We start from the raw sequence: 57671 nt of genomic DNA on the forward strand, positions 1-57671 counted from the left end.
AACTAAGCCTTTGATAGCATTTTACTATCAAGGGCTTTTTTGATATCATCATTTTGTTACGTTATTAATTGCCGTTTTAGCTCAGAAGGTAGAGCATTTCCATGGTAAGGAAAAGGTCCCGGGTTCAAATCCCGGAAACGGCTTATCAAGTGCTTTTATATCAACGATTATGGACGTTTTGTTCTCAAAACGTTCTTAAAATCCGTCATCGGTACGTGATTTATATTCATCAATTAAGTATAAATATATACGACAAGAATAGTTTGAATTGTACCGGATTAGAGCGGAACTGCAGTGTTACTAAAAGGGCAAATAACTTATCAGGGGATAGAGAATTAATATATCAAATTAATTTTGCATTTTTTATTCCCAATTTTTGTGAAAATGATAAACTATGCTTGTAAATTAAATATTATATTAATTTGCAACAAATTTTGCAGCATGGGGGAATGAATAATGAGGACTTATTTTTTGCACTTGATTCAAGTATTATTTTTTGTAAGCGCATTCTCGATAATTGGCGGGGTATTTGCCGGGACTGCAGCAGCAGCCCCAGCAAATCTCGGGGATGGCACCTATAACGTGCCCATTACCTTAAAGAAAGCGGGGGATAAAAACACTGATTCCATGGCAGCACATTTCTTTACATCAACGGCTTCAGTTAATGTAAACCAGGGCAATTATACAATTACACTTACTACCAATGGTGCCAATTATATTGGTTCCATGATAATTGGCGGCCAGACGGTTGCGCCGACTGTTTCAGACACAGCTGGTAATGGCACTATTACCTTTCAGCTAAACAATCCTGATAACTATGTTCCTGTTACATTTAATTTGATTAATTTACCAATGCCAGATTTAAAAAGTATGACTGAGTCGGCCCAATTTTTCTTTGATTGGCAAGCCGTCAAGACTGCCACGCCCACAGTAACGACATCAACTAATTCGAATGCAACTGGATCGATTACCTCAACAAGCTCAGATCCACAACCGGCAACGAACCAGCCAACTGTTGCAGCAGCTAATAATACGGCAGCATCTAGCACGCAAGCTACACCAGATAAACCAAGTGCCACTAAGGCTACTGTTAAAAAAAGCACAACCAAAAAAACAACTGTGCCGACGACTACTCGGACCTATGTTGTATTGAAGGGGGCCTCTAACACTAAGTCCATGGCCAACCAATACTACACTCGAAAGGCGATCATTAAAAAGATCAATAAGCATTACAACGTTGCTTTAGAAGTTAGTTATAAAAAATCGCTTAAATTAGGGACAAAAGCCGTCCGACCCATCACCATCAATAATCGAAAGGTGAAAGCCGGCACAGTTAAATATGGTCAGACTAGCAAATCTTATACCATGACTTACTCCTTTAATATTGCGTCATTTAAGACCCTCAAACATCTCATTAAGGGATCGATTCACGTAACGGTTCCTTACATGAAAATCAGTCAAACCTTCCCAATTCGTTTCAAGTTTAGTCAAAAAGCACCAGCAAAAGCCCATCAGCACGCTGCTTTTGTTATGACTGCCGCCTCATACCAGTCACTTACTGGTGGGAGGGATCTAAATGAAATTCTTCAGTAAGCTCTTCAGTACTGTGGTTCTGGTTTTGGCGGTACTAATTTTATTCCCATTGATTGTAAATGCACAGTCAATTTCATATCGGCCATTAAAGTATGGGACAAATCAAAATTCAATGGCAACCGGCTATTTCGTTCAACCAGCTGACGTTGTAGTTCGTAATCACGCTTATTATGTCACCATGCAAATTAAAACCGCCAAAAGTTTATCATCGTTTCCTGTTAAGGTGATTTGGGTAAATGGCCATGCGCCAAGAAACATTCGGCGAGTTAAAGATCGAGCAGGCAATTCCCATTTGTACTACTCGTTTTACGCCCGAAATCTCAATAAGCGGATCAACGCCAAACTGGCAATTGACGTGCCAAAGATTTATAAAGCAAAACACTTGATCTCGTTTAAGTTCAAAACAGCTGGGCTGCCACAGCTGACAAGCACCAAGAAGCGACATGCAACTAGCAGTTCACATAAACAGGCGGCAAAAACGCCGACAACTGGCAGCAAGCACTCGATCAGTCAGTCACAAACGCAAAGTCAGCCTGCTAAAACAACCAAAAATCAACCACAAAGAGTGGCAACATCACAAAAACAACCAGCCAGTAAGCAACCTAAGAAGACAGCTGTCAAGAAGCCCGCTTCAACCAAAACACCGAAGCAAGCGGCCGCTCAACCCAGTAAAGCCAATAGTTCCAGTCAGCAGCAATCAGAAAAGCCAGCTAAAGCCAAGGCACAACAATCATCAGACCATGCTGCCCGTTGGATTCTTGGTAGTGTTATTGGGTTTGCTGCAGTTGGCAGTGGTATCTGGATTTATTTGAAGCGTTAGGAGGCGATTGGGCGTGAAAGGATCACGAAAGATTGCCTTGATTGTGCTAACGATTATTTTAACGGTGGGCTTGGCAGGCGGTTTGTTAATTCATCAAAAGGCGGCTTCTAGGAGTAAAAAACCGCGCATTATTGCGACAACGTACGCAGTTGTCCAGATTGCGGCTAAGTTAGATTTACCACTGGTGGGGGTTCCCACAACGCAAAATAAATTACCTCAGCGATACGCCAACGTGGCTAGAGTGGGAAGCCCTATGAACCCAAGTGTTGAAAAAATTGCGTCACTTAAACCAACAGTTGTCTATTCAGTGACAACATTGAGAGACCAATTTGGTAAAGCTTTTAAACAACGCCATATTCAACCGTACTTTCTGGATTTAACAAGCGTTTCAAAGTTAAAGCAAACAATCAAATCAATGGGCAAGCGTTATCAAAGAACCGCTCAAGCCAGCAAAGCGGTTAATGAGATCAATCGTTCACAAGTACAAGTTAAACGAATCACTAAGCAGCACGGCAAGCACCCCCGGGTTTTAATTTTGATGGGTTTGCCAGGGGCTGGTTATCTGATTGCGACTAATCGTTCTTACGTGGGTGATTTGGTCGCGCTTGCAGGGGGCGACAATGTCTTTTCATCAACAAACCAGGAATTTATGCAGCCAAATGATGAGGCAATTAAACGGGCAAATCCGCAAGTCATTCTAAGGCTGGCTCACGCTTTGCCACAAATTGTCATTCCACAGTTTAAATCGGAATTTAAAAGTGATCCGATGTGGCGAACACTCGCAGCTGTTAAGCATCACCGGGTTTATGATTTAACAGAACCTAACTTTGATGCAACTGCAAATATGCGGGCACCACAAGCGTTAAAAATCATTTCAAAGTGGTTGTATCCACAAAGGGGCGACACACGGTAATGAGATCGGCAAAAGGTTGGTATTTTCTAGTTATTGGCTTATTAATCATTGCAATCAGCCTTGGACTAATGTTGGGCGTTACGTTTATCTCGGTCCGCCAAATGATCGACGCCTTTAGTGGCCGCAATCCTAATCAAGCAAGTATCATTTTGACAATTCGGGCCCCACGAATCGCTGCTAGTTTATTATGTGGTGCAATGCTAGCAACCGCCGGGGCAATCAGTCAATCAGCATTTAGAAACTTATTGGCTGACCCAAGTATCTTGGGGGTTAGCAGTGCCGCCAATCTATTTGTCAGCTTAGGATTAATGCTATTACCCGGCATCACGGGTGGTAAATTTTGGTGGTCATTAGCTGGCGGTTGTTTTGCCTTGTGTTTTTTGATTTCGCCTCGAATTCTCAGGGATCCTTATCGATTGATGATTGTTGGCGTCATATTAATGTTGACATTTTCAGGGGTGCAACAATTATTTTCAACGGGGGCTGGTTCAGTAAGCGGCTCATTTAATGGCATCACTTGGAACACGGTTTTCTTTTTAGTAATCGTCGGAACAAGTGGCTTGTTAGCTGCAGTGGTGATTTCGCCATGGGCAAATTATCTCAAACTTTCCGGTGAACAGCTAAAGACTAAGGGTGTTTCCGCTTTATTAATGAGACTGGGATTGCTGGCGGTAATGGTTTACTTGTCGGCTGGCGTAACGGCGGCCGTCGGTGTAATACCATTTGTCGGAATTGTTGTCGTGAACATAGCCCGTTACCTAGTTGGCCGCGATTATACCACTTTAATGCCAATGGCAATGTTATTGGGAGCGCTGGTAATGCTGGTGATTGATACGCTTGGCCGCCTAATAGTGCTGCCAAGTGAATTGCCAGCTGCTACCTTAATGACGGTAATTGGCGGGCCATTTCTAATTTTGCTGCTGCAAAGGAAGCGGTTTAATGGAACTAAATCAGGTTAGCTTTCACTATCCTAGCCACGAAACGATTCTCCATGCTTTTTCAGCAAGGGTTGCACCAGGGAAAATTATTTCAATTATCGGGCCAAATGGGGCCGGCAAATCAACCATTTTAAAATTAATGACCCGAATACTAACGCCGAGTAGCGGTATCATTACGTTAGGCGGTCAGCCATTAACCGCATTTTCTCAAAAGCAACTTGCTCAAAAAGTCGCCATTGTTAGCCAACAAAATCCACTGTATGACGAAATGAAGGTCATTGATGTGGTGAAAACCGGACGGCTAGTTTACCATAATTTATTGGAAACAATTCCTGATCGAGAAGTTTTCAAATATCTGGCCCTGACAAACTTGACCCAACTGGCACAGCGGCCAATCACGTCATTATCTGGCGGCCAGCAGCAACGGGTATGGTTAGCCGCAGCGTTGGCTCAAGAACCTGAGTACTTATTATTGGATGAGCCAACGACTTATTTGGACATTCATTATCAACAAGATTTAATGATGATTTTACGTCAGCTTCATGCTGATCACTCGATAAGCATCATTTTGGTACTGCACGATATCAATCAAGCATTTAGAATCAGTGATGAGCTGTGGATGATTAAAAATGGCCGGCTGGTTGCCAATGGCAGCCCGGCAAGTTGTTACGATCAGCAGTTGTTAGCCGACGTTTTTGAGACTAATATTCAAATCATTTCGATTCCGGGTTATGGCCGATATATTGTTGAGTTGCCCCCCAAAGAGCCTAATCGGAGGAACGATTAACCACATTTTGACAACTAAAGAGCCAACCAATTGATGATTTGATGTCATTAATTGGCTGGCTCTTTAATTTGATATGATGATTTTAAAAGACTTTTACCGACAGGCTATCAGCCATTGCTGGTAATAACGAGTGAAGCATTCCCTTCACTCATTAACTTAGGGTTTATAAATCGACTGTGGGATACCGTATTGAGCCTTTCCAAGGACTCGTTGGAGCCACGGAACACACCAGTAATCGAGGCCAAATGAACGGCCGGAACCATTCATTAAAGCGATGGCCGCAAATAAAATCCAAGTGGTTGGCCAAGACATCATGCAGGCAAAGAATAAAATAACCACCAGCAAATTAGCAATCCAAGTGAATAATCCAAAGAAGATCAAGCACCCTAAAATTGCCTCAAAGATTGCTAAGCCACCGCTACCAGTTAGGAGATAGTGGGCAGAAAGGCCATCAATTAGAAGGGCGAGGCCAAAGAATAACCGAAGTGGCACGTTCCATAAAACGTTGCTTCGACGAGCGGTATGACCACCAAAGACTGTCCGGTTATCATTGACCCTAAAGAACTCATCGAGAATGTATTGGAACATAAAGTAGCCGGAACGAATTCGCCAGAAGTAGAGTAAGTTGGACCCGTGCTTCATAATCGTAGCCAACCAGCCACGGACTCGCTTGCCGCCGAACACTTGGGCAATGCCATAGTAAGCGCCAAACGAAACTGTAAAGCCCATATTTTTATCGTGGAATTCCATATAATTGTGGTTGCCATCAATATCGGCAGCAATGTTAGTCGCAGTCACAGTGGCTTCGTTTTCAGCTTCTTGAGCAGTTTGGGGAACGGCGCGTTCAGCTCCCTGTTCAGTGGCGTTAGCATCGTCACCAGCAACGTAAATACTCGTATCTTCAAAACCTTTAGCTTGAAGATATTGGTTGGTAATCAAGCGGCCGCCATGGCCTGCGTCAATTCCAAGACTGTCAGCAATTGAACTAGTCTTAACACCGGCTGTCCAAATTAAGGTGTTCGTCGCAATTGATTCTTGATCCTTAATATCAACGCTGTTTTTGTTGACACTGACGATCATTGAGGAACGCCGAATATCAACGTTGTTTTTCTTAAAGTAATTTTCAGCGTGAGCCGCATTGGTCCGGTCAAGCATATTAATAATCGTTGGAGCCGCTTCAACCAACAGAATCTTAATTTCGTTAGGATCAATTTTGTTTTCCTTAGCAAGGACTTTTTTGTAATCGATTAACTCACCAACCGTCTCAGCACCAGTAAATCCGGATCCGCAGACAACCAAAGTCAACATCGCCTGCCGCTTTCTTGGATCTTTTTCAATCGCTCCCTTGGCCACGATGTCTTTAATGTGCTGTCTAAGCACTAGGGCATCTTCAATTGACCAAAGTGTGAAGCCATTTTCTTTAACCCCTGGGGTACCAAAGTCGTTTGGTTCGCCACCAAGACTAATTAAGAGGCTATCGAACGGGTAGGTGCCATTTTTACAAGTGACCAGCTTATTTTCTTTGTCAACGGCCGTAACTTCATCGGTCACCAACTGAACATTCTTTTGTTTGTGGAAAATTCGTTGCAAGTCATATTCAATACTGTCCGGGTTGACACGATCAGTTGCAACTTCGTGGAGTCGAGTGAGATAAGTAAAAAATGAGTGCTTATCAATTAATGTGATCTTAACGTCTGAGTTGTGCTTAAAATGCTTTGCGAGACGTTTAGTAGCGTAGACACCAGCAAAGCCGGCACCGATAACAACGATATTTTTTGTCATGACTAAATTCCTCCCCCATAATCGTTAATTACTGATAAGATTGGCTAAATATACACATAATGAATGATAGCATAAACGTTTCTTATCACTATTAGTATAAGATTGCCGGCGGGAATTGTCTAATGAAAGCCATTGCAATTTATGCTTGTATAAAATTACACAATAAAGGAAATCGTGATTTGGTAACTTAGATAGCGCTTTTAAACTGCGGTTAACATAATACTTACTGTCTTGATAATATATAAGTAAGGAATGATAATTAATTGATACTAAAGTTTGAATATTCCTTCATTTGTATATACAATAAAGATATATGAGGAATACTCATGATTCTTTGTAGGAACCGACGTAAAGCAGAAACTTACATATAAACATTTCAATGTTAATTTTAATGGCTGATCAGTTTTTAAATTGATATTAAAATGCTTATTCAGCGGTTGTTGGCCGCTTTGCAAAGTCATCATTTGCACGTAAGTACTTTGAAACTAATCAAACTGGGGATTTCTTTCAAGGGAAACTTACAGGATGAGGTGGTTGCTTTACGCCGCTTATTTTTAGCAAGGGGGGATATTAATGTTAAGTATTGGACTTTCGATGTTGTGGTTATCGCGGTTTCAATTCGCGATGACGACGGTCTTTCACTTCTTCTTCGTACCGTTTTCGATTGGTTTAGCATTCATCGTTGCAATTATGGAAACGGTCTACGTGGTTAAGAAAGATGAAACCTATAAAAACATGGCGAAATTCTGGGGGAAAATTTTCTTGTATAGTTTCGCCGTGGGGGTCGTGACCGGGATTATCCAGGAGTTCCAATTTGGGATGAACTGGTCTGACTATTCACGTTTTATGGGTGATATTTTTGGTGCGCCACTGGCCATTGAAGCATTGGCAGCTTTCTTCATGGAGTCAACGTTTATCGGCCTTTGGATGTTTACTTGGGATCGATTTAATAAAACGATTCACTGTTTATTCATTTGGTTGACGGCCTTTGGCTCGACGTTGTCGGCACTATGGATTTTAGCCGCTAATAGTTTCATGCAAAACCCAGTTGGCTACGCAATGAATGCTGCTCAACATAAGGTTGAGATGACAAGCTTTTCTGCCGTTATTATGAATCGGCAGCTGTGGAATGAGTTTCCACACGTTATCTTTGGGGCTTTTTTGACGGCCGCCTTTGTTGTCGCCGGCTGTTCGGCATGGCGATTGCTTAAGAAGGATCACGAGCACTTTTATCGCAAGTCATTGAAAGTTTCATTGATTATTGGTCTTTGTGCCTGCTTAGGTTCCGTTTGGTCAGGCGATACGCAAACGCGTTATCTGATTAATAATCAACCAATGAAATTTGCCGCAATGGAAGGCCTTGACAAGAATACAACCAATCAGGGTAATTGGAAGGTTGCCGGCGGGTTTAAGAACCATCAAAGTACTTGGTCGATTGAAGTACCATATGTTCTCAATATTCTTGGTCACCATAGTTTAAATGGTACCTTTAAAGGTCAAAACCAGGTGAACAAGGAGTTGAAGGCTAAGTATAACAAGAATGATCAAACTAGAAACTATTATGTCCCAACTCGAACCTTATTCTGGAGCTTTAGAATTATGGCAATTTCAGCCGGCTTATTTGGGTTAGTTGCCATCGTTGGTTTGTGGTTCAACCGGATGAAATCACAGACAATTATGCGCCAGCGCTGGTTCTTGTATCTCATGGGGTTAATGGTTTGGTTACCATTCATTGTGAATACCTGTGGCTGGTTCATTACTGAATTTGGTCGTTATCCATGGGTTGTTTATGGCCTCTTGACGATTGCTGATGCTGTTTCACCGACCTCAACTGTTGCAAGCTTGCTGTTTACTAATATTGTTTACTTCCTAATCTTTGCATCACTTGGTGCAGTTATGATTATATTGAGCCATCGAGTACTCAAACAAGGGCCGGATTCGGTGGCAACCGATGGCTACTCATCCAAGCCTGAAAAGACAGCAGACGTAGATCCTTATGAAATGGGGGCGGCACATAATGACTAACCTACAATTCCTCTGGTTTCTATTAATTGGTGTTTTGTTTAGCGGGTTCTTCTTTTTGGAAGGCTTTGATTTTGGAATCGGCATGGCCGTCCGAACCTTTGCACGAAATCGTGATGAGCGAGACGTTGTGATTCAAACAATTGGGCCACACTGGGATGGTAACGAAGTTTGGCTGATCACTGCCGGTGGTGCGATGTTTGCATCATTTCCAATGTGGTACGCCTCACTGTTTTCAGGATATTATCTAGTTTTGTTCTTGATTTTAGTTGCCCTCATTTTCCGAGGAGTTTCGTTTGAATTTCGAGCTAATATGCGAACAGATCAATGGCGAAACTTCTGGGAATGGGCAGCGACCATTGGCAGTTTTTGTGCAGCTTTCTTGTTTGGAATGATGTTTACCAGCATGATTCAGGGCATGCCAATTGATGCTAATGGTAATATTTACGGTGGCTTTACCGACTACGTTAACTGGTTCTCGCTAGTTGGCGGCGTGGCAGTTTCGCTTCTCTGCTTTATTCACGGGCTTAACTTTATCCGCCTGAAGACGAGTGGCGAACTCCGTGACCGTGCTCAGAAATGGAGTAAAGTCCTTTATCCAGTGTTACTTGCTGGTGAAGTGGTCTTTGTAATTTTACTCTACTTGACTACTGATTTCTTTGCTAAGAAGCCAGCTTCAACTTGGTCGATTTTGATTGCCTTGGTCATCTTCACTCTGGCAGCTTGGTGGGGTGCCCAAGCCAAGCACGATTGGCTGTCATTTCTGGCTAGTGGCTTGTCGCTCATTAGCGTGGTCGTCCTGATTTTTAACGGGATATTCCCGCGGGTTATGATTGCCAATAACAGTGTCAATTCAATTTTGATTAAGAACGCATCAAGTTCGCCGTATACGTTGCATTTGATGACGATTTTAACCTTTACGATTCTACCAATTGTGCTCATTTACTTTATCTGGAGCTACTGGGTATTTTATAAGCGATTAAAGTCACCAAAGCAGGCTGCTTAGATTTAAATAGTTGTTTTGATAAAACATTATTATAGTGGGTCGTTTCGGTTGATAGCCGTAGCGGCAAAAATGGAAGGTTCAATGCGGTTGGATCTTCTATTTTTTACATAATTTTGCTGAATTTAATTGCGCCAGCTTATTTCATCGTGCACAATTTTTCTTTATAATTAAGGGAGACTATCGGGTAGGGGGCTGTTATTTTGATTGATAAAAGATTATTTAGTTTGCCTGGAATGAAGCGGTACATGGGGATTTTAGGGGTTTTGGTTTTTATCCAAGCACTTGCCGTCATTGTTCAAGCACGATATTTATCTGTTGCCATTGTGAACTTGTGGAACTTACAACCCTTGAGTTCAATCGTGCTGCCAACAAGCATTTTTATCGTCGCTTTTTTGGCTCGCCATCTGTTGACGGTAGCGCAAAACCGCGTCTTGTTCCCGTTTGTGGAAACGACCAGTGGGAAAATGCGAGAAGATTTGATGGCCAAAATTTTTCGACTGGGTCCGGCTGAAATCGATAAGCGGGGGACAGGTAATATTGTGACAATGGCATTGGAAGGAATTGATCAAGTTCAAACTTATCTCATGTTAGTGATTATTAAGATGTTGGACATGTCCATTACCCCATGGTTGATTTTAATCTATATTTTATTTATTCGCTGGGAGCAAGTCATTTTTTTGTTTATCATTTTTCCGGTGATTATCTTGTTTATGGTCATCTTAGGGTTAGCGGCACAAAGCAAAGCTGATCGCCAGTACGAAGGCTATCAGCACTTATCAAATCATTTCGTTGATACGTTGCGGGGGTTATCAACATTAAAGCAGCTGGGCTTATCCAAACGTTACGCCAACAATGTTTATTCGGTAAGTGAATCTTATCGAAAAGAAACCATGTCCACCTTGCGGATTGCATTAACATCAACGTTTGCCCTTGATTTTTTCACAACGTTATCGATTGCGGTCGTCGCCGTTTTTCTTGGCTTTGATCTCATGGATGGGAAGGTAATGTTGTTGCCGGCCTTAACCATTCTGGTGTTAGCGCCAGAGTATTTTTTACCCATTCGGAATTTTGCTAACGATTATCATGCAACCTTGAACGGTAAAAATGCGATGACAGCTGTTTTGGAGGTCTTACAGCAACCGGAAATGAAGCAGCGTGACGTGTTACCCGCTTTTAAATGGGATGAAGCAGCCACTCTGGAAGTCGATCAGGCAACCTATACGTACCCAAATGCCGACCGGCCCGCATTGGCAGACATTTCGTTCAAAATCCGGGGGATGCAAAAAATTGGGATTATTGGGGCCTCTGGCTCTGGAAAATCAACGCTGATCAATTTAATTGGTGGGTTTCTGGCACCTGACCAACCTAATCAAGTTGCGATTAACGGTACCAAATTGCCCCATTTAGACCAAACAGCTTGGCAAAAGAACTTTCTGTATATTCCGCAAAACCCTTACTTATTTCACGCTTCCCTAGCCGATAATATTTCGTTTTACGTTGACAATGCTTCGAAGCAATCAATTCATGATGCGGCTGAACGAGCAGGACTGGCCAGCTGGATTAAGACACTGCCGGCGGGTTTGGACACGATGATTGGTGAAGGAGCGCGAACGGTTAGCGGAGGCCAAGCCCAGCGAATTGCGTTGGCTCGCGCTTTCTTGGATACCGACCGAAAAGTGCTCTTGTTTGACGAACCAACTGCCCATTTGGATATTGAAACCGAAGCGGCTTTGAAGCAGGATATTTTGCCAGTCTTTAACGATCACCTCGTCTTTTTTGCAACTCATCGACTTCATTGGATTAGTGAGATGGACTATGTATTAGTGATGGACCACGGTCAATTGGTTGAACAAGGAACCCCAGCAGAACTGGCTCGACAAAATGGGGATTATGTTCAATTACGTTCGGAAATGGAGGCGGCAGATCTATGAAACGGTTAAGAAAAACGTTTGCCAATGATACATGGGTAATGCCTTACCTTAGGAAATACAAGGGATTGTTGACCTTGGTGTTATTTCTTGGATTTATGACCTTCTTTTCCGGCGGGGCGTTAATGTTTAATTCTGGTTATTTGATTAGTGAAGCGGCTCGCCAACCAACCAGTATTATCTATATTTATGTGCCAGTTGTGTTGGCACGGGCGTTTGGGATTGCTCGGCCATCCTTTAGGTATGTTGAACGGCTGACCAGTCATAACTGGGTGCTTAAGATTGTTTCTGACTTTCGAAAGAAGCTTTATGAATCAGTGGAAAAAAAGGCTTCAGCGATTCAACGTTCTCACCAAACGGGCGATATATTGAGTATTTTAGCTGATGATATTGAGCATATCGAAAACCTCTATCTACGAACTGTTTTTCCAATGGTCATTGGCTGGTTATTGTATTTATTTATCGTAATCGGCATCGGGGCGCTTAACTGGGTTGTGGGTCTTTTGATGTTATTATTGCTTGGCGTCATCGTGGTTATCTTGCCATTAGCATCGGTTGCCACTAATGGCACTCGAGAATATCGACAACACCAAATTCAACACAGCTTTTATACCAACCTTACCGATGAAGTCTTAGGATTGGGTGATTGGCTGATTTCAGGTCGGTACACGGACTTTATGAATCTGCAGAAAAAGCCGATTAAAGAAATTGCCGAATTAAGACGAAAAGATCACTTCTATCAATGGTGGCGGTCATTTTTTGTTCAGTTCATTGTCTTATTAACAACGGTAACGTTATTAATTTGGGGGGCTTATTCATTTACTGCCAGCAAATCATTAGCAAACTGGGTAGCTGCTTTTGCGTTAGCGATCTTTCCGGCGGTCTCACCGTTTTTAAATATTAGCCAGGGCGCATCAGAATGGCCGGTTTATCGCCGTTCAATTGAGCGGGTCAACCAGCTGGATCAAAACCAGGTCAAACCAGTTAAGCAAACGACACTTACAGAACCATTTAAATCGCTTAGCATCGATAGGGTTTCGTTCCGTTACCCGGACGGCAATCGAGATATTGTTAAGGATATCTCAATGACGATCCACCCCGGCGAAAAGGTCGCATTATTAGGGCCAAGTGGGACTGGTAAAAGTACGTTGCTTAAACTATTGGTCGGTGATTTGCTGCCTAATCAAGGACACATAATGATTAATGGTAAAGACGTTGCTGGCCTCCAAGAAGTTCGTTCGGCTTTGTTTGGGATTTTGGATCAGCAACCCTATCTGTTTGATACGACGGTCATGAATAACGTTCGGCTTGGCAATGTTAACGCCAGTGACGATGACGTTAAGCAAGCAATTGCCGCCGTTGGGCTAAAAGCCTTAATTGAGTCGTTGCCTGATCAGTACGATACGCAGGTTCAAGAGGCCGGCAGTCGGTTTTCCGGTGGTGAGCGTCAGCGGTTATCACTGGCCCGGATTCTGTTGCAGGACGCACCAATCATCATTTTAGATGAACCGACCGTCAGTTTAGATCCGATTACGGAGAAAAAATTACTGGATGAGGTCTTCAATCTGTTGCACGATAAGACGATTATTTGGGTGACCCATCATTTAGCCGGCATTAATCACGTCGATCAAGTTCGTTTCTTGGAAAACGGCCACTTTGATATGCAGGGGACCCCCCAGGAATTGTATCGAACTCAGCCAAGGTTTCGATCATTATATGACTTGGATCGGGGAAAGACTGCCGAGTCCGCAATTGAATAGCCCAGGTGGTAAATATTCGAACCAAAACCTACAATCAAAGCCAGCTAAGCGGTAATTTTGCAACGCTAGCTGGCTTTGATTGTAAGTTTTTGATTTATTTTAGTAATAACCGCAATTCTTCAAATGCCACTGGTAACTGTTGGTCATCTGAAGAATCAGTAAAATGATGCCCCGTCGGCATTAAAACGAATTTGGCATGCAAGTGTCTTGCCATCGTTAACGTATACGGATAAGGAACGCTCGGATCATTAAGCGCTGAAATAACGGTGGCCTTGCGAACCTTAGCATGAATGATTTGATAGTTGACAGGCTGATTAACAAATGAGTCCAATTCAGGTAGGGTCCAAATGGGTTCGTCAAATCCCGAAACCAATAAGAGGTTGACATGGTGAATTTCAGTCTGTTCTAAGTAACGAAGGACTTGAATACAGCCAAGGCTATGGCCGACAAGCGTGATGCCATCTTCTTCCACAATGTGGTTTTGGCAGTATTGATCCCAAACCGTGGCAACGGGATGATTGGCGTCGGGAAAGTTTAGTTTCTTGAACGGAATCTTTAAATGAGATTCTACCTGTTTTTCCAACCAAGGAAACCAGTGATCCTCGGCATAAGAGGTGTAGCCGTGAAACATGTAGACGCATGGAGAAGTCATCATATCACTTCCTCGGATTATTGTTCTCGTGATAGCAAAAGAGTTGTCAAGCGCTTCAAATCAACTTTGGCCTGCTGGGGTGGTAGCCGCTCAATTAAGGCTAACGCTTCACGAGTTATGCGATCAGCGACAGCGAGTGCTTTTTGAACACCGCCGACGTCGATCACGATCTGCTGAATCTGTTCAATATCTTGATTAGATAGCTGTTGTTTTTTAGCTAGAATTGGTGTTAACTGCTCGGTAACTTGATTAGCTAAAATAAGCGGCAGCGTATAAACCCCAGACTGGAGGTCCTCTAAAACGGGTTTTCGGGTCTTGGCTGAGTTGCCCTGATAATCTAGGACATCATCCAAGATTTGATAAGCCTGCCCAATTCGAAGCCCAATTTCGCCGCCCAGATGAACCAGTTGATCAGGAGCATCAGTCAAAATAGCGCTTTGCTCAAAACTTAACCGAAACAGCTCGGCAGTTTTACCAGTGATTTCGTGAAAATAGTCCTGCGCCGTCATTTTAGGGTTATAATTGTAACTCATCTGATCAAGTTCGCCATTTAAGATTAGCTGCATTGCCTTAACGTGCCGTTGCATATTTTTAGGATCTTGGCTAGCCTTTAGGACTTCAGTAAAGTAACAGGTGAATAAATAATCACCGGCATAAATGGCGTTTTTTTGGCCATATTCCGTGTGAATGGTCGCAACGCCTCGCCTAACTGGAGATTGGTCGATGACGTCATCGTGAATTAGCGTTGCAACGTGGAGCAGTTCAATCGCGGCAGCTCCAGAGCGAAGAGTAGCTGGCTCACGTTTTTGACCAAATTCTGAAAAAATGTAAAAAAAACCCGGTCGTAGTAATTTGCCGCTTGCTTTAAGTAACTGCAAAACCTTATGATGAATGGGTTGATTATTAAGATCAACAACTTTTAATAAGTACGGCTGTAAGTTGCCAAGTTCTGTTTGGATGCGTGGAAATTGGCGCCAGAGTTGATGGACCATGGTATACCTCAAATTTAACGAATTTTTAACTACAACTTCTAAGATACAAATTCAAACCCAGGTTGTCAATCAAACAAGCGGATAACTTTAAAACAAAAAAGAGGGCGAGCAATGTGCATCAATTCATGCAAACATTAATCGATCGAAGGGCTGCGTTGATTCAAGCGTTGGGCCAGCATATACAAATTTCATTTTGGGCGCTGTTAATTGCCATTTTGATTGCGGTACCAGCGGCCATCTGGGTACGGCGCTCCCCTAAACTTGCTCAGATTATTTTGCAGTTTACCGGAATTCTTCAAACAATTCCGTCACTGGCTTTGTTGGGACTGTTGATTCCATTTGTCGGTATCGGAACGATTCCGGCAGTGATTGCGCTGGTGGTTTATGCGCTGCTGCCGATTTTTCAAAATACATATATCGGCTTAACCAATATCGATCCTTCGGTTGAAGAAGCAGCTGATGCGATGGGAATGTCGCCAACCAGAAAACTCTTGCGAGTGGAGTTGCCGATGACGATGCCGGTGATTATTTCGGGGATTCGAACCTCAACGGTGCTGATCATTGGGACAGCAACTTTAGCCGCCTTAATTGGGGCTGGGGGTCTCGGTAATTTTATTCTATTGGGCATTGATCGCGATAATAGTAGTCTCATCTTGCTAGGAGCGATTTCGGCTGCTGCCCTCGCTGTGGGCATGTCTTATTTAATTACGATCTTAGAAAAATTAAAATTTAGGACAGCCGTATTCATCATCAGTGCAAGCGTTATATTTGGCGGTGGCTTCGCTATTTATAACGTGGCTTCTAAAATTAATAACCAAGTCATCATTGCTGGTAAACTAGGAGCTGAGCCGGAGATCCTGATCAACATGTATCGGGATTTAATTGTTGCTAAAGACCCTAAAATGACTGTGAAATTAAAGCCTAACTTTGGCAAAACCAGTTTTTTGTTTAGCGCATTGAAAAATAATCAAATTGATATTTACCCTGAGTTTACCGGAACGGTGCTGGAAACATTGACAAAGTCCAAAGACACCCCGCAAGGTTCAAATGCGATTTACCAGCTGGCCAAACGGCAATTAGCGAGTCAAGATCAGTTACGTTACTTGAAACCAATGGCTTATAATAATACTTATGGGCTGGCGGTTTCTAGTCAATTTGCCAGAAAGTACCATCTTAAAACCATTAGTGATCTCAGAAAGGTGACAGGTATCTTGAAAGCTGGAATGACAATGGAGTTCATGGACCGAAAAGATGGATTGAAGCGCGTTAAGCGCCGATATCAGCTCAAATTTCCCGTTAAGGGGATGGAACCTGAGTTGCGATACAAAGCAATTCAGGCAAGGCAAGTTAATTTGATTGACTGTTACTCGACTGACAGCCAACTCCGCCAGTATCACTTGACGTTGCTAAAGGATAATTTACATGTTTTCCCAACCTATCAAGGAGCACCCTTAATGACAGAAAAGTTTGCTCAACAACACCCGGAAATTGTGACCAGTTTAAATCAGTTAGCTGGGAGAATTACCGCAAAGCAAATCCAGGAAATGAATTATGAGGTTAATGTTTTAAACGAATCGCCAGCCAAAGTTGCTCGACATTACTTAGTGCGTCGTCAGTTGATAAAGGGGTGATTGAATGGATTCGCCACTGATTGAGTTTGACGAAGTCTCAAAGCAATTTGATAACCAACTTGCCGTTGATCATCTTAACTTGGCCATTCAACCGGGAGAATTTTTCGTGTTGGTAGGCAGCTCAGGTTCTGGAAAGACGACAACCCTTAAGATGATTAATCGATTGGTAACGGCGAGTGCTGGGACAATTCGGGTTGCCGGCCGTTCGGTTGAGGATTATGATTTGCCGGAATTACGGTGGAAAATTGGCTACGTGTTGCAGCAAATTGCCCTTTTTCCAACTATGACCGTTGCCAAAAATGTTTCGGTTATCCCTGATATGCAACATCTGCCAAACCGGGCTGTTCGTAAACTGGTGAGTCAATTATTGGCAGAAGTCGGATTAAATGATCATTTTGCCAATCGGATGCCAAGAGAGCTTTCGGGTGGCCAACAGCAGCGGGTTGGGATTATTCGAGCATTAGCTGGTAAACCACCAATTTTGTTGATGGATGAACCTTTTAGTGCCTTAGATCCATTGGCAAGGGAAGCTTTACAAGGGTTAATTTTGAAGCTACATCGGGATTATCAAAATACCGTTGTGTTTGTAACTCACGATATGAATGAAGCCTTAAAGTTAGGTGATCGAATTGGGATTATGAAGAATGGCAAGCTGCTTCAAGTCGGCACGCCAAAAGAAATTACGACCAACCCGGCAAACCAATTTGTAGCCGACTTTTTTAGCAATAACCGATACTCCGATTTAAATAAAATTTTGGTCAGTCAGTTAATCGAAACGGGATTTATGGGCACCTCAAAAATAATAGGCGAAGATCGCAGTGCGCCAGCCGTTGGAAGATCGACAACCTTAAAAGAAGTGCTTCGCTTGCTGACATCGACGCCCTTAGTGAGGGTGTTGGATGCACGTGGTAAATCGATTGGTTGGTTTAATAACGAAAAAGTTGTTCAGTTTTTAAGTACACTTTGAGGGAGTGAATTTTATGGTTGAAAACTATGATGTCGTGATTTTAGGCGGTGGCGTTGCCGCTAATAGTTTGGCTCATTCACTTCGACGGCAAAACAAATCGGTTGCCGTCGTTGAAAACAATTTATTTGGTGGCACTTGTCCAAATCGGGGATGTGATCCAAAGAAGATTTTGTTGGCTGGTTTGGAAGTGACCCAAACAGTCGCAAATATGCAGGGAAGTGGGATTTCGGGCGCTGTTGAAGTCAATTGGCCGGATTTAATGCGGCATAAGCGTCAATATACGGACCCAATTTCCCATGCAACCAGGCAATCCTTGAATGCCGACGGGGTGACCACCTTTCACGAACAAGCTCAATTTAATGCCGCAGGGCAGGTTCAGGCTGGCACGCACGTTTTGACTGGTGATCGATATGTGATTGCTACCGGACAGCGGCCAAGAATTTTAGCAGTTGATGGCAGCGACTATTTTAAGACCAGTACAGACTTTTTAAATCTTGATGACATGCCTAAGGAGGTCACCTTTGTTGGTGGCGGCTACATTGGCTTTGAACTAGCTGGTATTGCTCGAGCAGCTGGGGCAAAGGTTCATCTCATTCACCATAATCGTCGACCACTGAAACGATTTGATCCACAATTGGTTCAAGAAAAACTTGAACATTTAAAAGCGCAGGGGGTCGATGTCCAGTTGGATGTTAATGTGACTAAGATCAGCAAATCTCGTGATCGACTGGTCATTACTGGTGATAACGGCTTCGAATTATCAACCGATATGGCCTTTTGCACTGCCGGCCGTGTACCAAACGTTGACAAGCTTGGCCTAGAAAATGTGGGGGTTGCGTGCGATGCGCAGGGAGTTCGTGTCAATGATTACCTGCAAACTACTAATCAAGCCATTTTTGCCATGGGAGATGTTGTAAGTACCGATCGACCAAAGCTAACGCCAGTAGCCGGCTATGAGGCTGGGTATTTATCAAGATTATTTAGTGGCGTCCCTGACAAACTTTCGTTTAAATCAATTCCTACTTTGGTGTTCGGTCAACCGTCACTGGCGCAAGTGGGGTTACCTTCAAGTGTTGCCACCAATAATGATCAATATCTGCTTATCAGTAATGATATGACAAAGTGGTACAGTTATCATCGGTTGAATGAACCAATTGCCAAAGCCAAGGTGGTGATTGATCGGAAACAGCAAACGGTTGTGGGGGCGACGATTTTAAGCAATCACGCTGATGAATTGATTAATATTTTTACGTTAATGATTGACCAACACATGAAATTGGCTGATTTTAATAAGGAAATCTTAGCGTACCCGTCATTAGCGAGTGATGTGACTTATTTGATCTAGCGTGTCGAACAAAGCGATTAGAAGCTGGAGTCTAAGCCACCTTAACCAGAAATCCCGAGCCTGGATTTTTGTTAGCAGGTAACTTATGTCAAAGCTTCTGATTATTGCCAACCAGGCAAATCGATTGGTGATCAAAAAAGTGGCACAGTTAAGCAGTTACTTGGACTGTTTAGCTGTGCCACTTTTATTTATCATTAGCAGAAAATCAAATTCAGCAATACCGGTTGAATCACTTTAACTAATTGTGCGTTCAATCTTAATCTTGCTGTTATGAAATGCTTCATCTGAGATGAGCGGGGTGACGTCATTAATACTGATCAGAGTTAAGTGATGCATTGCCCGGGTGATAATTGTATATAAGGTTCCCAACAACGCTTCATCTGGGTAATTTTGTTGTGAAGTATCCCATGCAATCACCGAGTCGAATTCCAGCCCCTTAGCTAGATATATTGGTAGGACTAACACACCCTTAGGTAACGTACGATCGGCATCCTTTAGTAAGGTCGTCGTTATTTGACCGTGTAGTTGACGGTAAACCTGTTTTGCTTCCCGCATATTTTTAGTTAAAATTGCAACTGTGCCATATTTTTTCTGCTGCGCATTAATGGTTTTAACGACTTGAGTGATTCCATCCTTGAAATCGCTAGCCAAAATAAGTTCTGGAATGTCGCCATCACGATTAAAGGCTTCGATGTCATCGCCATTTGGCAAAATTGATTTGGCAAACGTGGTGATTGGATAGGTGGATCGATAAGACCGCATTAGACTAACGAGCCGAGAATTGCGCACTTTGAAGGCGGCACTTAACTTTCGCAAAATTTCTTCTGGTTGTTCAACATCCTTGAACAAGGCTTGTTCGCTGTCGCCCAATAATGTCCATTTTGATTTTGGAAATGCATAGCGTAAATATCGCAGTTGGGCAATTGAATAATCCTGCATTTCATCAACGAACAGGTATTTCATCGTATTGTTTTGGCCAGTATTACAAATATAATCTCTCATATACAGTAGGGGGGCGCAGTCATCCAACTTGATTGAATGAAATTCAATCGAATCATTAAATTCGTTAATGGCTTGCTGCCACTGAGGTTGTTGAATATCTTGAGGTAAAGCGACCTTACCCAAGAAATTGGCGTACTGCATATAAGCATCAAGAAAGTTGTCATTGAAAATGGCGTCATATACTACCCGTAGTCGTTCCGTCACGATCTTATGAGCAATATAGAACCGTTCAGCGTCTTCGTTTTGAAAGTCGCCCAGTGTCTTACCAGCTAACAAATCATGGTATTTCTCGTCGCTTAATTGATCAATTTCATCGTTAACCCAAGTCTCTTTGGTTTCTTGATTAATGCGTCGCTTGAGCCGTTTGATGAGTTCGTTCTTAGTTTGTAAATAGCGTTCGGAAACTTTGGCTGCCTTTGGGAAGCTGTCGAAAATTCGCTTAATTTCTTCCTTGCTGAAAAAGACGTCTTCGTTAAACAGAATGTCGCTAAACACTAACGCTTCAGCTGATAAATTATCACAATAGTCGGTGACTTCGTCCATAAACTTGGCGGATTCTTTATAATTTCGGATATGCTGCTGTTGGGAACTTAAGTTGCCGTCTGTTTCGTATCGTTCAAACAAGCTTTGGACGTTGAGGCCTTTCAGGCGGTTATCGATGAATTCATCAAACGTGACTTGACGCATGTTTCGTTCCCCCAAGCTTGGGAGGACTTCTGAAATATAGTGACTAAAGAGCTTGTTTGGCGAGAACAGGATGATTTGGTCAGCTTCCAAAGTATCCCGGCTATGATAAAGCAAAAACGCAATTCGCTGAAGAATGGCCGATGTCTTTCCAGAGCCGGCGACTCCTTGGACAACCAGTAAGTTACTTGTAGTGTCACGGATAATATCGTTTTGTTCGTGTTGAATAGTTGCCACGATATTTTGCATGTAGCTGTCGTTTTGGTTGCCTAATGCCGATTGCAGCATTTCATCGCCCACAGTTTCGTTCGTATCAAACATGTTTCGGATTTGGCCGTTGACGATTTGGAACTGCCGTTTCTTCTTAAGGGTAGTCTCCTGCCTGCCCATCGGTGTTTCATAGGTAACTTTACCCAAGATACCATTGTAATAGACACTGGAAATTGGTGCTCGCCAGTCATACACTAAAAATTCACCGTCGGCATTTTCAAATGAAGCCGTTCCAATATAGAGACGTTCTTCTTCAGGATCATCAGCGTCTTGAATATCAATTCTGCCAAAGTAAGGTGATTTTTGAAGATCATGGAGCGTGGTTAATTGTCGTTTGAGGATACTTTCATTTTCAGTTAATCGAGAAACCAACCCCCGTTGTTGTTGCAGTTCAGCACTAGTTTCGATCCGATCATCGACTTCGAAATAGTTGACTGAAGTATTATCGGAGTAATTCTGCTGAACCTTTTTGGTTTCTGAGTGAGCCCGATCATATTCTTGCTTGGTCGTTAAAATCTTTTGATCAATTTTTGAAACGACCTGATTCACTCGTTGCTGTTCTTTTTGTTGTTCGTCGTTTTCCAAAACGAGCCTCCATTCATTTAATCCTTCATCCAACTATCATTAAACGCTTGCACAATTTTAGTTTGATTTTAAGCTCCTGTCAATTCAGTTGGCTTAAAGATTTGCCATAAAAAGGATATAATCATTTTGGAACAACTTCTTTGGAAAACTTCATCATTTATAATGAGGGGATGATTTTATGAATTTGTTAGCTTTGTTTGAAATCAGTGATCAAAACTTAAATCGTTTAGCTCAAATTCCCAACTTAACGGTTATCAAACCAGACGACCTGACGCCAACGTTAATGACAAAGATTGATTTCATATACGGGTGGGGAGCAGTTGGCCCTCGCGTGCTTGAACAGTCAAAGCAGTTGAAGTTTATTCAAGCTTATTCTGCCGGGGTTGACTATTTTTCCCTCGACCAATTAGCGCAAAAGCGGGTGTTGCTTGCCAATGTCAGCGGCATTCACGGCGAACCGATTGCTGAGACCGTGCTGGCGTATGTTCTCGATTTTACGCGGGGAATTCATGCGGCAGAGCGTGCGCAAACTCAATCAAAATGGGTCGGTGATGAATTGCGGCCGACAATTTCAACGCTGGCAGATCAAAAAGCCGTTATCTTCGGGACTGGCCATATTGGTCAACAAATTGCCAAGCGGCTGCAGCAGTTTTCGGTTAAAACCGTTGGCGTGAATCGCCACGGTCACCCAGTTGATTATTTTGATCAAGTTACTAAGGATGACCATACGTTAGACGTTGTAAGGCAAGCTGATTTTATTATTAACATTATGCCATTAACGACTGCAACGCGGCATTTCTTTGATGACCGCTTTTTTAGCGCCCTTGCCGGTCACCAAATCTTCATTAATGTTGGCCGCGGCCCGTCAGTTGATACGAGTGCCTTGATTCATGCGCTGGACAACCACCAACTGGCTGGCGCGGCCTTGGATGTCTTTGAACAAGAACCGCTGCCAGCTGACTCGCCGCTTTGGTCAATGGCAAATGTGTTGATCACGCCGCATATTTCCGGCGGGTTTAAGGAATATGGTGACGAAGCGTTTGACATCTTAATGTTAAATTTACAAACCTACCTTAAATCCGGTAAGCTTGCCAAAAACGAAGTTAATTTAAAAGCTGGCTATTAATCCCGAATTATCCCGTAACAAGCCTTTACATTTCGCAAGTTTATCAGTAAAATTAAAATGTTATTAACAAGTGAGTAGATTGGTCTAGGACAGAGAAACTACGGATGCTGAAAGTAGTTGTGACAAATCGAATTGGTTAGAAAAAGGGTGACTCCCGTATCGTTTAAAGTGGCGGCCAGAAAATGGTTGCAATTTAGGTGGTACCACGTTTAAGCGTCCTATTGTTAAGTCAATAGGGCGTTTTTTGAAAGGATGGGTATTTATTTTGGAAAAAAAGATTATTTTAACTGGTGATCGGCCAACCGGCAAGTTACATATTGGTCATTACGTTGGTTCATTAAAAAACCGGGTTGAGTTACAGAACTCTGGTGACTATGAAACGTTTATTATGATTGCTGATATGCAGGCATTAACTGATAATGCACGGGACCCTGAAAAGATTCGCCACAGTTTGATCCAAGTTGCTTTAGATTATTTGGCAGTTGGGATTGATCCTCAAAAATCAACCATATTGGTTCAGTCACAAATTCCGGCACTCCCCGAACTGACACAACATTATTCCAATTTGGTAACTGTGTCGAGGCTAAACCGAAACCCAACCGTTAAGACTGAAATTAAGCAAAAGCATTTTGGCCAAAGCGTTCCAGTAGGCTTTGCGATGTATCCAATTAGCCAAGCGGCTGACATTACGGCTTTTAAGGCAACAACTGTGCCGGTTGGCGATGACCAAGAACCAATGTTGGAGCAAACTCGAGAAATTGTTCGGTCATTTAATTCAATCTATCAAAAAGACATTTTGGTCGAACCAGAAGGCTATTTCCCACCTAAAGGAATGGGGAGAATTCCTGGATTGGATGGCAATGCTAAGATGAGCAAATCTCTGGGCAACGCGATTTATCTGGCAGATGATGCCGACACAATTCAAAAGAAAGTGATGTCAATGTACACAGATCCCAACCATATTCACGTAGAAGACCCCGGCCAAGTTGAAGGAAATACGGTTTTCACTTACCTGGATATTTTTGATCCCGACAAGCAAAAGGTCGCGGATTTAAAGGCGCAATACCAACATGGCGGCCTCGGGGATGTTAAAATTAAGCGATACTTAAATGACGTTTTGCAGGCGGAATTAAAGCCGATTCGTGAACGCCGTGAACATTATGCTGAAGATGAAGCTGGCGTTTATGAGATTCTCAAAAAGGGTAGTGATCATGCAAATGAAGTTGCTGAACAGACCTTAAAGGAAGTTCGTGACGCAATTGGAATCAACTATTTTAACTAAAATTTCCAGAAGGGGTGGCCGAAATGGAAAACCTGGTAATTTTGGATATTGGTTCCAACTCCGTCAGGATGGCGATTAACCAGATTGCCGCCGATGGCAGTTATCGCGAGATTAAACGAGTCAAAAGTGATAGTCGCTTGTCTGAAGGGATGGGTCGGGCTAAAGTACTCCAAGAAGCCGCAATGGAGCGGACTATCAAATCTTTGGCTGATTTCAAACGACTCTATTTAAAATACGATGCAAAAAAAGTGATCGGAATCGCAACTGCGGCCGTCCGCCAGGCAAAGAATCAAGCCGAGTTTTTGGCTGCTGTTAAGAAACGAATTGGTATTCAACTGAAGGTCTTATCCGGCACTCAAGAAGCTTATTATGATTATCTAGGCGTCGTTAACCGCCTGGGAGTCAAAAACTGCTTGATTTTAGACATAGGCGGGGCAAGTTGTGAATTAATCCGGGTTAGCCATGGTCAAAGTAAGAACTTGACCAGTATCCCAATTGGTGCGGTTAATTTAACCGAACGATATCATTTAGAAGATACAATTTCAGGTGCTAATCTATTCAACGCCCAATTTAATATCCGCAAATTATACTCTCGAATTCAATGGTTGAGCCGCTCCTATCACCAGCCACTGGTGCTGCTTGGTGGCGCCAATCGAACGCTCGCGCGGATTAATCGGCGACGGCAACACATGATGCGAATTGATGCGATTCATGGCTATCATTTGACAGCCGAACAAGTTAATCGAACCTATCTGAACTTGTTGCGCGGAAACGTGGCGAGTCGTCGCCAAATTCAAGGGTTGGAAAGTGACCGGGCAGATATCATTGTTGGCGGCTTATTGCCACTAATTGTTTTGATGGATAAAGTCGATGCCAAAAAGGTCCTGTTTTCAGAAAGTGGCGTTCGTGAAGGAATTATCACGGAATACGTCGAAAAGAATTATCGCTTGGAAAAAGAAAGATAAGGGCTGGCATCAAGAGAACTTCTTGACCAGCTCTTTGTGATTAATAATTGATGGTGATTAGATGAACTCAAAGTGGCAACATTTTTACCAAAAAACGTATCAAGAACGATTAGCGCTGATTGCCGAAGCGGCTGACTTAACAGCAAAGGAAGTTAACCAACTGGCAACGCAAAATTCACCAGCAAACAACCAATTGATTGAAAATTTTGTGAGCGACTATCCGTTGCCATCAGGTGTCGCGACTAATTTGGTTATTAACGGGAAAACCTATTTGGTTCCAATGGTGACCGAAGAACCCTCGGTAATTGCCGCTGCCAGTAATGGGAGTCAAATGCTAGCAGTCAACGGCATTTCGGCGCGGGTGATCAGCCGATTAATTGATGGCCAAATTATTCTTAAAGGCGCCAATTTTGATCAGCTGGAAACCTTTGTAACCGCCAACCGGCAACAGCTCTTTGAAGTCGCAAACCAAAGTCACCCCAGTGTGTTAAAGCACGGTGGTGGTGCTCAACGGGTCGCAATTCGGAAGTTGTCGACGCAATTTACCTCAATTGACCTATCGGTTGATCCCGGTGAGGCAATGGGGGCGAATTTGGTGAACACCATGCTGGAAGCAGTTTCCGGGTGGCTAAAGGATCAATTGGCCGTAAATGTCACCATGGCGATTCTGACCAATTTTGCCGCAGATAGTTTGGTGACTGTTTCAGGACTGGTTTCATTTGAACAGCTTGCCAAGGGGTCGCTTTCTGGAAAGGCTGTTGCTCAGCGGATTGCCGATGCCAGCCAAGTTGCTCAACTTGATCCACGGCGGGCAACCACGCATAATAAGGGTATTATGAACGGGATCGACGCTGCCGCCGTTGCCTTTGGTAATGATTGGCGGGCGATTGAAAGTGCCGTGCATGCGTATGCTGCTCGCAGTGGTCAATACCGCGGCCTGAGCCAGTGGCAGGTGTCCGATCGCGGATTAGCCGGCAAGCTGACCCTACCAATCCCCATCGGCTTTGTCGGCGGGGCCACTAGTGTATTTCCTTTGGCCAAAATCAATCAGCGAATTGCCAAGTTAACCTCTGCTGGAGAAGAAATGCAGCTATTGGCCGCCATTGGATTGGCCCAAAACTTGGCTGCCTTAAAGGCATTGGTAACTGAGGGAATTCAGCGCGGCCATATGAGCCTCCAACTCAAATCATTGGCGATGGCTAACGGTGCCACTGAAAGTGAATTGCCACAAGTGGTTGCCGAACTCAAAAAAGTCGCTCATGCGAGTGCTGGTGACGTCAAACAAATCTTAAAACAGTTAAGGAGATAATTATGGATAATCCAATTAACATTGAATTAAATGATCAAGTACAAGACTTGATTAATGCGGTCAATCACCTTTTTCCGGGGACTGCAACCGTGACTTTTCTTGGTAAGTTACAATCAGGCTACGTTCGCCACGATCAAGCTCAAACAGTCCAAGATGGGAAAAACATTATTGTTCAAATTGCCGATTTAAGTGCGCCAAATTACACGGCCTCCCATGAACTCTTACACTTATTAATGGTACTGCGGGGCTTTCCGCAAGTGTTTTATTCACTGACAACCGGTGACGATACTTTAGATGACCAATTAAAAATGATGGGAACAGAATTATATGACATCGTTTCTCACTTTGTGGTGGTTTCCGAACAGCGAAAACACGGCCTTATCAATGAGGACATCGAGCAGATGTATTTGAAGGGAATTTATGCAACCATTAAGCCGGAGCCGAATCCTTTAGACGACCAAATGATGTTGAGGTTAACGACTTTACTTGACGCCATGGTCTTTTATGGTGATAAGCTAAAGACGGTAGCTGATCAATTGAAAGGCGACTTCCCAATTTCCTACGCAGCGGCCGAAAAATTGTACGCGATTATTACAGATAAGCCAACGAACTCACCGTTTGGTCTGCGAAGAAATGTTGTCAAACTCTTCAAGGCTTTTGATGAACAGCTTAAGGACTGGGAATTACCTGCTCTCCACAACACGGAATTTACCACTTTAACCAGTGTCTTATCCGAACGTCAGCTAGGTTTAGAAGTTAAACAACTCTTTGAAGTTTATCATTCTGAGCTGGTCGAAATTAACAGTCAAACAAAGGCATATGTTGGCTTCAATCGAGTCGACGATCAAAATTCATTTGTACTCGCTAATCCAAAGGGTAATCAAGATAACCCGGAGTTTTTCAAACGGGTTTACAATCAAACTGTCAAACAATTATTTGATGATTTGAAGATGCCTTACATTATCAGAAAATAACATCGTATAGATGAAAGAATGATGCTGCGAGGTAGAACCTTACGAGTAGGTTGCCTACTTGTCCAAAAATCCAGGCCCGGGATTTCCGGCCAAGTCGCCTTAGGCTCCGCTTTCTAAGCGCTTTGCTTCGCTCACTTTTCTTAGGACAGCTACGCAAAGCAGAAAGCTCCGTGTAAGCACCTTAGCCAAAAATCCCAAGCCCGGGGATTTCCGCCTAAGGAGCCTTACACTCCGCTTTCTAAGCGCTTTGCTCCGCTCACTTTATTTTTAGGAGGGATACAATGGTTGATGAAGATATTCAAAGTGAATTTGATCATGCAAAGAAGATTGTATTTCTAACTGGTGCAGGGGTTTCAACAGCCTCTGGTATTCCTGATTATCGGTCTAAAGGTGGCTTGTACACCAACGATCGATCTAATCGGCCAGCCGAGTATTATTTGAGTTCTGATTGTTTACGCGATGAACCCAAAGTGTTTTACCAGTATGAAAAGAAAAATATGTACTATCCAGATGCCAAGCCAAATGTGATTCACGAAAAGCAGGCCGAATTTACCAAGAAAAAAGGGGCAACTGTCGTTACTCAAAATATTGATAATTTGTATCGGGAAGCCGGCACCAAGAATCTTGTTGAGTTTCATGGTAATCTTTATAATGTTTACTGCCAAAAATGTCGCAAAAAGGTTAATTATAAAGATTATTTAACCAGTATGTATCATCGTAACTGCGGTGGTATTTTACGACCAGACATTGTTCTTTACGGTGAAGGCTTAAATCCAAGTGCTATCTCGCAAAGCGTGGATGCCGTTTCAAAGGCGGATTTAATTGTCATTGTTGGAACATCCATGCGGGTTTATCCATTTGCCGGATTGATTGATTACCGTTCGGCTAATGCAAAGGTATTAGCCATTAATGAGGAAGCTCTAAGCTTTTCGTTTCCGTTTACAATGATTAAAGAAAATGCGGTTAAGTTCTTTAAAGATTTGAAAGTGACCGCGTAATAAAAGTGAGTGGTCAAAGCGTTGAGAAACTGTTGGGTTACTTAGGCGCAATGCCTTTTTTAAGCGATTGTTTTAAAATCGTATAACAGAAGATATTCGCAAAGCAAGCATGCTATTTTCGAGCGAATGTTGATCAATGTCGCTTAGTTAATGGACAAAAGGGGGGGAACTGAAATGATTACAATTGGTTTGACAACTTTTTCAGAACATCCATCTTTAATTCATGAAAACCGTAAAGTTCGATTAACTGAATACAGTGCTTATTTTCCGACTGTTGAGTTGGATACGCCTTTTTATGCGATCCCTAAAGCGGAGGTGATTGCCCATTGGCAGCAACAAGTACCCCAAAATTTTCAGTTTATCTTAAAAGCCAATCAAGTGATGACGCTGCATGATCAAGGAGGCAGTGACCCCGTCGATAATCAGGCTCGGTTGGCGGTGTTTAACGACTATAAGCGAGTTGTTGGGCCCCTCAACGCATCCGGTCAACTTAAGGCCGTTTTATTTCAATTTCCACCTTATTTTTCCCGCAGTGTGGCGGCAATCGACTACTTGCGCCGAATTCGGCAATTAATGCCTGGGTTTCCAATTGCAGTCGAGTTTCGAAATCCAAGCTGGTATGGCAAAGAAATTACGCGGGATGTCGCTGGCTACTTAAAGGAATTGGCAATTTCTTGGGTGGCAGTTGACGAACCACATACAACTAATATGGGCGTTGCTTTCGAACCAATGGTGACCAACGAGCAGCTATGTGTTTTGCGATTGCACGGTCGAAATGTTAAGGGCTGGTCGACTCGATCCAAGGACTGGCGAAAACAACGAACGCTTTATCGATACTCTGAAGCAGAACTCAAAGCATTTTGCCAAACTATTTTAGAACTTCAAGGAAAAACCAAGGAGGTCTGTGTGATCTTCAATAATAATTCTGGTGGCGATGCGGCGGATAATGCGCTTCAGCTTAAAAAATTACTAGGGATTTCGTTTGATCATCTATCACCATTGCAAATGGATTTATTCTAAATGACAACTAAGCGAAGATAGTGAACTGACTTTTTAATTTTCATCGCTATCGATCGCTTTTTTTGCTATACTTGATTGTAATTATTAAGATTATCAGTTTGGAAAAGAGGATCTTTCATGGCAGAAAGTAAGCCAACATTTTATATTACAACACCTATATACTATCCCTCAGGAAGATTACATATTGGTAACTCCTACACGACAATCGCTTGTGATGCCGAAGCTCGCTTCAAGCGGGCGATGGGCTACGATGTTTTCTTTTTGACCGGGACTGACGAGCATGGACTAAAAATAGAACAAAAGGCCGATAAGCTGGGGATGTCTCCCAAAGACTACGTTGACCAGATGGCTGCCACTATCAAACAGTTGTGGCAAAAGTTGGAAATTTCCAATACTAAGTTCATTCGAACGACCGATGACTATCATGAAAAAGCAGTGGCGGACATTTTTCAAGAATTACTCGACAAGGGCGATATTTATCTGGGCGAATACACTGGTTGGTACTCGGTTTCCGATGAGGAATACTTTACTGAAAGCCAGCTGGCAGAAGTTTATCGAGATGATGATGGTAAGGTGATTGGTGGCAAAGCCCCAAGTGGCCATGAAGTGCAATTGGTTCATGAACAGTCATATTTCTTTAAGATGAGTAAATACGCTGACTGGCTACTTCAATATTATCGGGATCATCCCGATTTTATCCAACCAGCGGCTCGAATGAATGAAATGATTAAGAACTTTATTGAACCTGGCTTGGAAGATTTGGCCGTTTCGCGGACAACCTTTCATTGGGGCGTTCCAGTCAAGTCTGACCCTAAGCACGTGGTTTACGTTTGGATTGATGCATTAACGAACTATATTACTGCTTTAGGTTATGATGGTAAGGATGACCGTAATTTCAAGAAATATTGGCCTGCTGACGTTCAGATGGTTGGTAAAGAAATTGTGCGATTCCATACGATCTATTGGCCAATCATTCTCCATGCACTTGGTTTACCGCTGCCCAAGAAAGTCTTTGGCCATGGCTGGTTATTGATGAAGGATGGTAAAATGTCCAAATCAAAGGGCAACGTTATTTATCCGGAAACGTTGGTTGATCGTTATGGTTTGGATGCGCTCCGCTATTATCTACTGCGGGCAATGCCATATGCTAATGATGGCTTATTTACGCCAGAAGATTTTGTTGACCGCCTAAATTATGATCTAGCCAATGATTTAGGTAACTTGTTGAATCGAACGGTTTCGATGATCAATAAATATGAAGGTGGCTTGTTACCTGAATTAAAATCCGGGGTAACAGATTTTGACAACGAATTAGAGACCACTGCTACTCAAGTTATCACACGCTATCAAGAGTTAATGGATGAGCTGCACTTTTCTGATGCACTAAGTGAAGTTTGGAAATTGGTTGCACAGTCTAACAAATATATTGATCAAACTGAACCGTGGCAGCTTGCCAAAAATCCAGATGACAAAGCAAAATTGGATTCCGTGATGGCTCATTTGGCTGCCAGCCTGCGGGTCATTGCAGAACTTATTAGTCCGGTCATGACCCATGCGCCAAAGGAAATTTTCAATCAACTCGGATTAGACGAAACCATCGACTTAAAGCACCTTGCCTTTTCGGATTTACCAACCGGCGCTAAGGCAGTTGCCAAAGGGACACCAATTTTCCCACGAGTTGACGTTGATGAGGAAGTGGCCTTTATTAAGCAGCAAATGACTCAAACCGATAAAGCAAAGGGGCGATCAGCAATGAAAGCCGCCGCTGAAAATGACTTTGATCCGGAAACTACCCAGTTGAATCTCAGTAAAAAAGAGGTTCGGTTTGATGCCTTTGAAAAGATCGAATTAAAAGTTGCTGAAATAAAGGATGTTAATAAAGTCCAAGGGGCCGATAAATTACTTCAATTCCGTTTGGATGCCGGTGACGATGGTGATCGACAAATTCTTTCAGGAATTGCTGAATGGTATCCAGACTTCAAGAAGTTGATTGGCCAAAAAGTCATTATTGTTGCCAACTTAAAGCCACGAAAAATGCGGGGGCAAGTTAGCCAAGGAATGTTACTATCCGTTGAACACAAGGATGGGCATGTCGAATTAGTAACGGTTAACCCTCAATTTGAAAATGGCATGACACTAGAATAAAGGTTAGTTAAAAAGAGTGGGACAGTTGCAGGCAAATGCCTCCTGTCCTGCTTTCTTGCTTAGTCGGCTAGCTCTGGCAAGCAGGGATCTCTGGATGGGTTCTTCTTGGCCAAAAATCCAAGCCCGGGAATTTCTGGTTGAGGAGGCTTATGCTCCAGTTTCTAAGCGCTTTGCTCCGCTCACTTTATTAGGACAGCTGCGCAAAGCAGAAAGCTGCACCTAAGCTCCTTTGTCCAAAAATCCAAGCCCGGGATTTCCGGCCAAAGAAACTTAGGCTCCGCTTTCTAACCGCTTTGCTCCGCTCACTGATTTTAGGACAGCTACGCAAAGCAGAAAGCTCCGTGTAAGCACCTCAGCCAAAAATCCCAAGCCCGGGGATTTCTGTCTGAGGAGCCTTACACTCCGCTTTCTAACCGCTCTGCTCCGCTCACTTTATTAGGACAGCTGCGCAAAGCAGAAACTTCCGCATAAAACATCTTGGCCAAAAATCCAGGCCCGGGATTTCCGGCTAAGATGCCTTATGCTCCAGTTTCTAACCGCTTTGCTCCGCTCACTTTACGAGGTAATTCAATGAAAATTTTTGATTCTCACACTCATTTAAATGATGAGTCACTATATCCACAAGCTGCTCAATATGCGCGGCACGCCAATCAGCTGGGCGTTGTTAAGTTGGCTAATGTCGGCTCCAATCAACTCTTAAATGATCGGTCACTTGAATTGGCGGCAACGTATCCCAATATGTATTCAATTATTGGGTGGCACCCAGAGGACTCGATTCATTATCACGAAGCCCAGGAACGACTATTGATTGAACAACTGCAAAGTCCATCCGTAGTTGCAGTTGGTGAAATTGGTTTGGATTATCACCAGACAATTTCACCGAGACACGTTCAAAAGACTGTTTTCAAGCGCCAAATTGAGATTGCCAAGCAGCTTCATTTACCAATTTCGGTGCATAATCGAGATGCGTTTGAAGATACTTATGCCATTTTAAAAGAAATGGCCGTTTGGCAGATCGGTGGGGTGATGCATAGTTTTAACGGCGACGTTGAGTGGCTAAAGAAGTTTCTTGACCTGGGGATGTCAGTGTCCTACAGTGGCGTTGCCAGCTTTAAGAAAACGCACGAAGTTCACGAAGCGGTTCGCCATACACCATTTGATCGGATGTTGGTTGAAACCGATGCGCCATACCTAGCTCCCGAACCATTGCGAGGTAAACAAAATGAACCAGCCTACACGTTATACACGGTCGAAGCAATTGCCAGGTTCTGTGATGTTAACCCTGAAATCATTGCTGACCATACTTATGAAAATAGTTTGCACTTATTTGGAATTGAGGATAAATGAAAAAAATAAAAGAAGTGATCGTCGTTGAAGGTAAGGATGACACTAAACGTATCCAGCAGGCAGTCGATGCCGATACAATCGAAACTAGAGGATCAGCCATTCCAGACGAAACGCTGGCACTTATTAAACAGTTAGCAGCAACTCGAGGCATCATCGTGTTTACAGATCCGGACTTTTCCGGCGAAAAGATTCGCAGGACGGTTGCCGAGGCGGTTCCTAACGCTAAGCATGCTTTTATTACTAAAAAACAAGGCGTGCCATCAAGGTCCGATGGTTCTCTGGGAGTGGAACATGCAAGCATTGAAGACATCCGTAGGGCCTTGAGTCGCGTTTACACCGAAGATGATTCGGCTACAGAGTTAATTTCTAGAGAAGAGCTTATGGCCCATGGCTTGATGGGTAACCCAGAAGCCAAGCAGCGCCGCCGGCAATTGGGTGAGTTACTAAATATCGGTTACGTCAATGGTAAACAGCTGCAACACCGTTTACGAATGTTTGGCATCACTCATGAGGCATTTATTGACGCAATTAGAAAAATTGATGGGGAGCATACAAATGACTGAATATCCTGCAATTGCCAGTCCTGCCAGGACGCAGGCAATATTGAACCGTTATCGGCTATCGGCCAAGAAAAGCCTCGGCCAGAATTTTTTAGTTGATTTAAACATTTTGACCAAAATCGTTGAGGCTGCCAAAATCAAAAAAACGGATGACGTCATCGAAATCGGTCCCGGCATTGGGGGCTTAACTGAACAACTTGCTCAGTCGGCTCATCAAGTACTTGGCTTTGAAATTGATCAAAATTTATTACCCGTCCTCAAAGAGACGTTGGCACCATATGATAATATTCAAATTCTCAATCAAGACATTTTAAAGGCCAATTTACCAAAAATCGTCGCCGAGTTGTTACCAGGTGATCGGCCGCTTAAAGTTGTAGCCAATTTGCCGTATTATATAACGACGCCAATTGTGATGAATCTATTGGCCAGCCCGCTTCACTTTGAATCAATTGTAGTGATGATGCAAAAAGAAGTCGCTGAGCGGTTAACTGCTTCGCCAAGTACGAAGGCTTATGGATCATTGTCTGTCATTGTCCAGGAAATGAATCAGGTGGATATCTCATTTATTGTTCCCAAAACTGCCTTTATTCCGCAGCCTAAAGTTGATTCGGCGATTGTAAGGCTAACCAAAAGAGAGAATCGGTCAGTGAAACCATTTGATGAAAAACGATTTGCCGGTTTTGTTCGGGGGTGCTTTATGCACCAGCGAAAAACCCTTTGGAATAATCTATTAGGATTTTTTGGTAAAGCGGATGATACTAAGGAAACGATAACTAAAGTGTTAAATTCAGTTCAAATTAATCCAACTGACCGCGCTGAGCAACTGACTGTAACGCAATTCGTGCAATTATGCAATGCCTGCCACGATAACGGCATCTTAAGCTAATCTTTAGATTATTCTGGTTGCAACGAAAATGGGATTGTGGTAAAATTTGCATTTTCATAACTCATGTGGTATAGTAAATTATCGTGAGGTGAGTTGGATGCCAGTTACTTTATCAGTGATCAAGCATAAGATGGACGGCCACATTGGCCAACACGTTTTAGTAACTTCGCAAATTGGCCGAAGGAAAACTACAAAACGTCATGGGATTTTAAGGGAAACTTTTCCGGCAATTTTTGTCGTTGAGCTGGACCCGGGGAAGTCTAGCTTTGAGCGCGTCTCTTATAGTTATACGGATATTTTAACTAAAAATATCGAAGTCGACTTTGACGTTGCCCAGGCAAATTAGTAAGATGCGTCATTTCGGGGGCCAAATGGCCTTTTTATTTTGCCCTTTTCTTCTTGATAGTCACTGACAACTAGGCGATTATTTAGTATAATTTTTATAATAATAAGTAATTCATAGCAGGGGTGGTGGCGTAAATGAAGAGAATCGTTCGGGCTCCGGCCAAATTGAACCTAGGACTTGATACGCCCTTTACCCACCCCGATGGGACAATCGAATGGCGAATGGTGATGACCTCCATTGGCTTAAGTGATCACGTTCAGGTTGAGACGAACCACTCGGAGATGATTCAAATTATATCTGATAGTGGCTTTTTGCCGAATGATAAACGGAACTTAGCGTACCAGGCAGCTCACTTGTTTTTACAGGAAACGGGTATCACTAGCGGATTAACAATTAAAATTAAAAAGCGTATTCCAGTAGCTGCCGGTTTGGGTGGGGGGTCCTCGGATGCTGCGGCGGTTTTAAGAGCACTCAATGAGATGTTTATGACCCACTTATCGCTCGAAGAAATGGCTCGATTGGGGCTACAGATTGATTCCGACGTCCCATATTGCGTCTATGGGCGGACGGCGTTAGTGAGCGGCCGTGGCGAGATTGTGACGCCATTAAAGCCGTTACCAAAGATGTGGTTTGTTCTTGCTAAACCTAACGTGAGCGTTTCAACCCCGCGAATTCTTCGCCGATTGCGTTATTCCAGGATTAATCATCCAGAGATTGATCAGTTATTAGCTGGCATTGCGCAACAGAATTATCACCAAATTGTGGCGAATCTTGGGAACACGCTAGAGCCGATCACAGCGGCAAGTCATCCGCAAATTCGAATCATCAAGGATCGGCTATTGAAGTATGGTGCCGATGGTTCTCAAATGAGCGGTAGTGGCCCAACTGTTTTTGGTGTTTGTCGTAGTGAGTCACGAGCCAAACGGATCTATAATAGTATTTCTGGATTTTGTCATGAAGTCTATGTCACTCAGCCAACGTGTCACGATAACTAATAACTTTTAGCAAGCATTTAAACGGGTTAAAAGACTGATATCAGAGCGAACCCATCTTTTTAAATCACGCGATAATTTTTAGGGTTGCCAAACCCATTTTTTGGTCCGGCAGCCCTTTTGGTTTGTCTTTTGTGATTGACAAACTGCAATTTTACTCTAAACTAAAATAGTAATTGTTACTTTTTACATTAACTGTTGGAGGGATTCGATTTGAGCGAAACGTTAATTTCAGTTGAAAACTTATCACTAAGTTTTCCTAATCACCCCGTTTTATCCGACTTGAGTTTTCAAGTCAACCGTGGTGACTTTCTGGGTGTCATCGGCGAAAACGGCATCGGTAAAACCACTTTGGTGAGGGTGATTTTAGGACAATTGCGTCCTTCCGCCGGTAAGCTGGTCATCCAAGAAGGTGTTAAGATCGGGTATGTGCCCCAGTTTAGGAATGTTGATATTGAATATCCGCTATCGATTAAGGACTTCATCGCGCTTAACTTTACTGGCATTAAGTTGCCCTGGCTATCTAAAAAGGAGCGTCAGCGGGTTAAGAAAGTCATCCAACAGGTTGGGCTGGCTAAGATTGCCGATCGACCATTGGGACTTGCTTCTGGTGGTGAAAAACAAAAAGCTTACCTAGCCCAGGCGTTGATTAATCAACCTGATTTACTTATCCTTGATGAGTCAACGGCTAGCCTTGACCCAAACACAAAAAAAGAACTCCTAGATGTCGTGTTACGGTTGAATCGAGAAATGGGATTGACCATCTTTTTTGTTTCTCATGATATGCAGATGATTCATGAGTATCCAGATCATTACTTGTGGCTGCAAAAGGGCAAGTACGAGTTTGGTTCGATTAAAAATTTGCACAATGAAAACAAGGAGGGCCAATATGTTTAGTTTTGAATTTATGCAAAACGCCTATTTAGCTGGTACCCTAATTGCAATTGTCAGCGGGATGATGGGCGTCTTTGTGATTGCCAGAAATATGCCATTTATGACGCATACATTATCGGAAATTGGATTTGCTGGTGCCGCTTTTGGGATTTTTGTTGGCTGGACGCCACTAAATGGTATGTTGGCGTTTACTACCGTGAGTTCCATTATGGTCGGTGAGTTAAGCGGCGCAGTTGAATCCAGGCGAGAGTCGGTTATTAGCGCCATTTCGGGGTTGTTTATTGGCTTGGGTATCCTTTTTTTGTCACTATCCCGCAAAAACTCCAGTTATGCCACAAATATCTTGTTTGGAAGTGTCATTGGCATTAGTCGGCAAGACGTGATTCAAATGGCGGCCCTCTCCGTTTTGGTATTAATTGTTTTATTGCTCATTTATCGCAATCTGAAAGATGATTCGTTTGATTCAGTCGGCGCACAAACCAATCATATCCATAGTCGCCTCATCTCTTTGGTCTTTTTAGTTATTCTGGCCTTTAATGTAAGTGTTGCGGCTCAAATCGTTGGGTCACTATTAATTTTTGTTTTGTTAACCCTGCCAGCATCAAGTGCTAAGTATTTTACGCATACCGTCGTTAGGATGATGGGATTGGCAATTATCTTTGCATTATTCGGTGTTTGGATCGGTCTTTATTTAGGTTATTTAACTAACTGGCCAGTTACATTCTTTATCGCCGCAATTGAAGCGGTCATTTATGGTGTTTCGCTTTTCTATAACTTTATTCGCAGTAAGAGTGAATAAAAGACTATCAATTCCGGTTAATTTCCGATATAATCCCCTAAAGACGAACATTTATGATAAAATTTTGTTAGATGTTACATAAAATAGAGGTGGAATTTTTGAAAGTACGAAGAAGCGACCGGTTAATTGATATGACCAGGTACTTGCTTGAGCGGCCCCACACGTTGGTGCCGCTGACGTTTTTTGCTGACCGATATGGGTCTGCCAAATCGTCGATTAGTGAAGACTTAACCATTTTAAAAAGGACTTTTCAAGCTCGGGGGACGGGCTTACTCGAAACAATTCCTGGTGCCGCAGGTGGGACCCGCTTTTTGCCTTATATTTTAAAAGAAGAGGCCGAAGAGGTCGTTAATCATCTCATTAAACAAATGGCATCAAGCACGCGGTATTTGCCTGGTGGTTACGTTTATATGTCTGACTTATTGGGCAGCCCGGCAACTTTGCGCCAAATTGGCCGAATCTTTGCCACCCAGTATTTAAATCAGGATGTTGATGCCGTGATGACAATTGCGACTAAGGGCGTGCCGATTGCCCAAAGTGTGGCTGATTTCTTAAACGTCCCGTTTGTAATTGTCAGACATGACACCGAAATTACTGAAGGCTCAACTGTAAATGTCAATTATGTTTCGGGATCGTCGACAAGAATTGAAAAGATGTCGCTGTCTAAACGAAGTCTAAAGGCTGGATCCAATGTCTTAATCGTTGACGACTACATGCGTGGCGGTGGCACTGTTGGTGGGATGATCTCGATGGTTGAAGAATTCGACGCTCATTTAATTGGTGTTGGCGTCGTGGCGGAAAGTACGGCACCAGATGGTCGTTCGATCGGCAACTATACGTCATTGATGCGAGTTGATGCTAAGGACAATCAAGTGATTTCCCAACCTGGAAATTATTTAGAAAAGATTTTTAATTAGAATGTATTGGGGAGAACAATCTATTATGGCAACAAAGAACACAATCATACTTGCAGCAGGAAAAGGGACTCGAATGAAGTCCAAATTGTATAAAGTTTTACACCGCTTATGCGGCAAAACAATGGTCGACCACGTTTTATCAGCAGTCGAAGGGGCTCACATGGATAACATTGTCACGGTTGTTGGCTTTGGCGCTGATGCGGTTCGAGACAATTTGGCTGATCGAACGCAATACGTTGTTCAAGAAAAGCAACTAGGAACGGGGCATGCAGTTTTACAAGCTGAGCAGTTATTAGGACATCTTGACGGGATGACGATGGTTGTCAGCGGCGATACCCCGCTTCTAACTACCAAGACGTTCGAAAACTTATTTACCTATCATCAAAATAAAAAGGCCAAGGTCACGATTTTGACGTCCAAAGCCCCCGATCCGACTGGTTATGGGCGAATCGTCAGAAATGACTTGGGGATCGTTGAAAAGATTGTTGAGCAAAAGGACGCCACTAAAGAAGAACAGGCAATCGATGAAATTAACACAGGGGTTTATGTTTTTGATAACCGTGCGTTATTTGAAGCGTTGCACAAGATTAATAATCATAACGCCCAAGGTGAATATTATTTGACCGATGTGATTGAAATCTTGAAGTCAGAAGGTCAAACGATTGCGGCTTATAAAATGGCGGATTTTGATGAATCAATGGGAGTCAACGATCGGATTGCATTGGCCCGGGCAACTAAAATTATGCGCTGCCGAATTAATCGACGACACATGTCAGCTGGCATTTCGATGATTGACCCAGAGCGGACATATATTGATGCAGACGTCAAAATTGGCCCGGATACGATTATTGAGCCTGGTGTCCAGCTGAAGGGAAATACCGTGATTGGCGAAGATTGCTATATTGGTGCCAATTCTGAGATTCGGGATTCGATCATTCATGATCATGTTCGAATCACCTCATCATTAATTGAACATTCGGAAATGCTTGATCATTCAGACATTGGCCCGAATAGTCATTTGCGACCGGAAGCCTTCATTGGCAAGCACGTTCATTTAGGTAACTTTGTAGAAATTAAAAAGGCCTCAATTGGTGAAGGTACTAAGATTGGTCATTTAACCTATGTTGGAAATGCTAAGCTTGGTCGAAATATCAACGTTGGCTGTGGGGTGATCTTTGTTAACTATGATGGTGCCCATAAACACGAAACAACCGTTGGTGATGATTCATTCATTGGCAGCAATTCGAATCTGATTGCCCCACTGGAAGTTAGCGACCATTCATTTATTGCGGCTGGGTCTACTATCAATCGTCAAGTTAATCAGTATGATATGGCGATTGCCCGTAGCCGGCAGACAAATAAACCGGGATATTTCAAAAAATTACCTTATCAAAAGGATTAACGCTGAAATTTTGGGCGAAAACAATGTATAATCAATGTGGGAAAGCGAATTGAACTAAAAAACGTATGGGAGGATCATATGTCTCAGCAATATTTTGATTCTAAACTTAAAATTTTCGCGTTAAACTCGAACCGGCCCCTGGCAGAAAAGATCGCTGAAACTGTGGGGGTCCCCCTTGGGAAGACCTCAGTTGACAGATTTAGTGACGGTGAAATTAGAATTAACATTGAAGAAAGTATTCGTGGCGATAATATTTTTATTATTCAATCCACATCGGCACCGGTTAATGATAATTTAATGGAACTGTTGATCATGGTGGACGCTTTAAGGCGGGCCAGTGCAGGAACGATCAACGTAGTGATTCCTTATTATGGCTATGCCCGCCAAGACCGAAAGGCTCGCTCTCGAGAGCCGATTACGGCCAAGCTCGTGGCAAATATGCTACAAGTTGATGGTGTGGATCGGGTCGTTTCATTAGATTTACATGCGGCTCAAATCCAAGGATTCTTTGACATCCCGGTTGACCATTTAATGGGGGCACCATTACTGGCAGATTATTTCATCAAAGAGGGCTTTGGTAGTAATGATGTCGTTGTCTCACCCGATCATGGCGGTGTATCACGGGCCCGTGCGCTGGCAGAATTTTTAAAGGCACCGATTGCAATTATTGATAAGCGGCGCCCGGAAGCCAACGTTGCCGAAATTATGAACATTATTGGTGATGTTGAAGGTAAGCGGTGCTTGATGATCGATGATATGATCGATACGGCTGGCACAATTACCTTAGGTGCTCAGGCGTTAGTAGACGCTGGCGCTTCGGAAGTTTACGCTTGCTGCACGCATCCGGTATTATCCGGACCGGCAATTGAGCGGATTCAAAAATCACCAATCAAGCAATTGGTAGTTACGGATACGATCCAGTTACCCAAAGAAAAGCAATTAGATAAGATTAAGCAAGTTTCTGTGGGTCCCTTAATTGGTGATGCCATCAAACGGATTAATGAAGATAAGCCGGTCAGTCCGTTATTTAGAAATCGATTCCGTGGTGATAAAAGTTAATGGTTAAAAAGCTTAAAAGTAATTTAACGGCAGTCTTTGTTGTTAGTATTATTGTGGTTAATTTACTATTGGTTTTAGTTGGTGTTCCAAAGATTGCATTAGGGAATGCAGACTTTTTGCTGGGATTATTTTTAACGGTTCTAGCGTCGATTTTTGTTGTGGGATCTGGCCATCTATTTACTGGGTGGCGATTGATTCCGCGAAAAAAACAATCTGATCTTGAAACCGAAAATCAACCTCAACCACCTAAAGCCAAAGAGGTTGCTTCAATCAAGAATCAGCCGATCAAGGTTAATCGTTACGCACGGTTTTGTTTATCCACTGGCGGTGTGTTAATTGTCCTTGGTGTCTTGCTGACAATTATATGATCTAATTTAAATTTTTATCAAAATGTGAATAAAAAAATCAGGATCAAAGCAACCTGAACGTTGCTTTTGGTCCTGATTTTAGCTTTAAATGGTCCTGATAGATTATAGCAGGTACTTCTTGAGTGCATAGGCAACCCCGTTTTCCGTGTTAGGCTTGGTGATAAACGAAGCAGCCGCCTTCACCTCATCGATACCATTACCCATCGCCACCCCCAAGCCAGCATATTTAATCATGGTGAGGTCATTTTCTTGGTCGCCCAAAGCCATCACGTTATCGGCTGTTAAGTCCAATTTCGTTGCCAATTCGCTCAACGTCTTTCCTTTATTGGCTTGCTTACTCATTATTTCGATAAAGAAGGGTTCGCTTTGGACAATGTAGAGCTTATCACGCAGCGTAGCCGGCAATTGCTGGTTGGCTTTTTTTATCAGTTCTGGGTGATCAATCATCATTACCTTTGAGATAACTAAGTTACTGGGAATATCTTCCGGTGATCGATATTTAACCGGCAGCCTGACTAAGTAACTCTCACCAATTGTGTAAGGACTTAGGTCACGATTGGTTGCGTAAATGCTGTCGATGGTTTCGAGCTGATAATGGACGCCAAACTTTCTGCTGAGCATTTCCGTTTCTAAAAAGTCGTTATAGCTTAAAGTGTGATGAACCAACACATCTCCGGAGAGGGTTTGGGCCATTGCACCATTAAAGGTAATGGCAAATTCGCTGGCGCCACTGATCTCCAAGCGGTCTAAATATGGTTGAACGCCGGACAAGGGCCTGCCGGTGCATAAAACGACTTGAATACCCTTTTCTCGAACGGCTTTAATGGCAGTAATAGTTGGTTCTGCTAATTGATGCTTCTCATTTAATAACGTGCCATCAATATCGATGGCAACCAATTTGATATCCATAGGGAAATCGCTCCTCTAATTAATTAATTGATCGTTTCTGATGTGGCGGTTAAACTCATCATATTCTGGTTGAAATAAATCAACATTTTCTGCCGGTCGCAAAATTTCTCTGGGGAAAAAGAAACGTCTATCACCGCTTTGACGATCAGAAATAGCGGCGACAATGGGGCTGGTGGCTGAAAGGGCCACTAAACTTCCATCGGCTTGCATCAATTGGATCTGCTTTTTACCAGGCCGATAAGCATCATAAGGAAGGTCGAAACTATTGTCAACAGCCGTATAATACTGGGGATTAAAACCGGACTGTTCGATGATTTTTCGCAATCGTGGTAATAAAGATTGAGTTGAGTCATCAAACTTGACGGATTTCAAAGGTTTTCGATCAATAAATCGACTGGCCAGATTACTCAACAAATCATCCGGATATCGTTTCCAATGAATGAAATAAGTATTCAAGACGCCGTCATCTAATTGCAAATAATCATCTAAATTAAAGTCATGACGGGAAAATGGTAATAGTAGGTAAGGTGTTTGGGGATTATCCTTGATATTGGTACTAAAAATTTCGTTTGCCCGTTGTAATAGTCGGTTCAAGACAACTTCCATCGCCCGAGAAACGGGGTGAAAGTAAACTTGTTGATACATTTGAAAGCGGCTGACGATGTAGTCTTCGACAGCGTGCATCCCACTCATTTCAAAACAAATTCCGTCTCGATAGGGCCGCATGACTTCCAAAATTCTTGAAAGGTCAAATGTTCCGTACTTAACGCCAGTATTATAAGCATCTCGAAGCAAATAATCCATCCGATCGGCATCTAGTTGACTCGAGATCATTTCAACTACTTGTTTATTTGGATAAGTTTTGTTAATCACGCTGGCGACTTTTTCAGGAAAGTCCGGTCCAATTCGCTGAAGGACTTGATTGATTTCGGTTGTTGGCGAAGTAATGATTGCTTGAGTAATGTGTTCGTGGTTAGTGCCAAAGATGTGTTCAAAAGTATGTGAATAGGCCCCGTGACCAATATCGTGGAGTAAGGCGGCACACAAAGTAACCAGTTTTTCAGAATCATCCCATAAACCATCGCCGGGCGTTGTTGATAAAAAATTTTCTTCAAATGATTCGATAATCCGCCGAGCAATTTCGTAAACTCCCAATGAATGAGCGAAACGGCTGTGTTCGGCACCGTGAAAGATCAACGAAGTGGTTCCTAATTGATGAATTCGCCGTAATCGTTGAAATTCACTGGTGTTGATTAAATCTAAAATTACTCGGTATTTGACATGGACATAATTATGAACCGGGTCGCGAAAAACTTTTTCTCGTGTAAGCAATTGATGTGCGTAATCCAAAAAGTTACCTCCTATAAAAATAGTGAGCGGAGCAAAGCGGTTAGAAAGCGGAGCCTAAGCCTACTTGGCCGGAAATCCCGGGCTTGGATTTTTGGCCAAGATGTTTTATGCGGAAGTTTCTGCTTTGTGCAGCTGTCCTAAGTAAAGTGAGCGGAGCAAAGCGGTTAGAAATCGGAGTGTAAGGCTCCTTGGCGGGAAATTCCCGGGCTTGGAATTTTTGTTCAAGGTGCTTATGTGTAGCTTTCTGCCTGGCATAGCTGTCCTAAAAACAAGCAGCGCTAAATGCCCCCAATCCTGTGTAATATCCTAAACAACCGGTAGCTGCTGATTGCGTAATTGAATTTTGGTGAGCTGTTTGGCTTGTTCTTGGACAAACTGCTCTGATCTTAGAAACTCAGGGGCGGTTGATAAATCAACAGCATCTCCCGTATCAAGCAAGCTGGTGATAAATCTTTGCCGGACGTCGTCGTTGGTGATCGTTGGCATCCCCAATTGTTGCAAGGTTGTCATGGTTGCCGGATCGACGACCGGAAACTGCCAGTGGTGCTGTGACTGGGCTTCACCAGCCTGATAAAAATCGATGACCGTTTGGCTGCGGTCATCTTGGTTACCACCAACACTCATGTATAACATGAGTACCACGGCGTTTTCGGTCCGCCGCTGGGCAATGCCGGCAATTTTTTGGCCGTTGACGCTGAGGTCAAACTTTCCTGGACAATATGAATGGACAATCTCATAGGTATCAATGGTGAGGGTATCAAAGCAACTGCGAATTAATTGGGCAATATAAGCATAAGCCTCATCCACAGAATAGGGGGTGCGCTTTAGCGGCATAAATAATGAAATGTTTAAAACTTTCGGGTCGCTAATGACTGCTAAGCCGCCAGAATTTCTTAAAAAGTAATCGAATTGATGATATTTGAGACTTGCAAGAGCCGCTGATAAATTTGGTAAGTGGCGGTCGTTAATCCCTAAAATCAGCGTTGGCACTTCAGTCGTCCAAAAGTGGACAAATGGACGCTGTAGTCGATCACAAAGCGCTAATAAGGCATTGGTGTCAGCAAAAGAAAGCAATTTTTGCGGTTGAGAGTAGACTTTATTAATGGCTGTAATGGCGACGTTTGAAAGCCCCAATGTAATTCCCCCCATTTCAAGTGAGCGGCGCAAAGTGGTTAGCCATTAGGCCTAGTGTTTTTGAGTCGTCACAATCTGGATTCACCTCAATGAAAATTCCGAGGCTAAAATTTTGTCGGCGACGTAGCGGCACTAAGGATTGCTTTGCGCAGCTGTCTTAAAAGATGATAACTGTTATAATTATAACAGAAACCGTTAGTAAAATAGGATAAGATCTGGTTAATCCAAAATCACATAATTGCCGATGGCTCAATTATGTGCGAAATGATCCGTTCGGTTATATAATGTATTAGTTAAGCAAGTAGAATAAAAAGAAGGTGCATTATGGATAACTTGGCAACTGGCGTTCCAGTTCAAATTCATTTGGAAACCAACATTGTTCAAAGTGGGGAAACATCAAATTATGTGTTTGATGTGGCTGGCCAATTAGTTCAAGTCGGCACTAGTATTTACATTCGGTATACTGAAGATGCTGATGAGGGGCCTGTGCCAGTCACCATTAAGTTAATGGAAAATGGGGATATTAAACTGACTCGTTCGGCAACGAATCGCCTGCAGCTGTTCTTTAGTCAGGGCAAGCGGATTGCCGCCCGTTATCGGACACCATATGGGCTCTTAGACATCCAAACGGTGACTTCGGCACTAGATATGGAAATCCTCAATCAACCGTTACGAGGCAAGGTAGGCATCGATTATTTGTTGTACGCTGGTAGTGAATTATTAGGCAAGTATAATATTCGATTGCAATTTACAATTTAATCGAGTATAGTAATTTTTAGACTGTTGTTAGACTGTTGAAAGGACGTGTACCAGTTTGGAATTAGAAGTCTTTAAAGGCCAAAACAAAAACGAACTATCGATGATTGAAGTCGCTCACGCAATTTTAGCAAAACGTGGTGACACAATGCCATTTGCCGACTTGGCCAATGCGGTTCAAGCCTATTTGGGTGATAGTAATAAGGAGATTCGGGATCGTTTATCACAATTCTATACGGATCTCAACGTTGATGGTAGCTTTATTTCACTTGGTGACAATCTTTGGGGACTACGAACATGGTACCCATATGAATCAATTGATGAAGCAACTGTCCACGCTGAAGAAGATGAGGATCGCCCGAAGCGAAAGAAGCGGCGAAAGGTTAACGCCTTTTTGGCCGATGCTTCTGATGATGACGACGTGATCGACTATGATGATGATGATCCAGAAGATCAAGACGATGACGATTTTGTCGAAGATGACGATGCTTCTGACGATGACGATGATGCCGCTAGTGAAGATTTAGGTAAATATAACAAGGATCTTCAAGATATCGACGACGGAACTGACGATCCGGATGACGAAGATTTGCCAGATGGCATTGAAGGCCAACTGAATGAATTAAACGATGATGACGATGACTCATTTGATGATGATTCTGATGACGACGATGATTACAATTCAAAAGATGATCATTAATTCTTGACTAATATTTAAAATGTATGTATCATGTTTTTTGGGCTCCTTGAAGTTTTCAAGGACATCTGAACGATGATTAAATTGTTCCCTATTCAGTTTTGGATAGGGATTTTTTTATTTGTGAATTCCCCAGCTAACTATTAAGAGGAGAGGATTATATAATGACCAAATATATATTTGTAACTGGTGGCGTTGTTTCTTCCTTGGGTAAAGGGATTGTGGCAGCTTCATTAGGGCGACTGTTAAAAAATCGAGGATTAAATGTCACCATTCAAAAATTTGATCCATACATTAACGTCGACCCCGGCACAATGAACCCGTATCAACACGGGGAAGTTTTCGTTACCGATGACGGAACCGAAACTGATCTTGATCTTGGCCATTATGAACGATTTATTGATAATAACCTGAATAAGTATTCCAACGTGACAACGGGAAAAATCTACGATGAAGTTTTGAGAAAAGAGCGTCACGGTGATTATTTAGGGGCAACCGTTCAAGTGATTCCTCACATTACGGGAATGATCAAAGAGAAAATCATGCGGGCTGCCAAAGTTTCCGACGCAGAAATTGTGATCACAGAAATTGGTGGCACCGTTGGTGATATTGAATCATTACCATTTTTGGAAGCCATTCGGCAAATGAAGACGGAAGTTGGCGACGAAAACGTCTTTTATATCCATACCACGCTGATTCCATATTTGCGGGCTGCAGGTGAAATGAAGACTAAGCCTACCCAACACAGTGTCAAAGAGTTGCGGAGTTTGGGAATTCAGCCTAATTTGTTAGTCGTACGTTCTGAAAAGCCAATTACTGATTCAATGCGAAAAAAGATTTCGCTGTTCTGTGATGTCAAACCACAAGCTGTTGTAGAATCGTTAGATGTGCCAACGCTGTACACGATTCCGCTTAACTTGCAAAAGCAGGGGATGGATCAACAAATTTTGGATCATTTCGGGATTGAGAAACCAGCGGCCGATATGGCTGAATGGCGTGAACTCGAACAACACGTTCAACATCTGAAGCGAACCATCCACATTACATTGGTTGGTAAATATGTTGGCCTCCACGATGCGTACATTTCGGTTGCTGAAGCCTTAAAACATGCCGGTTACAAAGTTGATGCTGATATTGACCTTGAAATGCTTGACTCAGAGAAGATCAATGACGACAATGTTAACGAATTACTGGCACCGGCCGATGGGATTATTGTGCCAGGTGGTTTTGGTGATCGGGGAATTGAGGGCATGATTACGGCCATTCGGTATGCTCGAGAAAACGACGTGCCTTATTTGGGCGTTTGCTTGGGGATGCAGATGGCTTGTGTGGAATTTGCCCGTGACGTTCTCGGCTATCAAGATGCCAACTCGACCGAAATGAACCCACGGACCAAGCATAATGTCATTGACCTGATGGCTGATCAAGAAGACGTTCATGACATGGGCGGTACTCAACGCTTGGGTGCTTATCCATGCAAATTGAAACCGGGCACCGTTGCGGCGAAGGCTTACGATGGTGCTGACGTGATCTCAGAACGTCATCGTCACCGTTATGAATTTAACAATGCTTATCGCGATGCCATGGAACAAAACGGCATGGTTATCTCCGGAACATCACCTGATAATCACTTGGTTGAAGTTGTTGAAATTCCGGCTAATCGATTCTTCGTGGGGTCACAATACCACCCAGAATTTATTTCCCGTCCTAATCGACCAGAAGGCTTATTTAAAGATTTTGTTGCAGCTGCTAACGATGCTTATCTTGATAAGAATAAGTAATTAATGGGCGTTTTGCCCAGTTAAATTGAAAAGCAACCTTTCAAATAGATTATTTAAAGAATGGAGTAGACGTTTTGACGCCTGCTTCATTTTTTTTGATCCCAAATGAACCTGATGCCAAAAATGTTGACCTGCCTTTTGACTCAGCGGCTGTTGTAAACGGAAACTAATTGTGTTAAATAGCGATCAGTTTCCGTTTGGACAATCCCTTTGGTCATCAGACTCTTCCATTGTTTTTCCCGTTACAAATTGTATAATTCAAGTAAGGGTATTGTAATTTGCAATTTTTTTCTTTAATATATCTTTTAGCGTTAAAAATGTTCGATTGTAGAAGTGAGGAAAGTTTGATGACTAAATTAATCATAAATGGCGGGAATCGCCTTTCAGGTGAGGTGTCCATCGGCGGTGCCAAGAATAGTACCGTTGCCCTAATTCCGGCCGCAATTTTAGCGGACACCCCAGTGAGGTTTGATTCGGTTCCGGACATTTTGGATGTTCACAACTTAATGTTGATTTTAAAATCGATGAATGTATCGTCGCAATTCAAAGGGGATGTGTTAACAATTGACCCAACCAATATTGTTGAAGCGCCCCTTCCAAGCAAGGCGATCAAGAGTTTGCGAGCTTCCTACTACTTTATGGGAGCCTTACTAGGCAGATTTCAACGGGCAACGGTCAGCTTTCCTGGCGGCGATAATATTGGCCCGCGACCAATTGACCAACATATCAAGGCATTTAAAGCATTAGGTGCCGAAGTGAGTGATCATGATGGCACAGTCACCATTAAGACGGGACCAAATGGATTACACGGTGCGCAAATCTTTTTAGATGTTGTTTCCGTTGGGGCAACAATCAATACAATTTTGGCGTCCGTTAAAGCGCCTGGGACAACGGTGATTGGTAACGCCGCCAAGGAACCAGAAATTATTGATATTGCGACGTTTTTGAATAATATGGGTGCAAACATTCGTGGTGCCGGCACTGATGTGATTCGAATCGAAGGGGTGCCCACGCTACAGGCGCGAAATACGCATACGATTATTCCGGATCGAATTGAAGCTGGTACATATCTTTCAATGGCCGCAGCAGTTGGAGACGGTGTTTTAATCACGAACATTATTCCAGAACATTTAGAGGCATTTGTTGCCAAGTTGGAAGAAATGGGCTGTGATCTAACGGTCTATGAAGACAGTATCTATGTCGGCCCCTCTCATGATTTAAAACCAATTCAGATAAAAGTGATGCCGTTTCCGGGATTTGCCACTGACTTACAGCAGCCCGTTACGCCGCTATTATTTAAGGCGCATGGCCGCAGTATTATTATTGATACCATTTATCCTCAGCGAATTAAGCATATTCCCCAGTTGAATAAGCTGGGTGGTCGAATTAAGTCAGAGGATACTGACGAAGGCATTATCGTCGTTGATCATTCGCCAAGCTTAACCGGAGCCAAGGTAGATGCGGGCGAAATTCGCGCGGGGGCTTCACTGGTGATTGCTGGGTTAATGGCCAGTGGCACAACTGAGATTTCTCACGCTGAGTATATTCTGCGGGGTTACGGGAGTATTGTGGATAAATTAACAGCGATCGGGGCAGACGTGAAGCTGGAAGTTGAGGAAAAGGTTTAATCGAATTTGTATTGAATGCTGTATTAATTTATGTTAAACTAACAAGGTTGACTAATCGATAATCTCTGGGTCATCCGATTGGCTCAGGGCAAAGGAGCGATAGATAATGAAAAAAGGAATTCATCCAGCATATCAACAAGTTGTATTTCAAGATTCATCCACTGGTTTTAAGTTTATCTCAGGATCAACTAAGACTTCTGATGAAACCATCAAGATGGACGATGGTAAGACATACCCATTAATCCGGGTTGAAATTTCATCTGATTCTCATCCATTTTACACTGGTAAGCAAAAGTTTACGCAAGCCGATGGTGCTGTGGATCGTTTCAACAAAAAATACGGCCTTACAAACAACTAAGGTTAACTTTAAGCAGGTCACAATTTGTGGCCTGCTTTTTCTTTGAATTGAAAAAGATTAGGAAATTTTGTTGGCAGCCTAATTTAAGAGGCTTGAAAAAGGATTTGGATGATGAAATTGACCCCTCACTGTCGACGGGCGTTTCTCATCGACTGAGTGCTGTGGTACACCAGTGTTAGATTAATGACGACCAATAGTGCGGTTGAAATAAAAACACCTGCGTAATCAAACGCTGACGATACAAACGACCCAATCATTGGCCCGGCGACGTTACCCATTGCTTGAAAGGATTGATTCCAGCTAAAAACCCTGCCAGTTACTTGCGGTGGGGTATTCTTGGCGAGAATTGTTTGAACGGCGGGCAACATTGATGCATTGGCAACACCAATCACAAAACGTAACGCAATCAGCTGCCAAACGTTAGTGACAAAGGCCATTGGGATATAAACGGCGATCGCTAAGATAAAACCAATGATTAAAATGCGATCAGTGCCAATCCTATCACCAACCCGCCCCAATAATGGCGCAGCAAATAATGTCGCAATACCGGGAACCGCAGCGACGATGCCACTATAAAATGTCGTTGCGGGGCTGTTATTCATGATTTGGCGAACGTATAATGATAAAATTGGGACAATTGAGTTGTTAGCGGCTTGAATGATCATGGTTGTGGTAAACAGCCAAAAAACTAATTTGGCGTTGGCAAGTTCGCCGATAACCCCTTTAGTATTGAGCATTTTGGCTTTGGCTGTCGGCTGGAAATCTTCTTTGACAAAAATGGCGGTTACCAAGAAGACGAGGATGAACAAAAAGCCGGTAATAAAAAACGTCATCCGATAGCTAAAAAGCGATGCTAAGGTCCCACCTAATAAGGGGCCAAATAACGCTCCAGAAACGTTGCCGGTTACCAACATTCCTAGCGCTTGGCCACTACGGCGTTTGGGGACTTGAGTGGCAATCAAAGCATTGGCGTTACTGATATAACCGGAGAAAACTCCCTGCAAGAGCCTGAGTGCGATCAGCTGCCAAACGTTCATTGCCAAGCCCATTAAGATAAAGACAATCGCCATGCCGAGTGACGCTCTGTTCAGCATTAACTTTCGACCGGTTCGATCAGCCATCTTGCCCCAAAGTGGTGAGGCTAAAGCCGTTACAAAATAGCTGGCAGCAAACGCCAAGCCGCTATATAGGCTTAACTGGCCGCGGTTAAAAGTTCCCATTGAATCAACATAAAGTGATAAAAAAGGCATCACTTCACTAAAACCAATGCTGGCCATAAAAGTACCAAACCAGAGGACTTTTAGGTTTCGCTGCCAAGAGTTTGGGGCTAGTTGATTATCACTCAAAGGTTTATCGCTCCTATCAAGAATTTAGTCAAATCAGGTTTAACGGAGGTTGGGATGAAAAAAATAGTTAAACGGATCATGGTCAACACGTTATTTGTTTTACTGATTTTATTTGCACTCGCCCTTATTTTTAATCGGCAAATCAAAAATGAAGTGATTAAATCTTACCAACCTAAAGTGACTCGGAAAATGGTCGAAGAGTCTCAAATGAGGCAAAAAAAGCAGACCACCCGCCATTCAAAGAACGTAAGCTATAATTTTAAAAAGGTGAAATCACTTGATTTTGAAACCGCGATGCGCGCCCGCATGAATACCCAACAGTTGGAAGTAGTTGGGGAAATCCTGGTTCCAAAAGCGGCCATCCACTTGCCAATTGGCCTTGGCGTCGCTAACCAAACGCTGGCGCTAGCGGCGGGGACCATGCGAGCAGATCAGAAAATGGGTAAGGGCAACTATCCACTTTCCGGCCATCACATGGTTAACCGACATGTCTTATTTGGTCCGCTGTATTTTAAAACCAAGGTTGGCGACAACGTTTATTTGACGGATATGAAAACCATTTATCACTATCGAGTCTATCGACGAACCTTTATTGCAGCAACCAGAGTGGACGTTATTAAGCAAACCAAAAAGCCTATTTTGACATTAATTACGTGTGACGCAACAGGTGCTGGTCGCTTAATGATTCGGGGGAAACTGGTTGATCGTTATCGCTTGAGTCAGGCAACGGCAAAATTAAAACGAGCCCTATTGAGGCCCGCCAACAATTAAAGAAAGTTTGTCTTAATGTAATCCAACCACTTAGGCAATGACTCTGATAATTGGGAATAAGTCCTGCCAAATTTGTGGTCATACCATGGATCGGGAATATCTTGCCCCATCTGTGTTGGAATGATATCTAAGCAAAGGTGGATTTTTTTCTTATCCGCTTCTGGTGATAGTTGCTTCAAATAATGGATATTTTGACTATCCATACCAATGATGAGATCGGCCCACCCAAAGTCTTTTGGAGTGATTGGTCGAGAAACAATTCCCGAAAAATCAATCCCGTGTTTTTCTAATACAGCTTGGGCACCTGGGTGAGGGGGATTGCCCTGTTCTTCGCTACTGATGCCGGCAGAATCCACTTGAATTTGTGTTTGTAAGCCTTCATTTTTAACCATCGTGCGAAACATTGCCTCGGCCATTGGTGATCGACAAATATTTCCTAGACAAACAAATAAAACGTTAGTCATGATTTTAACCTCGTAACCAATTATTGTGTTAACAATTATGTTACCAACTATTGACCAAAAGGGCAAACATAATCATTTTTGAAAGCTATTTACAGACAATGGCTTGAAAGGGTAGTACAATAAAATTAGAAATAATGATGGAGTAATGACACAATGAAGGGCAATTTCATTTTTATAAATACAAATCCAATTTCCAATATGATCTTATCGTCGGGGATTACTGCTGCGGATTTTATTAACGGGCTCGACCAATTACCGGGCAATATTATTCTGTTGAATAATGATGAACAAGATGCGAATGGTTACAATTCGCATTCAAAGTTTAATTTAATTTTTGGGTCCTCAGAGATTCGCCAATACTTACTTAAGAATCCAACTGCCTCAAAGAAGTTTATTGATTTTGATGATGAAGACAGTGTGAATAACTTGTCCCCATACGAAATTGCAGAGTTGTTATACTTAGCTCACTTTGGAACGCCAATGGGTCGGCCGTTTTCTTCCAAGTTATTGAACCACTACATTTATTTGACTCAAGATGATGGCACGATTCGATCATATTACCGACGGTTTTCTGATTTTAACCACGTTTTAGAAATTGCCATTAAACGAAACTTGCGAGAAACGCACAACACATTGCGAGTTTTCCTGCGGCCTTTGGCAATTAAAAATATTGACAACTCAATTTTAATTCAACTCATCACTAAGGCTAACGATGGGCTTTTTATCTTATTTGGGTCGTTGAGGGAGCGAAATCGAACCTATCATATTCCCCTCAGGATTTTAAAGGATCCAGATCGGGTTTCGATTATTTTAAGAACCCAAACCATTATTGAAAATACGAATTACGCCGGGGATTTAAGCTATAATTTGCAGAATTCTACGTGGCAGCTCGAATGGCAGGATCAAACAGCAAGTGTTTAGCTGTTTGATTTTTTGCTATAATTAGGAGTAACAATTAAAACTGGAGCGTTTAAATAATGAAAATGACAATTGGCGAAATTGCTTCTGCAATCAATGCCAAAACAGATGGTATTTCAGAAAAATCATTAAAAGAAGAGACTAGTGGCGTATGCTTTGACAGCCGTAAGCTAAAGGAAGGGCAGCTGTTTATTCCGTTGGCCGGCGAACACGATGGTCATGACTTTATTGAGTCGGCAATCAAAAATGGCGCCAAGGCAACCCTATGGGCAAGTGACAAGGTTGATCGCCTGCCGCTTGCAATCCCAGCCCTCGTCGTTGATGATCCATTAGCTGCCTTCCAGCAATTGAGTCGATATTACTTGACTAAGATTAATCCGCGAGTGATTGCTGTGACCGGCAGTAATGGCAAGACAACGACCAAGGACATGATTGCAGCAATTCTTGCCAGTACGTTTCACGTTACCAAAACCTATGACAACTTTAATAACGAAATCGGCGTGCCCTACACCATTTTACAAATGGAGCCAAATACCGAGTTCTTGGTGGTTGAAATGGGGATGGATCGCCCGGGACAGCTTGATTTCTTATCCAAATTGGTTCAGCCGGACGTTGCGATCGTGACGATGATTGGTGAGGCCCACATTGAATTCTTTGGCACGCGTGGCAAAATTGCCGATGCCAAGATGGAAATTACGCATGGCCTTAAGGAAGATGGCTTATTTATCTATGATGGTGATGAACCGTTACTCGTTGAGCGGGCTAAGAATTTAACCATGGCTAAAACAACTTTTGGCAGAAAATCAACTAATGACATTTATGCAACCGAAACCCACGATAGTCAATATGTGACGTCATTTAAAGTTAACCTTTGGCCTGAAATGGACTTCAAGATACCCTTAATGGGGGACTACAATGTTAATAATGCGTTGGCAGCCATTGCGGTTGGCCAAGTATTTCGAATTCATCCATCCTTAATTGAAAAAAGGTTAACCCAATTTGATTTGACTAAGAACCGAACTGAATGGTTAGTTGGTAAAAATGGCGAAAAAATTTTAAGTGACGTTTATAATTCCAATCCAACGGCTGCCAAAGAAGTCTTAGCTGCCTTTCAAGAAACGCCAACGGATGGCCGCCGAATCGTCGTTTTGGGGGATATGCTCGAATTAGGTGACCAGTCAAAGCAAATGCATGCTTCTCTGGCTGCCAGCATTGACCCAAGCCAAATTTCACAGGTTTATTTGGTTGGTGAAGATATGCGGGCACTATACGATCGATTGAAGCCAGTATTTGCGCCTGAAAATTTGCATCACTATGCAGCCAATGAACTTGATCAGTTAAGCACCGATTTGGCAGGACAATTAAAGGCTGGCGATGAAGTGATGTTAAAAGCCAGCCACGGGTTGCACTTAGAGAATGTGGTTGCCAAATTAGTGGCTGCTGGTACGGATTAAAGTGGGTCATTTACCCGTTTTCCTTGCGTATTGTAATTAAACGGTGTAGACTTAAAAAGTTATTTTGTAATAAATGATTGATGGTCAAGTTGATAACGCAGCCTGGGAAACGGATTTTTCTCTAGTTATCAGCGGCACCTTGATTATTTCAGAATTAGGACAGCTGCGCAAAGCAAAAATCTTCATACAAGCAAGCTTCACAATTAATTCGCAGTTTGGATTTGGTTGTTGGAAAGGCTTGTATTCCGATTTCAAACCGCTTTGCTCCGCTCACTGTATTTATTTAGGAGGAAACATATTTGAAGTTTAGTGAACTAGGATTATCAGACCGCCTGCTAACAGCTATTTCCAATAGTGGCTTTGAAGAAGCAACACCCATCCAAGCAGAGACTATCCCAATGGTTTTAAAGGGTGAAGATGTGATTGGTCAAGCCCAGACTGGAACAGGAAAGACGGCCGCATTTGGTCTGCCAATCTTACAAAAGATTGATTTCGACAACCCAAATGTTCAGGCACTTATTATTTCACCAACTAGAGAGCTGGCGATTCAAACCCAAGAGGAAATTTATCGACTGGGTAAGGATGAAAAAGCCCGAGTTCAAGTTGTATATGGCGGAGCTGATATTCGCCGACAAATCAACGCATTAAAGGGTCATCCACAGATTGTGGTTGGAACGCCTGGTCGAATTCTCGATCATATCAGACGTCGGACCTTAAAGTTAGAGCATGTTAAGACCTTAGTTTTAGATGAAGCAGATGAAATGTTGAATATGGGATTTCTTGATGATATTGAAGATATTATCAAACAAACCCCAAAGCAACGACAAACGTTACTTTTTTCAGCAACGATGCCGGCCCAGATCAAACGGGCGGGGGTTCAGTTTATGAAAGATCCTCATCAAGTGACGATTAAGGCCAAGGAACTGACAACTGACTTAATCGATCAATACTATGTTCGGGTTAAGGAATATGAGAAGTTTGATACAATGACGCGCTTCTTTGACGTTCAAGATCCTGAAGTGACGATTGTCTTTTGCCGGACGAAGCGGCGGGTAGACGAAGTTTCTAAAGGGCTTGAAGCACGAGGATACAAGGCAGCTGGCCTTCACGGTGACTTGACCCAAGCTCGTCGGTCCCAGATTATGCAGGAATTTAAAGTTGGCAAAATTGATATCTTGGTCGCAACCGATGTGGCAGCTCGAGGGATTGATATTTCTGGGGTTACCCACGTTTATAATTACGATATTCCCCAAGACCCTGATAGTTATGTCCATCGAGTTGGCCGAACGGGCCGTGCCGGAAAGCATGGTGTTTCAATCACTTTTGCAACGCCAAACGAAATGGAATATCTTCGAGAAATTGAAAAGCTAACCAAAGTGCGGATGTTGCCTTTGAAGCCACCAACCGTCCAAGAAGCTTTTGTTGGTCAATTGAACTCTGCAGAATCAGATATTGCCGATTTAATTAAGAAGACCAATACCGATAAGTACGAAAAGATGGCTGATAAGTTGCTTGATGAGTACGAAGCAACTGATTTGGTTGCGGCATTGTTGAATGATGTGACTCGAGATAACGTTAAGGTTAAGATTACACCGGAACGCCCATTATCACGTCATCACGGTCATGGTGGTCATTCCAATAATCGCCGGGGTGGCGGCCATTGGAATGGTTCTAGAAACCGTCGTAACAACGATCGAAATTCTTCTCATGGTCGTGGTCATGGCAGTGGTAGTCGAGATCGTAACCGAAGCGGTAAGACTAACAAACGTTCTAATAACAATAATAAGCACCGTTTCACAATTAAAAATTCTTAAAAGCTAAAATCACGTTAACCGTGAATGAATCGAGGGCTGGCAAATGTCGTTTTTGTCAGTCCTTTGTTGTCTGTTGATAAATGGCTAACCATCCTCGAGTTAAGCCCGATAGGTTAAATCGTCGTCCAAGTAAATAATCTGATTCAAACGATACTGGAAAAATGTTAGAATAAAGGCAAATATTGGTATGTGCAGGCGTAACCAAAAACAACAGTGCCGGTGATGAGAAAGGGATAAAAATGCTTTCAATCATTTATTTGGTGCTGATGAGTTTATTGGCGGGAGTTTTAACCGGGATCGTCGGGATGGCTTCTTTGACGCTATATCCGGTTTTACTTTCTGTGGGGGTGGCGCCAGTTATCGCCAATGCCACAATTACGGTCGCGCAAGTTGGGGCAGGGGTTGGAACTGTGTCGGCGTCCCTAAATGAATTGAGTCATCATTGGCGTCAAGCAATTCAAATTGCGGTTTTAAATACACTGGGCGGCGTCATAGGGGCTTTGATCCTCATTCACAGCTCAAATGGTGGGTTTAAAAAAGTTGTCCCCATCTTTATTATGTTGGCGGGCATTATGATTTTAATCCCCAAGCCCAAGGCTGCCAGAAAACGCCATACGCAACTAGCAACCGGGATGAGTTGGGTAGCTATTTTCCTGGTTGGAATTTACAACGGTTATTTTGGGGCAGCTTCGGGGTTATTGATGATTGCGGTTCTTTCAAAGATTGTGAATGAAGATTATGCCATTTACAATGCAATGCGGAATTTTGCATCATTTACGAATAATATCGTGGCGGCTGCGATGTTTATTTCAACAATTTCAATTGATTGGGCGGTTATCGTACCACTGTTAATTGGTTTATTTGCTGGTGGTTATTTGGGACCGGTGATTGTCCGCTATATTCCGTCTAAGCTCATTAAGCTTGCCGTTGGCGGCTTTGCGATTGTTTTAGCACTTATCCTGGGATACCAAGCCTATTGGTGATGCCATGTGAGCATATTTGTCAGATTAAGTGGATGTCGAGCATTTGTCACCAAGTAGTAGATTCAACGATTGCAACTGGTCGTGCGGTTTTGTGGTATGATTAAAAGTAACTTTTATAATTAATGAGGTTGTTAAATGATTGCCGGAATTGGAATCGATATTACTGATATTTCAAGAATTAGAGCTGCGGTTAACAAGAATCAACACTTTATCAATCGGGTTTTAACGCCCGATGAAATTTC

51 protein-coding genes and 1 tRNA gene (1 of these 52 running past the window's edge) are annotated in these 57671 nt (G+C 42.8%); 43 read left to right on the top strand and 9 right to left on the bottom strand.

Going from position 1 to position 57671, the window contains the following annotated elements:
• The first annotated feature begins 70 nt into the window (after positions 1-70).
• The 6 genes from YK48G_RS02580 to YK48G_RS02605 all read left to right on the top strand — a co-directional run bounded on the left by YK48G_RS02580 (position 71) and on the right by YK48G_RS02605 (position 5051).
• Positions 71-143 (top strand) — tRNA-Thr (locus YK48G_RS02580).
• 313 nt (positions 144-456) lie between these two features.
• Positions 457-1593: an NEAT domain-containing protein gene (locus YK48G_RS02585; protein WP_203629154.1), complete on the top strand. Its 1137-nt coding sequence runs from the start codon at positions 457-459 to the stop codon at positions 1591-1593.
• The gene (locus YK48G_RS02590; RefSeq protein WP_203629155.1) at positions 1577-2413 is read left to right on the top strand and encodes an NEAT domain-containing protein; all 837 of its coding nucleotides are present in this window, start codon (positions 1577-1579) and stop codon (positions 2411-2413) included. Before YK48G_RS02585 ends, YK48G_RS02590 begins: the two co-directional genes overlap by 17 nt.
• A 13-nt stretch (positions 2414-2426) precedes the next feature.
• Positions 2427-3326 (top strand): heme ABC transporter substrate-binding protein IsdE, encoded by a 900-nt coding sequence (isdE, locus tag YK48G_RS02595; RefSeq protein ID WP_203629156.1) that lies wholly within the window; start codon positions 2427-2429, stop codon positions 3324-3326.
• A complete protein-coding gene (locus tag YK48G_RS02600; RefSeq protein WP_203629157.1) occupies positions 3326-4285 on the top strand; it encodes a FecCD family ABC transporter permease in 960 nt (319 codons plus the stop codon). Before isdE ends, YK48G_RS02600 begins: the two co-directional genes overlap by 1 nt.
• Positions 4266-5051: an ABC transporter ATP-binding protein gene (locus YK48G_RS02605; RefSeq protein WP_203629158.1), complete on the top strand. Its 786-nt coding sequence runs from the start codon at positions 4266-4268 to the stop codon at positions 5049-5051. The genes YK48G_RS02600 and YK48G_RS02605 overlap by 20 nt, the downstream gene beginning before the upstream one ends.
• A gap of 156 nt (positions 5052-5207) precedes the next feature.
• Here YK48G_RS02605 and YK48G_RS02610 read toward each other — a convergent pair whose 3' ends face one another.
• Positions 5208-6833, bottom strand: a complete 1626-nt coding sequence (locus YK48G_RS02610; RefSeq protein WP_203629159.1) for an NAD(P)/FAD-dependent oxidoreductase — start codon at positions 6831-6833, stop codon at positions 5208-5210.
• A gap of 573 nt (positions 6834-7406) precedes the next feature.
• Here YK48G_RS02610 and YK48G_RS02615 point away from each other — a divergent pair.
• The 4 genes from YK48G_RS02615 (at position 7407) to cydC (ending at position 13549) form a co-directional block, all read left to right on the top strand.
• Positions 7407-8858 carry a cytochrome ubiquinol oxidase subunit I gene (locus YK48G_RS02615; protein ID WP_203629160.1) on the top strand — a complete coding sequence of 484 codons (1452 nt, stop codon included), beginning with the start codon at positions 7407-7409 and terminating at the stop codon, positions 8856-8858.
• Positions 8851-9861: a cytochrome d ubiquinol oxidase subunit II gene (gene cydB, locus YK48G_RS02620; protein ID WP_203629161.1), complete on the top strand. Its 1011-nt coding sequence runs from the start codon at positions 8851-8853 to the stop codon at positions 9859-9861. Before YK48G_RS02615 ends, cydB begins: the two co-directional genes overlap by 8 nt.
• 200 nt (positions 9862-10061) lie before the next feature.
• The gene (cydD, locus tag YK48G_RS02625) at positions 10062-11792 is read left to right on the top strand and encodes a thiol reductant ABC exporter subunit CydD (RefSeq protein WP_203629162.1); all 1731 of its coding nucleotides are present in this window, start codon (positions 10062-10064) and stop codon (positions 11790-11792) included.
• Entirely contained in the window at positions 11789-13549 is a 1761-nt protein-coding gene (gene cydC / locus YK48G_RS02630) for a thiol reductant ABC exporter subunit CydC (protein WP_203629163.1), read from the top strand. Before cydD ends, cydC begins: the two co-directional genes overlap by 4 nt.
• A gap of 94 nt (positions 13550-13643) precedes the next feature.
• On the opposite strand, the gene YK48G_RS02635 is transcribed toward cydC, so the two are convergent.
• Together YK48G_RS02635 and YK48G_RS02640 are read right to left on the bottom strand one after the other, a co-directional pair.
• Complete coding sequence (locus YK48G_RS02635; RefSeq protein WP_203629164.1) at positions 13644-14201, bottom strand: RBBP9/YdeN family alpha/beta hydrolase; 558 nt, start codon at positions 14199-14201, stop codon at positions 13644-13646.
• A 17-nt stretch (positions 14202-14218) separates the two neighbouring features.
• On the bottom strand, positions 14219-15193 hold the full coding sequence (locus YK48G_RS02640; RefSeq protein WP_203629165.1) for a polyprenyl synthetase family protein: 975 nt from the start codon (positions 15191-15193) through the stop codon (positions 14219-14221).
• A gap of 113 nt (positions 15194-15306) precedes the next feature.
• On the opposite strand from YK48G_RS02640, the gene YK48G_RS02645 reads away from it, so the two are divergent.
• Genes YK48G_RS02645 through YK48G_RS02655 form a run of 3 tightly spaced genes read left to right on the top strand, consistent with a single transcriptional unit; the run spans position 15307 to position 19136 of the window.
• Positions 15307-16824 (top strand): ABC transporter permease/substrate-binding protein, encoded by a 1518-nt coding sequence (locus YK48G_RS02645; protein WP_203629166.1) that lies wholly within the window; start codon positions 15307-15309, stop codon positions 16822-16824.
• A 4-nt stretch (positions 16825-16828) separates the two neighbouring features.
• A complete protein-coding gene (locus tag YK48G_RS02650) occupies positions 16829-17791 on the top strand; it encodes an ABC transporter ATP-binding protein (RefSeq protein WP_203629167.1) in 963 nt (320 codons plus the stop codon).
• A gap of 13 nt (positions 17792-17804) precedes the next feature.
• Positions 17805-19136 (top strand): dihydrolipoyl dehydrogenase family protein, encoded by a 1332-nt coding sequence (locus YK48G_RS02655; protein WP_203629168.1) that lies wholly within the window; start codon positions 17805-17807, stop codon positions 19134-19136.
• A gap of 234 nt (positions 19137-19370) precedes the next feature.
• Here YK48G_RS02655 and helD read toward each other — a convergent pair whose 3' ends face one another.
• Positions 19371-21677 carry an RNA polymerase recycling motor HelD gene (gene helD, locus YK48G_RS02660; RefSeq protein WP_203629169.1) on the bottom strand — a complete coding sequence of 769 codons (2307 nt, stop codon included), beginning with the start codon at positions 21675-21677 and terminating at the stop codon, positions 19371-19373.
• Between the two features lie 178 nt (positions 21678-21855).
• Between helD and YK48G_RS02665 the strand changes: the two genes are divergently transcribed.
• From YK48G_RS02665 to YK48G_RS02755, 19 genes are all read left to right on the top strand, one after another.
• Positions 21856-22803, top strand: a complete 948-nt coding sequence (locus YK48G_RS02665; protein WP_203629170.1) for a phosphoglycerate dehydrogenase — start codon at positions 21856-21858, stop codon at positions 22801-22803.
• A gap of 265 nt (positions 22804-23068) precedes the next feature.
• Positions 23069-24085: a tryptophan--tRNA ligase gene (gene trpS / locus YK48G_RS02670; RefSeq protein ID WP_203629171.1), complete on the top strand. Its 1017-nt coding sequence runs from the start codon at positions 23069-23071 to the stop codon at positions 24083-24085.
• 23 nt (positions 24086-24108) lie between these two features.
• A complete protein-coding gene (locus tag YK48G_RS02675) occupies positions 24109-25050 on the top strand; it encodes a Ppx/GppA family phosphatase (protein ID WP_203629172.1) in 942 nt (313 codons plus the stop codon).
• A gap of 61 nt (positions 25051-25111) precedes the next feature.
• On the top strand, positions 25112-26359 hold the full coding sequence (locus YK48G_RS02680; RefSeq protein WP_203629173.1) for a hydroxymethylglutaryl-CoA reductase, degradative: 1248 nt from the start codon (positions 25112-25114) through the stop codon (positions 26357-26359).
• Between the two features lie 2 nt (positions 26360-26361).
• Positions 26362-27333 (top strand): IpaB/EvcA family protein, encoded by a 972-nt coding sequence (locus YK48G_RS02685; protein WP_203629174.1) that lies wholly within the window; start codon positions 26362-26364, stop codon positions 27331-27333.
• 281 nt (positions 27334-27614) lie between these two features.
• Positions 27615-28331, top strand: coding sequence for an NAD-dependent protein deacylase (locus tag YK48G_RS02690; RefSeq protein ID WP_203629175.1), 717 nt, complete (start codon positions 27615-27617; stop codon positions 28329-28331).
• Positions 28332-28505: 174 nt separating this feature from the next.
• The gene (locus YK48G_RS02695; protein WP_203629176.1) at positions 28506-29351 is read left to right on the top strand and encodes a DUF72 domain-containing protein; all 846 of its coding nucleotides are present in this window, start codon (positions 28506-28508) and stop codon (positions 29349-29351) included.
• A 117-nt stretch (positions 29352-29468) separates the two neighbouring features.
• The gene (metG, locus tag YK48G_RS02700; RefSeq protein WP_203629177.1) at positions 29469-31496 is read left to right on the top strand and encodes a methionine--tRNA ligase; all 2028 of its coding nucleotides are present in this window, start codon (positions 29469-29471) and stop codon (positions 31494-31496) included.
• A 570-nt stretch (positions 31497-32066) separates the two neighbouring features.
• Positions 32067-32843 carry a TatD family hydrolase gene (locus tag YK48G_RS02705; protein ID WP_203629178.1) on the top strand — a complete coding sequence of 259 codons (777 nt, stop codon included), beginning with the start codon at positions 32067-32069 and terminating at the stop codon, positions 32841-32843.
• A complete protein-coding gene (gene rnmV, locus YK48G_RS02710; protein WP_203629179.1) occupies positions 32840-33406 on the top strand; it encodes a ribonuclease M5 in 567 nt (188 codons plus the stop codon). The genes YK48G_RS02705 and rnmV overlap by 4 nt, the downstream gene beginning before the upstream one ends.
• A complete protein-coding gene (gene rsmA, locus YK48G_RS02715) occupies positions 33399-34289 on the top strand; it encodes a 16S rRNA (adenine(1518)-N(6)/adenine(1519)-N(6))-dimethyltransferase RsmA (protein WP_203629180.1) in 891 nt (296 codons plus the stop codon). The genes rnmV and rsmA overlap by 8 nt, the downstream gene beginning before the upstream one ends.
• Before the next feature lie 97 nt (positions 34290-34386).
• Positions 34387-34635, top strand: coding sequence for a Veg family protein (locus tag YK48G_RS02720; RefSeq protein ID WP_203629181.1), 249 nt, complete (start codon positions 34387-34389; stop codon positions 34633-34635).
• 134 nt (positions 34636-34769) lie between these two features.
• Entirely contained in the window at positions 34770-35630 is an 861-nt protein-coding gene (ispE, locus tag YK48G_RS02725) for a 4-(cytidine 5'-diphospho)-2-C-methyl-D-erythritol kinase (protein WP_203629182.1), read from the top strand.
• 210 nt (positions 35631-35840) lie between these two features.
• A complete protein-coding gene (locus tag YK48G_RS02730) occupies positions 35841-36524 on the top strand; it encodes a metal ABC transporter ATP-binding protein (protein WP_203629183.1) in 684 nt (227 codons plus the stop codon).
• Positions 36517-37320, top strand: a complete 804-nt coding sequence (locus YK48G_RS02735) for a metal ABC transporter permease (protein ID WP_203629184.1) — start codon at positions 36517-36519, stop codon at positions 37318-37320. The genes YK48G_RS02730 and YK48G_RS02735 overlap by 8 nt, the downstream gene beginning before the upstream one ends.
• A 98-nt stretch (positions 37321-37418) precedes the next feature.
• Positions 37419-38237, top strand: coding sequence for a pur operon repressor (gene purR / locus YK48G_RS02740; RefSeq protein WP_203629185.1), 819 nt, complete (start codon positions 37419-37421; stop codon positions 38235-38237).
• 25 nt (positions 38238-38262) lie between these two features.
• Positions 38263-39639 (top strand): bifunctional UDP-N-acetylglucosamine diphosphorylase/glucosamine-1-phosphate N-acetyltransferase GlmU, encoded by a 1377-nt coding sequence (glmU, locus tag YK48G_RS02745; RefSeq protein WP_203629186.1) that lies wholly within the window; start codon positions 38263-38265, stop codon positions 39637-39639.
• A 78-nt stretch (positions 39640-39717) separates the two neighbouring features.
• The gene (locus tag YK48G_RS02750; protein ID WP_203629187.1) at positions 39718-40698 is read left to right on the top strand and encodes a ribose-phosphate diphosphokinase; all 981 of its coding nucleotides are present in this window, start codon (positions 39718-39720) and stop codon (positions 40696-40698) included.
• A complete protein-coding gene (locus YK48G_RS02755; protein WP_203629188.1) occupies positions 40698-41066 on the top strand; it encodes a DUF3899 domain-containing protein in 369 nt (122 codons plus the stop codon). The genes YK48G_RS02750 and YK48G_RS02755 overlap by 1 nt, the downstream gene beginning before the upstream one ends.
• 102 nt (positions 41067-41168) lie before the next feature.
• Here the strand turns inward: YK48G_RS02755 and yidA are convergent, their stop codons facing one another.
• The 3 genes from yidA to YK48G_RS02770 form a co-directional block, all read right to left on the bottom strand.
• On the bottom strand, positions 41169-41975 hold the full coding sequence (gene yidA, locus YK48G_RS02760) for a sugar-phosphatase (protein WP_203629189.1): 807 nt from the start codon (positions 41973-41975) through the stop codon (positions 41169-41171).
• A gap of 15 nt (positions 41976-41990) precedes the next feature.
• Positions 41991-43325 (bottom strand): HD domain-containing protein, encoded by a 1335-nt coding sequence (locus YK48G_RS02765; RefSeq protein ID WP_203629190.1) that lies wholly within the window; start codon positions 43323-43325, stop codon positions 41991-41993.
• A 306-nt stretch (positions 43326-43631) separates the two neighbouring features.
• On the bottom strand, positions 43632-44459 hold the full coding sequence (locus YK48G_RS02770) for a lipoate--protein ligase family protein (RefSeq protein WP_203629191.1): 828 nt from the start codon (positions 44457-44459) through the stop codon (positions 43632-43634).
• A 324-nt stretch (positions 44460-44783) separates the two neighbouring features.
• Between YK48G_RS02770 and YK48G_RS02775 the strand changes: the two genes are divergently transcribed.
• The 5 genes from YK48G_RS02775 to YK48G_RS02795 all read left to right on the top strand — a co-directional run bounded on the left by YK48G_RS02775 (position 44784) and on the right by YK48G_RS02795 (position 49679).
• Positions 44784-45218 carry a YwiB family protein gene (locus YK48G_RS02775; protein WP_203629192.1) on the top strand — a complete coding sequence of 145 codons (435 nt, stop codon included), beginning with the start codon at positions 44784-44786 and terminating at the stop codon, positions 45216-45218.
• Positions 45219-45273: 55 nt separating this feature from the next.
• Positions 45274-45915, top strand: a complete 642-nt coding sequence (rpoE, locus tag YK48G_RS02780) for a DNA-directed RNA polymerase subunit delta (protein ID WP_203629193.1) — start codon at positions 45274-45276, stop codon at positions 45913-45915.
• Between the two features lie 161 nt (positions 45916-46076).
• Positions 46077-47693 carry a CTP synthase gene (pyrG, locus tag YK48G_RS02785; protein WP_203629194.1) on the top strand — a complete coding sequence of 539 codons (1617 nt, stop codon included), beginning with the start codon at positions 46077-46079 and terminating at the stop codon, positions 47691-47693.
• 347 nt (positions 47694-48040) lie between these two features.
• Entirely contained in the window at positions 48041-49321 is a 1281-nt protein-coding gene (gene murA, locus YK48G_RS02790; protein ID WP_203629195.1) for a UDP-N-acetylglucosamine 1-carboxyvinyltransferase, read from the top strand.
• 106 nt (positions 49322-49427) lie between these two features.
• On the top strand, positions 49428-49679 hold the full coding sequence (locus YK48G_RS02795) for a type B 50S ribosomal protein L31 (RefSeq protein WP_203629196.1): 252 nt from the start codon (positions 49428-49430) through the stop codon (positions 49677-49679).
• 125 nt (positions 49680-49804) lie between these two features.
• Here the strand turns inward: YK48G_RS02795 and YK48G_RS02800 are convergent, their stop codons facing one another.
• Complete coding sequence (locus tag YK48G_RS02800) at positions 49805-51025, bottom strand: multidrug efflux MFS transporter (RefSeq protein WP_203629197.1); 1221 nt, start codon at positions 51023-51025, stop codon at positions 49805-49807.
• Positions 51026-51079: 54 nt separating this feature from the next.
• On the opposite strand from YK48G_RS02800, the gene YK48G_RS02805 reads away from it, so the two are divergent.
• The gene (locus tag YK48G_RS02805; protein ID WP_203629198.1) at positions 51080-51796 is read left to right on the top strand and encodes a class A sortase; all 717 of its coding nucleotides are present in this window, start codon (positions 51080-51082) and stop codon (positions 51794-51796) included.
• Here YK48G_RS02805 and YK48G_RS02810 read toward each other — a convergent pair.
• Positions 51793-52260 (bottom strand): low molecular weight protein-tyrosine-phosphatase, encoded by a 468-nt coding sequence (locus YK48G_RS02810; RefSeq protein ID WP_203629199.1) that lies wholly within the window; start codon positions 52258-52260, stop codon positions 51793-51795. The two genes, YK48G_RS02805 and YK48G_RS02810, sit on opposite strands and share 4 nt — an antisense overlap.
• 153 nt (positions 52261-52413) lie before the next feature.
• Here YK48G_RS02810 and YK48G_RS02815 point away from each other — a divergent pair, with 153 nt between their 5' ends.
• From YK48G_RS02815 to acpS, 5 genes are all read left to right on the top strand, one after another.
• A complete protein-coding gene (locus tag YK48G_RS02815) occupies positions 52414-53181 on the top strand; it encodes a hypothetical protein (protein WP_203629200.1) in 768 nt (255 codons plus the stop codon).
• Between the two features lie 56 nt (positions 53182-53237).
• Positions 53238-54632, top strand: coding sequence for a UDP-N-acetylmuramoyl-tripeptide--D-alanyl-D-alanine ligase (locus tag YK48G_RS02820; protein WP_203629201.1), 1395 nt, complete (start codon positions 53238-53240; stop codon positions 54630-54632).
• Positions 54633-54931: 299 nt separating this feature from the next.
• Positions 54932-56446: a degradosome RNA helicase CshA gene (gene cshA / locus YK48G_RS02825; RefSeq protein ID WP_203629202.1), complete on the top strand. Its 1515-nt coding sequence runs from the start codon at positions 54932-54934 to the stop codon at positions 56444-56446.
• A gap of 239 nt (positions 56447-56685) precedes the next feature.
• Positions 56686-57429: a sulfite exporter TauE/SafE family protein gene (locus tag YK48G_RS02830; RefSeq protein ID WP_203629203.1), complete on the top strand. Its 744-nt coding sequence runs from the start codon at positions 56686-56688 to the stop codon at positions 57427-57429.
• A 135-nt stretch (positions 57430-57564) separates the two neighbouring features.
• Positions 57565-57671 carry the 5' portion of a holo-ACP synthase gene (acpS, locus tag YK48G_RS02835; protein WP_203629204.1) on the top strand. 253 nt of this gene lie beyond the right edge of the window, so 107 of the gene's 360 nt are visible here — the first part of the coding sequence; it begins with the start codon at positions 57565-57567; its stop codon lies beyond the right edge, outside the window.

Source organism: Lentilactobacillus fungorum (genome assembly GCF_016860605.1).
Classification (GTDB): Bacteria; Bacillota; Bacilli; order Lactobacillales; family Lactobacillaceae; genus Lentilactobacillus; species Lentilactobacillus fungorum.

Excerpts from the sequence above, each read along its gene's own strand:
- YK48G_RS02815 (WP_203629200.1), top strand. The coding sequence starts at position 52,414 with ATGAAGGGCAATTTCATTTTTATAAATACAAATCCAATTTCCAATATG.
- YK48G_RS02590 (WP_203629155.1), top strand. The coding sequence starts at position 1,577 with ATGAAATTCTTCAGTAAGCTCTTCAGTACTGTGGTTCTGGTTTTGGCG.
- YK48G_RS02665 (WP_203629170.1), top strand. The coding sequence starts at position 21,856 with ATGAATTTGTTAGCTTTGTTTGAAATCAGTGATCAAAACTTAAATCGT.
- YK48G_RS02600 (WP_203629157.1), top strand. The coding sequence starts at position 3,326 with ATGAGATCGGCAAAAGGTTGGTATTTTCTAGTTATTGGCTTATTAATC.
- YK48G_RS02615 (WP_203629160.1), top strand. The coding sequence starts at position 7,407 with ATGTTAAGTATTGGACTTTCGATGTTGTGGTTATCGCGGTTTCAATTC.
- pyrG (WP_203629194.1), top strand. The coding sequence starts at position 46,077 with ATGACCAAATATATATTTGTAACTGGTGGCGTTGTTTCTTCCTTGGGT.
- YK48G_RS02605 (WP_203629158.1), top strand. The coding sequence starts at position 4,266 with ATGGAACTAAATCAGGTTAGCTTTCACTATCCTAGCCACGAAACGATT.
- YK48G_RS02735 (WP_203629184.1), top strand. The coding sequence starts at position 36,517 with ATGTTTAGTTTTGAATTTATGCAAAACGCCTATTTAGCTGGTACCCTA.
- YK48G_RS02795 (WP_203629196.1), top strand. The coding sequence starts at position 49,428 with ATGAAAAAAGGAATTCATCCAGCATATCAACAAGTTGTATTTCAAGAT.
- YK48G_RS02685 (WP_203629174.1), top strand. The coding sequence starts at position 26,362 with ATGGATAATCCAATTAACATTGAATTAAATGATCAAGTACAAGACTTG.
- cydB (WP_203629161.1), top strand. The coding sequence starts at position 8,851 with ATGACTAACCTACAATTCCTCTGGTTTCTATTAATTGGTGTTTTGTTT.
- rnmV (WP_203629179.1), top strand. The coding sequence starts at position 32,840 with ATGAAAAAAATAAAAGAAGTGATCGTCGTTGAAGGTAAGGATGACACT.
- YK48G_RS02635 (WP_203629164.1), bottom strand. The coding sequence starts at position 14,201 with ATGACTTCTCCATGCGTCTACATGTTTCACGGCTACACCTCTTATGCC.
- cydC (WP_203629163.1), top strand. The coding sequence starts at position 11,789 with ATGAAACGGTTAAGAAAAACGTTTGCCAATGATACATGGGTAATGCCT.
- ispE (WP_203629182.1), top strand. The coding sequence starts at position 34,770 with ATGAAGAGAATCGTTCGGGCTCCGGCCAAATTGAACCTAGGACTTGAT.
- YK48G_RS02720 (WP_203629181.1), top strand. The coding sequence starts at position 34,387 with ATGCCAGTTACTTTATCAGTGATCAAGCATAAGATGGACGGCCACATT.
- YK48G_RS02820 (WP_203629201.1), top strand. The coding sequence starts at position 53,238 with ATGAAAATGACAATTGGCGAAATTGCTTCTGCAATCAATGCCAAAACA.
- YK48G_RS02675 (WP_203629172.1), top strand. The coding sequence starts at position 24,109 with ATGGAAAACCTGGTAATTTTGGATATTGGTTCCAACTCCGTCAGGATG.
- rsmA (WP_203629180.1), top strand. The coding sequence starts at position 33,399 with ATGACTGAATATCCTGCAATTGCCAGTCCTGCCAGGACGCAGGCAATA.
- YK48G_RS02585 (WP_203629154.1), top strand. The coding sequence starts at position 457 with ATGAGGACTTATTTTTTGCACTTGATTCAAGTATTATTTTTTGTAAGC.
- metG (WP_203629177.1), top strand. The coding sequence starts at position 29,469 with ATGGCAGAAAGTAAGCCAACATTTTATATTACAACACCTATATACTAT.
- YK48G_RS02655 (WP_203629168.1), top strand. The coding sequence starts at position 17,805 with ATGGTTGAAAACTATGATGTCGTGATTTTAGGCGGTGGCGTTGCCGCT.
- YK48G_RS02650 (WP_203629167.1), top strand. The coding sequence starts at position 16,829 with ATGGATTCGCCACTGATTGAGTTTGACGAAGTCTCAAAGCAATTTGAT.
- YK48G_RS02695 (WP_203629176.1), top strand. The coding sequence starts at position 28,506 with ATGATTACAATTGGTTTGACAACTTTTTCAGAACATCCATCTTTAATT.
- YK48G_RS02805 (WP_203629198.1), top strand. The coding sequence starts at position 51,080 with ATGAAAAAAATAGTTAAACGGATCATGGTCAACACGTTATTTGTTTTA.
- murA (WP_203629195.1), top strand. The coding sequence starts at position 48,041 with ATGACTAAATTAATCATAAATGGCGGGAATCGCCTTTCAGGTGAGGTG.
- YK48G_RS02750 (WP_203629187.1), top strand. The coding sequence starts at position 39,718 with ATGTCTCAGCAATATTTTGATTCTAAACTTAAAATTTTCGCGTTAAAC.
- yidA (WP_203629189.1), bottom strand. The coding sequence starts at position 41,975 with ATGGATATCAAATTGGTTGCCATCGATATTGATGGCACGTTATTAAAT.
- YK48G_RS02810 (WP_203629199.1), bottom strand. The coding sequence starts at position 52,260 with ATGACTAACGTTTTATTTGTTTGTCTAGGAAATATTTGTCGATCACCA.
- YK48G_RS02755 (WP_203629188.1), top strand. The coding sequence starts at position 40,698 with ATGGTTAAAAAGCTTAAAAGTAATTTAACGGCAGTCTTTGTTGTTAGT.
- YK48G_RS02680 (WP_203629173.1), top strand. The coding sequence starts at position 25,112 with ATGAACTCAAAGTGGCAACATTTTTACCAAAAAACGTATCAAGAACGA.
- YK48G_RS02830 (WP_203629203.1), top strand. The coding sequence starts at position 56,686 with ATGCTTTCAATCATTTATTTGGTGCTGATGAGTTTATTGGCGGGAGTT.
- YK48G_RS02705 (WP_203629178.1), top strand. The coding sequence starts at position 32,067 with ATGAAAATTTTTGATTCTCACACTCATTTAAATGATGAGTCACTATAT.
- YK48G_RS02775 (WP_203629192.1), top strand. The coding sequence starts at position 44,784 with ATGGATAACTTGGCAACTGGCGTTCCAGTTCAAATTCATTTGGAAACC.
- YK48G_RS02610 (WP_203629159.1), bottom strand. The coding sequence starts at position 6,833 with ATGACAAAAAATATCGTTGTTATCGGTGCCGGCTTTGCTGGTGTCTAC.
- glmU (WP_203629186.1), top strand. The coding sequence starts at position 38,263 with ATGGCAACAAAGAACACAATCATACTTGCAGCAGGAAAAGGGACTCGA.
- YK48G_RS02690 (WP_203629175.1), top strand. The coding sequence starts at position 27,615 with ATGGTTGATGAAGATATTCAAAGTGAATTTGATCATGCAAAGAAGATT.
- YK48G_RS02640 (WP_203629165.1), bottom strand. The coding sequence starts at position 15,193 with ATGGTCCATCAACTCTGGCGCCAATTTCCACGCATCCAAACAGAACTT.